At 61.0% G+C, this 57671-nt stretch carries 46 protein-coding genes and 3 pseudogenes (2 of these 49 only partly in view); 12 read left to right on the top strand and 37 right to left on the bottom strand.

What is annotated here, in order from left to right:
* A protein-coding gene (locus tag HPT29_RS23130; protein WP_210271955.1) for an aminotransferase class III-fold pyridoxal phosphate-dependent enzyme crosses the window boundary here: on the bottom strand, positions 1 to 405 show its start. The gene continues 2652 nt to the left of window position 1, outside the view; only the first 405 of its 3057 coding nucleotides appear in the window; its start codon is at positions 403 to 405; its stop codon lies beyond the left edge, outside the window.
* Between the two features lie 522 nt (positions 406 to 927).
* Between HPT29_RS23130 and HPT29_RS23125 the strand changes: the two are divergent.
* Positions 928 to 1402 (top strand): annotated as a pseudogene (locus tag HPT29_RS23125) (transposase); the annotation flags it as partial.
* A gap of 565 nt (positions 1403 to 1967) precedes the next feature.
* On the opposite strand, the gene HPT29_RS23120 reads toward HPT29_RS23125, so the two are convergent.
* The 7 genes from HPT29_RS23120 to HPT29_RS23090 are packed head-to-tail and all read right to left on the bottom strand — an operon-like array spanning position 1968 to position 9819.
* Positions 1968 to 3386: a M20 family metallopeptidase gene (locus HPT29_RS23120; protein ID WP_173945802.1), complete on the bottom strand. Its 1419-nt coding sequence runs from the start codon at positions 3384 to 3386 to the stop codon at positions 1968 to 1970.
* Positions 3387 to 3433: 47 nt separating this feature from the next.
* Complete coding sequence (locus HPT29_RS23115; protein ID WP_173945803.1) at positions 3434 to 4306, bottom strand: alpha/beta hydrolase family protein; 873 nt, start codon at positions 4304 to 4306, stop codon at positions 3434 to 3436.
* Positions 4303 to 5307, bottom strand: coding sequence for an ABC transporter ATP-binding protein (locus HPT29_RS23110; RefSeq protein ID WP_173945804.1), 1005 nt, complete (start codon positions 5305 to 5307; stop codon positions 4303 to 4305). Before HPT29_RS23110 ends, HPT29_RS23115 begins: the two co-directional genes overlap by 4 nt.
* Positions 5304 to 6287, bottom strand: a complete 984-nt coding sequence (locus HPT29_RS23105; RefSeq protein WP_173945805.1) for an ABC transporter ATP-binding protein — start codon at positions 6285 to 6287, stop codon at positions 5304 to 5306. The genes HPT29_RS23110 and HPT29_RS23105 overlap by 4 nt, the downstream gene beginning before the upstream one ends.
* Positions 6284 to 7192, bottom strand: a complete 909-nt coding sequence (locus tag HPT29_RS23100) for an ABC transporter permease (RefSeq protein WP_173945806.1) — start codon at positions 7190 to 7192, stop codon at positions 6284 to 6286. The genes HPT29_RS23105 and HPT29_RS23100 overlap by 4 nt, the downstream gene beginning before the upstream one ends.
* Positions 7189 to 8166: an ABC transporter permease gene (locus HPT29_RS23095; protein ID WP_173945807.1), complete on the bottom strand. Its 978-nt coding sequence runs from the start codon at positions 8164 to 8166 to the stop codon at positions 7189 to 7191. The genes HPT29_RS23100 and HPT29_RS23095 overlap by 4 nt, the downstream gene beginning before the upstream one ends.
* Positions 8167 to 8208: 42 nt before the next feature.
* Positions 8209 to 9819, bottom strand: coding sequence for an ABC transporter substrate-binding protein (locus tag HPT29_RS23090; protein WP_173945808.1), 1611 nt, complete (start codon positions 9817 to 9819; stop codon positions 8209 to 8211).
* Between the two features lie 101 nt (positions 9820 to 9920).
* On the opposite strand from HPT29_RS23090, the gene HPT29_RS23085 reads away from it, so the two are divergent.
* The gene (locus HPT29_RS23085) at positions 9921 to 10793 is read left to right on the top strand and encodes a MurR/RpiR family transcriptional regulator (protein WP_173945809.1); all 873 of its coding nucleotides are present in this window, start codon (positions 9921 to 9923) and stop codon (positions 10791 to 10793) included.
* Positions 10794 to 11577: 784 nt separating this feature from the next.
* Here the strand turns inward: HPT29_RS23085 and HPT29_RS23080 are convergent.
* From HPT29_RS23080 to HPT29_RS23060, 5 genes and pseudogenes are all read right to left on the bottom strand, one after another.
* Positions 11578 to 11886: a hypothetical protein gene (locus HPT29_RS23080; RefSeq protein WP_173945810.1), complete on the bottom strand. Its 309-nt coding sequence runs from the start codon at positions 11884 to 11886 to the stop codon at positions 11578 to 11580.
* A gap of 79 nt (positions 11887 to 11965) precedes the next feature.
* Positions 11966 to 12166 carry a hypothetical protein gene (locus HPT29_RS23075; RefSeq protein ID WP_173945811.1) on the bottom strand — a complete coding sequence of 67 codons (201 nt, stop codon included), beginning with the start codon at positions 12164 to 12166 and terminating at the stop codon, positions 11966 to 11968.
* Between the two features lie 1168 nt (positions 12167 to 13334).
* Positions 13335 to 13619 carry a hypothetical protein gene (locus HPT29_RS23070; RefSeq protein WP_259060305.1) on the bottom strand — a complete coding sequence of 95 codons (285 nt, stop codon included), beginning with the start codon at positions 13617 to 13619 and terminating at the stop codon, positions 13335 to 13337.
* A gap of 69 nt (positions 13620 to 13688) precedes the next feature.
* A pseudogene (locus HPT29_RS23065) lies at positions 13689 to 14015 on the bottom strand (calcium-binding protein); the annotation flags it as partial.
* A gap of 7 nt (positions 14016 to 14022) precedes the next feature.
* Positions 14023 to 14244 (bottom strand): calcium-binding protein, encoded by a 222-nt coding sequence (locus HPT29_RS23060; protein WP_259060303.1) that lies wholly within the window; start codon positions 14242 to 14244, stop codon positions 14023 to 14025.
* Positions 14245 to 15248: 1004 nt separating this feature from the next.
* On the opposite strand from HPT29_RS23060, the gene HPT29_RS23055 reads away from it, so the two are divergent.
* Together HPT29_RS23055 and HPT29_RS23050 are read left to right on the top strand one after the other, a co-directional pair.
* On the top strand, positions 15249 to 15737 hold the full coding sequence (locus tag HPT29_RS23055; protein WP_173945812.1) for a hypothetical protein: 489 nt from the start codon (positions 15249 to 15251) through the stop codon (positions 15735 to 15737).
* A gap of 135 nt (positions 15738 to 15872) precedes the next feature.
* Positions 15873 to 16799 carry a hypothetical protein gene (locus tag HPT29_RS23050; protein WP_173945813.1) on the top strand — a complete coding sequence of 309 codons (927 nt, stop codon included), beginning with the start codon at positions 15873 to 15875 and terminating at the stop codon, positions 16797 to 16799.
* A 2923-nt stretch (positions 16800 to 19722) separates the two neighbouring features.
* On the opposite strand, the gene htpG is transcribed toward HPT29_RS23050, so the two are convergent.
* Together htpG and HPT29_RS23040 are read right to left on the bottom strand one after the other, a co-directional pair.
* Positions 19723 to 21615: a molecular chaperone HtpG gene (gene htpG / locus HPT29_RS23045; RefSeq protein ID WP_173945871.1), complete on the bottom strand. Its 1893-nt coding sequence runs from the start codon at positions 21613 to 21615 to the stop codon at positions 19723 to 19725.
* 115 nt (positions 21616 to 21730) lie between these two features.
* Entirely contained in the window at positions 21731 to 22732 is a 1002-nt protein-coding gene (locus HPT29_RS23040; protein ID WP_173945872.1) for a 3'-5' exonuclease, read from the bottom strand.
* A 271-nt stretch (positions 22733 to 23003) separates the two neighbouring features.
* On the opposite strand from HPT29_RS23040, the gene HPT29_RS23035 reads away from it, so the two are divergent.
* Complete coding sequence (locus HPT29_RS23035; RefSeq protein ID WP_173945873.1) at positions 23004 to 24482, top strand: protein adenylyltransferase SelO; 1479 nt, start codon at positions 23004 to 23006, stop codon at positions 24480 to 24482.
* 743 nt (positions 24483 to 25225) lie between these two features.
* On the opposite strand, the gene recD2 is transcribed toward HPT29_RS23035, so the two are convergent.
* The 5 genes from recD2 to HPT29_RS23010 all read right to left on the bottom strand — a co-directional run bounded on the left by recD2 (position 25226) and on the right by HPT29_RS23010 (position 31935).
* Positions 25226 to 27424 (bottom strand): SF1B family DNA helicase RecD2, encoded by a 2199-nt coding sequence (recD2, locus tag HPT29_RS23030; protein WP_173945874.1) that lies wholly within the window; start codon positions 27422 to 27424, stop codon positions 25226 to 25228.
* Between the two features lie 448 nt (positions 27425 to 27872).
* Positions 27873 to 29024 (bottom strand): synaptic vesicle VAT-1 family membrane protein, encoded by a 1152-nt coding sequence (locus HPT29_RS23025; protein ID WP_259060301.1) that lies wholly within the window; start codon positions 29022 to 29024, stop codon positions 27873 to 27875.
* 12 nt (positions 29025 to 29036) lie between these two features.
* Positions 29037 to 29756 carry a phosphodiester glycosidase family protein gene (locus tag HPT29_RS23020; RefSeq protein ID WP_247654217.1) on the bottom strand — a complete coding sequence of 240 codons (720 nt, stop codon included), beginning with the start codon at positions 29754 to 29756 and terminating at the stop codon, positions 29037 to 29039.
* 86 nt (positions 29757 to 29842) lie between these two features.
* Complete coding sequence (locus HPT29_RS23015) at positions 29843 to 31336, bottom strand: carboxypeptidase M32 (protein ID WP_173945876.1); 1494 nt, start codon at positions 31334 to 31336, stop codon at positions 29843 to 29845.
* A 101-nt stretch (positions 31337 to 31437) separates the two neighbouring features.
* Positions 31438 to 31935, bottom strand: a complete 498-nt coding sequence (locus HPT29_RS23010) for a cupin domain-containing protein (protein ID WP_173945877.1) — start codon at positions 31933 to 31935, stop codon at positions 31438 to 31440.
* A gap of 173 nt (positions 31936 to 32108) precedes the next feature.
* On the opposite strand from HPT29_RS23010, the gene HPT29_RS23005 reads away from it, so the two are divergent.
* The 3 genes from HPT29_RS23005 to HPT29_RS22995 all read left to right on the top strand — a co-directional run bounded on the left by HPT29_RS23005 (position 32109) and on the right by HPT29_RS22995 (position 35798).
* A complete protein-coding gene (locus HPT29_RS23005; protein ID WP_173945878.1) occupies positions 32109 to 33965 on the top strand; it encodes an ABC transporter ATP-binding protein in 1857 nt (618 codons plus the stop codon).
* A 724-nt stretch (positions 33966 to 34689) separates the two neighbouring features.
* Complete coding sequence (locus HPT29_RS23000) at positions 34690 to 34929, top strand: hypothetical protein (protein WP_173945879.1); 240 nt, start codon at positions 34690 to 34692, stop codon at positions 34927 to 34929.
* A gap of 401 nt (positions 34930 to 35330) precedes the next feature.
* On the top strand, positions 35331 to 35798 hold the full coding sequence (locus tag HPT29_RS22995) for a nuclear transport factor 2 family protein (RefSeq protein WP_173945880.1): 468 nt from the start codon (positions 35331 to 35333) through the stop codon (positions 35796 to 35798).
* Between the two features lie 62 nt (positions 35799 to 35860).
* Here the strand turns inward: HPT29_RS22995 and HPT29_RS22990 are convergent, their stop codons facing one another.
* From HPT29_RS22990 to HPT29_RS22980, 3 genes are all read right to left on the bottom strand, one after another.
* Positions 35861 to 36832 carry an ABC transporter substrate-binding protein gene (locus HPT29_RS22990; RefSeq protein WP_259060300.1) on the bottom strand — a complete coding sequence of 324 codons (972 nt, stop codon included), beginning with the start codon at positions 36830 to 36832 and terminating at the stop codon, positions 35861 to 35863.
* Positions 36833 to 36969: 137 nt separating this feature from the next.
* Entirely contained in the window at positions 36970 to 38352 is a 1383-nt protein-coding gene (locus HPT29_RS22985; protein ID WP_173945882.1) for a sensor histidine kinase, read from the bottom strand.
* Positions 38339 to 39016, bottom strand: coding sequence for a response regulator transcription factor (locus HPT29_RS22980; RefSeq protein WP_173945883.1), 678 nt, complete (start codon positions 39014 to 39016; stop codon positions 38339 to 38341). Before HPT29_RS22980 ends, HPT29_RS22985 begins: the two co-directional genes overlap by 14 nt.
* A 346-nt stretch (positions 39017 to 39362) precedes the next feature.
* Here HPT29_RS22980 and HPT29_RS22975 point away from each other — a divergent pair, with 346 nt between their 5' ends.
* Positions 39363 to 40298, top strand: a complete 936-nt coding sequence (locus HPT29_RS22975) for a Bug family tripartite tricarboxylate transporter substrate binding protein (protein ID WP_259060299.1) — start codon at positions 39363 to 39365, stop codon at positions 40296 to 40298.
* A 468-nt stretch (positions 40299 to 40766) separates the two neighbouring features.
* Here the strand turns inward: HPT29_RS22975 and paoC are convergent, their stop codons facing one another.
* The 4 genes from paoC to HPT29_RS22955 form a co-directional block, all read right to left on the bottom strand.
* Positions 40767 to 42956, bottom strand: a complete 2190-nt coding sequence (paoC, locus tag HPT29_RS22970) for an aldehyde oxidoreductase molybdenum-binding subunit PaoC (protein ID WP_173945884.1) — start codon at positions 42954 to 42956, stop codon at positions 40767 to 40769.
* 3 nt (positions 42957 to 42959) lie between these two features.
* Complete coding sequence (locus HPT29_RS22965) at positions 42960 to 43910, bottom strand: FAD binding domain-containing protein (protein ID WP_173945885.1); 951 nt, start codon at positions 43908 to 43910, stop codon at positions 42960 to 42962.
* Positions 43907 to 44542 carry an aldehyde dehydrogenase iron-sulfur subunit PaoA gene (paoA, locus tag HPT29_RS22960; RefSeq protein WP_173945886.1) on the bottom strand — a complete coding sequence of 212 codons (636 nt, stop codon included), beginning with the start codon at positions 44540 to 44542 and terminating at the stop codon, positions 43907 to 43909. The genes HPT29_RS22965 and paoA overlap by 4 nt, the downstream gene beginning before the upstream one ends.
* Positions 44543 to 44803: 261 nt before the next feature.
* Complete coding sequence (locus tag HPT29_RS22955) at positions 44804 to 45346, bottom strand: XdhC family protein (RefSeq protein ID WP_173945887.1); 543 nt, start codon at positions 45344 to 45346, stop codon at positions 44804 to 44806.
* 482 nt (positions 45347 to 45828) lie between these two features.
* Between HPT29_RS22955 and HPT29_RS22950 the strand changes: the two genes are divergently transcribed.
* Positions 45829 to 46245, top strand: coding sequence for a lysozyme inhibitor LprI family protein (locus tag HPT29_RS22950; RefSeq protein ID WP_173945888.1), 417 nt, complete (start codon positions 45829 to 45831; stop codon positions 46243 to 46245).
* Positions 46246 to 46679: 434 nt separating this feature from the next.
* Here the strand turns inward: HPT29_RS22950 and solA are convergent, their stop codons facing one another.
* Positions 46680 to 47816 carry an N-methyl-L-tryptophan oxidase gene (solA, locus tag HPT29_RS22945; RefSeq protein WP_259060298.1) on the bottom strand — a complete coding sequence of 379 codons (1137 nt, stop codon included), beginning with the start codon at positions 47814 to 47816 and terminating at the stop codon, positions 46680 to 46682.
* A gap of 272 nt (positions 47817 to 48088) precedes the next feature.
* Here solA and HPT29_RS22940 point away from each other — a divergent pair, with 272 nt between their 5' ends.
* Positions 48089 to 48412, top strand: coding sequence for a hypothetical protein (locus tag HPT29_RS22940; RefSeq protein WP_173945890.1), 324 nt, complete (start codon positions 48089 to 48091; stop codon positions 48410 to 48412).
* Between the two features lie 74 nt (positions 48413 to 48486).
* Here HPT29_RS22940 and HPT29_RS22935 read toward each other — a convergent pair whose 3' ends face one another.
* Both HPT29_RS22935 and HPT29_RS22930 read right to left on the bottom strand, forming a co-directional pair.
* Positions 48487 to 48900 (bottom strand): VOC family protein, encoded by a 414-nt coding sequence (locus HPT29_RS22935; protein WP_173945891.1) that lies wholly within the window; start codon positions 48898 to 48900, stop codon positions 48487 to 48489.
* Between the two features lie 117 nt (positions 48901 to 49017).
* Positions 49018 to 49251, bottom strand: a complete 234-nt coding sequence (locus tag HPT29_RS22930) for a hypothetical protein (protein WP_173945892.1) — start codon at positions 49249 to 49251, stop codon at positions 49018 to 49020.
* A 533-nt stretch (positions 49252 to 49784) separates the two neighbouring features.
* Between HPT29_RS22930 and HPT29_RS22925 the strand changes: the two genes are divergently transcribed.
* Entirely contained in the window at positions 49785 to 50732 is a 948-nt protein-coding gene (locus tag HPT29_RS22925; RefSeq protein ID WP_173944981.1) for an IS110 family RNA-guided transposase, read from the top strand.
* Between the two features lie 93 nt (positions 50733 to 50825).
* Here HPT29_RS22925 and HPT29_RS22920 read toward each other — a convergent pair whose 3' ends face one another.
* The 7 genes and pseudogenes from HPT29_RS22920 to HPT29_RS22890 all read right to left on the bottom strand — a co-directional run.
* Positions 50826 to 51761 (bottom strand): nucleoside hydrolase, encoded by a 936-nt coding sequence (locus HPT29_RS22920; protein ID WP_173945008.1) that lies wholly within the window; start codon positions 51759 to 51761, stop codon positions 50826 to 50828.
* A gap of 134 nt (positions 51762 to 51895) precedes the next feature.
* Entirely contained in the window at positions 51896 to 52921 is a 1026-nt protein-coding gene (locus HPT29_RS22915; protein ID WP_173945009.1) for a purine-nucleoside phosphorylase, read from the bottom strand.
* Positions 52922 to 53407: 486 nt separating this feature from the next.
* Positions 53408 to 54676 (bottom strand): IS256 family transposase, encoded by a 1269-nt coding sequence (locus tag HPT29_RS22910; protein ID WP_259060097.1) that lies wholly within the window; start codon positions 54674 to 54676, stop codon positions 53408 to 53410.
* A gap of 313 nt (positions 54677 to 54989) precedes the next feature.
* A complete protein-coding gene (locus HPT29_RS22905) occupies positions 54990 to 55472 on the bottom strand; it encodes a hypothetical protein (RefSeq protein ID WP_173946891.1) in 483 nt (160 codons plus the stop codon).
* A gap of 82 nt (positions 55473 to 55554) precedes the next feature.
* Positions 55555 to 55824: pseudogene (locus HPT29_RS22900) on the bottom strand (DDE-type integrase/transposase/recombinase); the annotation flags it as partial.
* 296 nt (positions 55825 to 56120) lie between these two features.
* Positions 56121 to 57062 carry an ABC transporter substrate-binding protein gene (locus HPT29_RS22895; protein ID WP_173946892.1) on the bottom strand — a complete coding sequence of 314 codons (942 nt, stop codon included), beginning with the start codon at positions 57060 to 57062 and terminating at the stop codon, positions 56121 to 56123.
* A 104-nt stretch (positions 57063 to 57166) separates the two neighbouring features.
* A protein-coding gene (locus HPT29_RS22890) for an ABC transporter permease (protein ID WP_259060779.1) crosses the window boundary here: on the bottom strand, positions 57167 to 57671 show its 3' portion. The gene runs 491 nt beyond the window's last position; 505 of the gene's 996 nt are visible here — the last part of the coding sequence; the start codon falls outside the window, past its right edge — the gene reads right to left on this strand; its stop codon occupies positions 57167 to 57169.

Genomic DNA, 57671 nt, shown 5'->3' with positions numbered 1-57671 from the left:
TTCGCGCAGCAGGGAATGGGTCTGCGGGCTCGTTTGCGCATAGACGCGGCCGGGGAGGTTCGTGATGAGCCAGACCAACCGTTCCTCACCATCTTGATCGGGTGTCGACACGAACCGGGATCCGTCACGCGCCTTCACGACACGGGGCACGACCACCTCCGGGCCATGCTGCGCGATATGGTCGAGCGCTTGGCATTGCACCTCGATGAGCGAGGTCTCGCATCCCGGCCGCATCACCTTCAGGACATGGGTTCTCCTTCCATCCTGGTGAACGGCGAAATTCAGATCGTATTCCCCGTCCAGGGGAGTGAGAGAGGCCTGGATGCCGTAGTGCTCCAGGAGCACGTTTTCCCACCATGTTTGGTTGGCCACCTGGACGGGACACATCGGCGATGCCTCTCTCATATCTATTTCTTTCTTCACGGACCTGATGTCACACCGCGGGCGAGGTCACATTAGCCTCATTCATAACGCCAGTCGCCACGCAGGACTCGGCGATGGGCCGTCACTTTGCTCAAGTCGACCGCCATTTTGTCTGATGAACGATCCCCAATGCTGACGTTCCCTCGGAGAGATGGCCATCGACCTGCGGCTGAAAGCTCTGCGAGCCCTTCAGATAGACGGCGTTCTCGGACGCTTCACGAACGAACCCCTGTTAGCGCTTGGCCCTTTCTGGTTGGAGGGGGTCGCTCGTCCTGATTGAGGATAATCCATGCTCAATCGCCTTGCGCCCGGTCAGGCGCCAGACCGGGCGCAAGCCCTTCCGCGACTGGACAGCCTAGCAGACGCGCCCTGCCAGAATCAGCGAACGTCAGGAGCCGACTAGACAGCTGACCCTGTTACGGTCGCGCTGAATGCTTGAGATTGACCCTGGGTGTGTCAAAACGCGGCCGATGATATGATCTCCCAGCCATGTTTGGAGGTCAGATGAGGCGCATTGTTGAAGGCGTGGATCGCAGCCAGACCGCCCTGTCTTGAAAGCCTGGACGACTGGGTTGATGAGAACAACCCGGTGCGCGTCATCGACTCTTTTGTCGACTCGCTCGATCTGCGGGCACTTGGCTTTGACGGTGTTGTGCCCGAAGCCACCGGACGCCCGTCGTACCATCCCGCTATCCTGCTCAAGCTGTACATCTATGGCTATCTCAACCGGGTGCGATCGAGCCGGCGCTTGGAACGCGAGGCCAGTCGCAATGTCGCGCTGATGTGGCTCACCGGCCGCCTGGCCCCTGATCACAAGACCATCGCCAAATCCCGCAGAGACAGCGGCCGCACAATCCGGCAGGTCTGCACCCAGTTCGTTACCCTGAGCCGCGGGCTGGGGCTGCTGAACACCGCCAGCGTATCCATCGACGGTGCTGAACATTCTAGGCATCCAGCCGTTGATAGCCGCCCTCAAGACCTAGGGCCGGGCTGTGCCCGCGTCTTGAAGCTCAGAACGCACAGGACACCCGCTTCTTAAGGAGTTCGAGCCTCATTCCATCGGCGACTGGCGGAATGGCGCTCACTGATGATGGCGGAGTTCTCTGGCTCGTTGGGAGCTGCAAACCAACTTCTGCCAAAGCGCCTTTAAACGACCAAGACCCACCCCGGACTTCCAGAAACCTTGGTTCCGAGCAAGTGACCGCCCAATTTTGTGGTAGGATCATAAGCCAAGACAGTACGGGCTGGGGTCGACCATTTTAGCCCATGTTGCCCGGTTCAACGGTTAAGCGAGGCTATAGTTCAATCGACTATCGGACGGACGGGGCATTGAGTTCTCTCCTGAATGCTCTTCTGCAGGGTGTCTGGGGCAGAGCTCAGCTTTTCCGGTCTTATACGTCGAAACACAGCCGAGCTGCTTTCCGCGTTTCACGTTCGTGAGAGCGTATGAGTGCCGTACTCGAGGCCTTGACTTCCGCCCGTGCGAGACTTTCCCCGATAAGGAGAGGGCGATATTCGCCGCTCATGTGGCATCCGCGCTTCAATCAGATACGCGACATATCCAAGGGTGGCTCGACGCCCTCGCGAAGCGGGCTCACATATGGGGTTTCCCGTGTCCTCTGGGCGAGATCGTCCTTGGCGGCGGTTATCAGGGATGGATCGGTTATCGCGGCCATCCCGGTGGCTGCCATGGCCTTGGCAACATGCACCATCGCCTTGTGCGCCGCCGGCATCTTGCCCTGGGCTACGACCTGCCATGTGTGAAACGGTGTGCCGATAGCGACCGTCGGCGCGTGCGCCTGGACGGTCGGCACCACCCAGCTCACGTCGCCGATATCGGTCGAACCGATCATCGGCTTGCGCGGCGAGTCGAGCGGCGTCAGGAAATCGGCGAGAGGGGCATCGGTCCTCGGCTGGCCGATGGCTCGGTAGACCGATGCAATCTCCTGGTCCGACAGGGTTGCGCGGATCTTCCGGGCAAAGTCACGGTCGGCCTCGTCGAAGGGTGGAGCTCCGAGTTCCTCCATGGCATTATGCAGAGCATGTTCGAGCGGCGTGTTTCCAAGCGTGTTCGAGACGGCGCTGACGATCCGCATCTCGACACTGGTTTCCGTCATGAGGGCGGCGCCCTGCGCGATCTTATGCACGCGCTCGACGAGGTCGAGCATACCCTGAAGGTCCATGGCACGGATCGAATAGCGCACGCGGGCATAGGCCTGCACCACGTTCGGCGCGATGCCGCCCGTGTCGAGCAGGGCGTAATGCACGCGCGCGTCGGACGGCATGTGCTCGCGCATGTAGTTCACGCCTACGTTCATCAACTCGACCGCATCGAGCGCGCTTCGCCCCAGATGGGGCGAAGCGGCCGCGTGAGCGGCTCGGCCCGTAAAGGCGAAATCGGCGCGCGTGTTGGCAAGAGACAGTGCGGGCGCGACCTCCCAGAAACTGTAGGGATGCCATGATATCGCGATATCGGCGTCGTCGAAGGCTCCGGCGCGAACCATGAAGGTCTTGGCCGCGCCACCTTCCTCAGCCGGGCAGCCGTAATACCGGACGCGGCCTGGAATGCCCTTCTCCGCAAGCCAGTTCTTCAAGGCAATCGCGGCCAGCATCGCGCCCGATCCGAGGAGATTGTGACCGCATCCATGTCCATGGCCGCCGGGCTCGATGGGACGATGCTCCGCAACGCCCGATTCCTGGCTGAGCCCCGGAAGCGCGTCGTACTCGCCGAGGAATGCGATGACCGGGCCGCCTTCACCGGCTTCGCCGATGATCGCGGTCGGGATGCCAGCGACACCCTCGGTGACACGAAAGCCCTGGTGGCGCAGTTCCGCGGCATGTTCGGCGGCCGAGCACACCTCGGTGTAGCAGACCTCCGGCATCCCCCAGATGCGGTCGCTCAAGGCAATGAGGCGGCTCTTCGCGGCATCCACATGCTGCCAGATGTCATTTCGGACGTTCATGTCTTGCTCCAGAATCGGTCGTGGACGGTCGGCGAGGCGACGTTGCTTTACAAGGCGCCCACTTCAGCCGTGATCAGCTCTTCAGCCGGTGGAATACGCCCTTCGAACCAGTAAGCGGCGGCCGCGCGGGACATGGCGGCACCGTCATGGCCCACGCCTTCGACGCGGATCAGCTTCCAACGGAAGGGAAGTCCGAGGCGTTCGGCTTCGCGGCGGGCGAAATCGTAGACGAATTGCGCACGCCCGTAGCGATGTGGCCCCTGCCTAAGGGCCTCCGCCTGCGCCGGCAGGTTCGGATCGTCGGTGCTGATGTCCTGATCGCCCGCGAAGATGTGCATCGGATAAGCGAACCAGCGCGCTATACTGGTTTCATCGAAGCCGAGGCCGCCGAGTCCTTCAGGGAAGCTGCGCTCCAGGGTTGGCAATGTGTACCAGCCCGGATTGCCCGCGATGACGGCCTCGAAGGAGCCATGATCCTGCGTTGCAAGCATCCGGTGCGCGAACTGTCCTCCGGCTGAGTGACCGAAGAGCCACGCCTTCGCGCGACGCGTCACGCCACCTTCCTGCAGGGCGGCCAGGACGCGGGCCGGAATGCCATAGAGCCACTTCTCGACAGGACGCACGCTTCCGCCGTCCTGGATCACCAAGCCGTTGTTGTACGATTCCGGTCCTGGGAAGGACGCGTCGGAGAAGGTGGGTGCGGCAATCAGGATGCGATGCTTCTCCGCGGCTGGAATCCAGAAATCCCGATACTCGTCGCCGTTGCGAAGCATGCCATGCTGGACGATGACGACCGGATCGTCGGGACCGTGGCCGGCCGGGCGATAGAAGTTGACCTCGATCAGCCTGTCAGGATGATGAGAATCGACGAAGGTAAGCGAGCTACGGCCGATTTCAGGGCTAAGAGTCGTTGTCGTCATGTGTTGTCCAAATTGTGGAGATGGCAGGCTGCGCTACGTCCGGGGGCGATCTCTTTCAGAGCCGGGCGAACGTCACGGCATATTGCCATCGCGTGCTCGCAGCGAGGGTGGAACGGGCACCCGCCGGGCGGCGCCAGAGGGGAGGGCAGCTCGCCTTTGAGTGGTTGGAAAACGCGCTTGCGCTGCGCCGTGGAGGGGCTCGCCGCAATGAGCGCCGCGCTGTAGGGATGGGCCGGTTCAGCGAAGATGGCTGAGGCCGGCCCGATCTCGACGATGCGCCCGAGATACATGACCGCGACGCGGTCGCTGATATGCCGGACGACTCCGAGATCGTGGCTGACGAACAGATAAGTCAGGCCATGCTTCTCGCGAATGTCCATGAACAGGTTGATGACCTGGGCCTGGATCGAAACGTCCAGCGCAGAAACCGGTTCGTCGCAGACCAGGAACCCAGGCTTCACTGCGAGCGCGCGGGCAATGCCGATACGCTGGCGCTGTCCGCCGGAGAACTGATGCGGATAACGGTTGCGATAAGCGGCATCGAGGCCGACTTCGGTCAAAGCCTTGTCGACGGCGGCGTCGATATCGCTCTTCGGCAAAAGGCCGTGAACCCGCAAGGCCTCTCCGACGATGGTGCGCACCTGCATTCGCGGATTGAGCGATGCATAGGGGTCCTGAAACACCATCTGGACCTTGAGCAGATAATCCAGCCGGTCCTTGCCGCGCAGTTCGGCGACGCGCCGTCCTTCGTAAATGATGTCTCCGGCGGTGGGTTTTGTGATCCCGGTCGCGGCCCGCGCCAGCGTGGACTTCCCGCAGCCGGATTCGCCGACGAGGCCAAGCACCTCGCCCCGCTTGACGCTGAGATCGACACCATCGACCGCTTTCAGCACGGGAGGTGGCGGGACGCTTCCGGTTGCAGCCAGGATGCGCTGGGCGATGGTCGCCTTGCCGCGAAAGTACTTCCTGAGGCCGCGCAGCTCGAAGAAGGGCTCGGTCATGGGGCAACGCCTTCGGGCACGGGATTGTGGCAGCGATAGCTCTGCCCGTTGCTCATGACCCGCGACGGAGGATCGATCTGCGCGCAGACGGGCATGGCGCGCTCGCATCGCGGCCGGAACGGGCATCCGCTCGGGCGCGCGTCGATGCTGGGCGCAGCGCCGTTGATCTGCCTCAGGCGCTCGCCGGGGGCGACCATCGCGGCCGAGGAGCCGAGGAGGCCAAGCGTGTAGGGGTGGCGGGGGCGATCAAGAACGTCGTCAACGGTTCCCGTCTCGACGATCCGCCCGGCATACATGACGGCAACCCGGTCGGCGAGCTCGGCGACGACGGCAAGATCGTGCGTGATCCACAGGATCGCCGTGCCGGTCTCCTGGCTGAGCTTCTGAACTTCGAACAGGATCTGGCTCTGAATCGTGACGTCCAGCGCCGTCGTCGGCTCATCGGCGATGATCAGGTCGGGCCTGTTCAGAAGGGCGGTGGCAATCGCCACGCGCTGGCGCATGCCGCCGGAGAACTCGTGCGGATACTGTTTCAATCGCGTCTCGGGAGAGGAAATGCCTACCCGGGACAAGGTCCGGGACGCCTCTTCCAAGGCCTCGTGCGTGCCGCAGGGGCGGTGCTCCTGGATCGCCTCGCACATCTGCTCGCCGATGGTGAGGACCGGGTTAAGGGTCATCAGCGGATCCTGAAAGATCATCGCGATGCGGTCGCCCCGCAGACCGCGCAGGCGTTCTTCGGACGCCTGGCGTAAATCCTCTCCCTTGAACAGGATGTCGCCGGAAACAATCTCGCCGGGAGCGTCGATCAATTGGACCAGGGAGAACCCGGTCACCGACTTCCCGGAGCCGGACTCGCCCACGAGCCCCACGATCTCGCCGGGCTGCACCACGAGATCGACGCCGTCGACGGCCGGCCATGCACCGGCGAGATCGTGGAAGACGGTTCTCAGTCCACGCACTTCGAGCAACGGGGAGGTCATTGGCCCCTCACATTGAAGCTGCGGCGCAGGCGCTCGCCCACGAGGTTGAGGGACATGATCAAGAGCACGAGAGCGATGCCCGGGAAGGCTGCGATCCAGTATTCTCCGGAGAGCAGGAACTCGAACCCGTTGGCGATCAGAAGGCCGAGGGACGGCTGCGTCACCGGAACGCCGACTCCCAGAAAGGACAGGGTGGCTTCCAGCGTGATCGCGCCCGCGATGCTGATCGTCGAGACGACCAGGACGGCGCTGATGGAGTTCGGCAGGAGATGGGCCAGCATGATGTGGCGGGTAGGCAGGCCGAAATTGACCGCGGCTTCGATGTATTCCTTGCGCCGCTCGACGAGGGCCGCCGCGCGCATGAGGCGGGCATATTGCGCCCATTGCACCAGAATGATGGCGATGATCACCTTGTCGACGCCGCGCCCGATCGAGGCGAGGAGCACGAGGGCGATCAGGATCGACGGGAAGCCGAGCATGAAATCGACGACGCGCATGATCGCCGCATCGATGGCTCCGCCGAACTGTGCCGCGACAAGGCCCGCGAGAATGCCGATGGCGAGCGCGCCTGCGGTGGATGTGAGGCCGACCAGAAGGCTGGTCCGCAGACCGTAGAGAATGGCGCTGAGCATGTCGCGGCCCTGCGCGTCGGTGCCGAGCCAGTAGGTGATGCCGGTCATCCCCCGCGCTCCGGGCTCAAGGCGGTTGTCCATCACGCTCAGCGACGCGAGGTCGTGCGGGTTCTGCGGCGCGATGAAGGGAGCCAGCAGCGCGAGCAGCAGGAGGATTCCCAAGAGGACGACCGCGCCCCGCGTCGTCGGGCGGCTCTTGATCCGGCGCAGGACCTTGTGGCGCAGCGCCGTATCGGCCTCGGCCGTCACGGCCGCCGTCTTCGAAGCGGTCATGCCATTTCTCCCGTCAGCTTCACGCGGGGATCGAGTGCCGCGTAGAGAATGTCGACGAGGAAGTTCACGGCGACGAAGAGGAACGTTGCGAGCATCACATAGGCGACGACCACGGGGCGGTCGAGCTGGTAGATGCTGTCGATGAGGAGCTTGCCCATGCCCGGCCAGGCGAACACGGTCTCGGTGATGGTCGAGAAGGCCACGAGGCTGCCGAATTCCATGCCGGCCACCGTCACGACGGGAATGAGGATGTTACGCAGCACATGCCGCCCGACGATGCGCTTGCGGCGCACGCCCTTGGCGCGGGCATATTTCACGTAATCCTGCGTCATCGCTTCCGTGGTGCCCGCCGCCACGAGGCGGATCATCAGGGCCATGTTCGGAATGGCGAGGTTCAGGGCGGGCAGGGCAAGATGCTTCAGGCCATCGAGGGTCAGCAGGCTCGTCGGAATGCCGAACACGGAAACCGTCTCTCCGCGCCCCGCCGTCGGCAGCCAACCGAGGAAGACGCTGAAGAGCAGGATGAGCATCATGCCCTTCCAGAAGCTCGGAAGGGAGAAACCGAGGATCGTTCCAGCCATGATGGCGCGGCTCGGACGGCTCTCGGGATTGAGCCCGGCCAGGAGACCGAGCGGAATGCCGATGATTGCGGCAAGGCTCATGGCCAGGAGGACGAGCTCGAAGGTGGCCGGCAGCCGCGCCAGGATCAGATCGACCGCCGGAACGCCATGGACGAAGGAGAAGCCGAGATCGCCTTTCAGGGCCTTGCCCAGGAAGCCGAGATATTGCTGCCAGACCGGCAGATCGAGCCCGAGGCGCTGGATCATGACCATGCGTTCGGCGGCGCTGACCTGTGGCGGCACCAGGAGCTCGATCGGGTCTCCGATGCCATAGACGGCGAGGAAGACCACGATGGAAACCGCGAGCAGAACCAGGACGCTCTGGATTAGGCGTTGCAGGATGTAGGCCGTCATGGGAGGCGTTCCGATCTGCTCGCGGGTTCGTTCACGGCTTGCTTACTTCGCGGGCTTGACCTGCATGGCCATCGTGAATTGGTCCGCGCGGCCGATGTAGTTCAGGTTCGCCTTGTAGGCCCAGATGGTGCTCTCGAAGTGCAGCGGGATGAACGCGCCGCCTTCGATGGCCTTCGTTCCGGCCTGCTTGAGAAGCTCGGCCCGCTTGGCCTCATCGAGGGTGGTGATCGCCGTGCGGATCAGCTTGTCGAATTCCGGATCGGCATAGCCGCCGTAGTTCGAGCCGCCGATGGTCTTCGCTTCGTCCGGGGTCGCGGCCCACTGCTTCAGGAAGGACGAAGCCTCGCCGCTCGTGGAGCCCCAGCCGCCGAGAGCCACGCTGAATTCCTTCTTGGCGCGACGTGGGAAGTAGATGGCGCGGGCCATGGCGTCCACTTCGGAGCGGATGCCGACCTGCGTGAGATACTGGGCAACGGCCTGCGTGATCTGGCTGTCGTTGATGTAACGGTCGTTGGTTGTCGAGAGCGTGACCTGGAAGCCGTTCGGATAGCCGGCCTCCGCCAGGAGCTTCTTGGCCGCGGCCGGATCGTAGGCGAGCTTCGGCGGGTTCTCCAGCGCGCCGAACATGCCGTTGGGCAGGAACTGATAGGCCGGCTCGGCGGCCCCGTCCATGATGCGCTTGATGATGGCGTCGCGGTCGATTGCGAGCGACATCGCCTTGCGCACGCGCGCATCCTTGAGCGGGTTCTTGCCGTTCTCCGCCTTCACGAACGGGCTCGGCTCGCGCTCCACGTCGAGCTGGAAGTAGATGACGCGGGTCGAGGGCGTGATCACATGGCCGAAGCGCTTGTCGTCCTTGATGCGGGACACGTCGCGCGCAGCCGGGTTCTCGATCACGTCGTAGTCGCCGGCGAGCAGGCCCGCCAGGCGCGGACCGGCATTGGGGACCGGCACGAAGGTCACGCTGGCCCAAGGCTCCGCCGGGCCCCAGTACTTGTCGTTGCGCTCGAGCTCGACGCTCGTGCCCTTGGTGTAGCTCTTGAACTTGTAGGGACCCGTGCCGATGGCGAGCTTGCCGTCGTTGAAGTCGCCGACGACGGGCCATGCTCCGGTGACGCCGCAGTTCTTCGCGACATCGAAGGTCAGCTTGTCATGCGGAAGGATGGACGAGTTCAGGATGGCGAGGCCGGAAAGGAAGTTCGGCAGCAGCGGGTCCGGCGCCTTCGTGGTGATGACGATGGTGTGCGGATCCGGCGCCTCGACGGCCGTGAAGTTGCCCGTGATGTCGGCGAACGAACCTGCGATCGCCGTCTCGTTCTTCAGGGTACGGCAGAAGCTGAAGATCACGTCGTCAGCGGTGAAAGGCTGGCCGTTCGAGAACGTCACGCCTTGGCGGAGCTTGAAGGTCCAACGATTCTGGCCGTCGTTCTCCCACGACGTCGCGAGATTGGGCAGGACTTTCTGCTTCTCGTCCTGTTTGGTCAATCCGTCGAAGATATGAGCCGCCAGGGCATTGTTCGGTGTCAGATCATGGTAGTGTGGGTCGATCGCTGTCGGCTCGGAGCTGAGCGCGATCTTGAGGGATTGAGCCCATGCGGGAGCGCTGAGCAGGCAGGTGCTGGCGACGAAGGCAAATATGAGTGGACGGCGCATCGAGTATCTCTCCGGTTCCCTTGGCGACTGCTTTTGACAGATTTATTTTCTCAGATTAAAGATCATGAAAATATCCTGACGTCAATCAGTCTGGAGTGCCCGTGTCTCAAGTCCTGAAGCCGACGACGGATCTGGCTCACCGCATTGCCCTCGTGTATGCCGCGCTCAGTGACGCACATCGGCGCGCGGCGGACTTCGTGCTGCAGAACCCTCTCGAGACGGCGACGATGACGATCGAGGGTTTCGCGGAGCGCAGCGGCGCCTCCACGGCGACGGTGACACGCTTCGTCCGCTCTCTGGGTTACGCCGGCTACGGCGAGTTCCGGGCGGCGCTCTCCGAGGCGCTGCGACTGGCGATGGCTCCCGTCGACAGTTTCGCCGATGCCCACAGCACGAAAAGTTCCGCCTTCGCAACCTTCGTGACAGCTCTCAAGGATCAGGCCGCCAACCTGGACGAGACCCTCGCGGCCGTCGATGAGGAAACCTGCTCCCGGGCCATGGACGTTCTGTTGCGCGCCCGTCGTATCTTCATCGTCGGATCCGGGGCAAGCCACCATGTGGCGGCGCATCTGGATGAAGGATTGACGCTCTATCTCGATTCGAGCGTAATCTTCGCATCGTCCCGCGGAGGCGCTGAAAAAGCGGTCCGGCACCTGATGAATGTGGGACCGGATGACCTCGTGCTGGCCATCTCGCTTCCGCGTTATTCACGGGGAACCGTCGATCTAGCGAAACTCGCCAAGAACCGTGGGGCGACGATCATGGCCCTGACGGACGGGCCGAGTTCGCCCCTTGTCCCCATCGCCGACATCACCCTCTTCGCTCCGGCGAGGAACCGGCTGCTGCCGAATTCGCCGACCGCTGCCTTCGCGCTTGCCGATGCCATCGTTGCTGCGGTGGCCCGGGAGCGACCCGATGCCGTCGAGGCCTTGAAAGAACTCAGTGAAAGTCTTCTCTGGACGTTCTATCAGTGACAATCTGGCGTGTAGCCGCTCAGATGCATCGTTCCATCATCGAGGGCCGCTCCTGTAATGCTCTCCGACTGAACGTCGACTTCTCTGGGAACTCGCTGACGAATCCGGATAGACTTGAAGACCTGCGACAAAGGACTGCTCCTGGCATTCCTGAGACGTAAGCGAATGCTCCGCTTCCACACTCAAGGGCCGACGTCCGTTGGGACCGATCCTCAGCGGCGATGCAGCACTCGACGCAGGAGGACATCGACGATGAGGCCCTGCACGCTAGGCGGCCGGTAGTGCCCCGGGTGGCGGTATCCATGCTCGTAGGGAGGATACCCGCCGTGATCCCGGTGGCGTCCGCCCTTGTATCCCTTCCACTTCTTGTACTTCCACGGCTTGCCATGGCCGTATCCCAGATCCTGGTTGCCGGCTCTGCCAGAGGAAGAAGATGAGCTTGGCGATTTTCCTGAACATTCGAGATCCCATGTGCGGTCGTCGTGCTGACAGCCCTGGATGACCATGACGTCCGGCCGAGAGGCCATCGTCGCGCACATCCGGCATACTCTGCGTCGGTTTGTGAGAAGGGCGAACGAGGAAGCTCGCCGTCAGGCCGATGTCATCGAATGGGAATCTGTATGGATATCTCCCAAGTTCGGAGCACGGCACACGCGCTCGTCAGGTGAGAGAGTCCGACATCGCAACCTCCTGGGAGATTGTCAGAGGGGCTCGGACCCCAATGACATTGATCTGGTGGCAGGATCGCTCTTTTGCAGGCCTGCCTTGCACGGCTCGGCCGCGGTCACTCCGCGCGTGACGCGTCGCGGATCAAAGTGTCCGCAATCGCTTGCCGCTCCTGGGTGAGGGAACCGGTCGCGACGGGCTGGCCCGCTCGCCTGTACCAGTAGGCTGCATTCGAGAGATCGCCTTCCTTCCGATGCAGATAGGCATGGACCCAGGCGCATTGACGGTCAGCCTCGTCCATCTGGACAAGGCCGTGAGCCCTTTCCCAATCTTCGCGGGCGTCCCACCAGAGGGCCTGCAATGCTCGGCTCCAGCCTTCAGGGGGACTGGAATAAGACAAGGACGCCTCGAACGTGTCGAAACTCATGATCCACCTTGCAACAGCATTCACGCAGGACACCGTGTATGTGTCAGCGATATAGTCCGATCCGCGTCGACGGAAAGCTTCAGGACCGCTTGTCGAGTTCCAAGGCCCTCACCGTGCGACAGGTCCCGTCCGGCGCATCGGGTGGATGACCGTCGCGGTAGTAATAGGTCGCATCGCCCGTCAGGATCCTCGCCAGTCCGTCGATTTCGGTTGCCACACGGTCGGACTGTTTGTACTCGGGGCACCCGATCGGGATATCGGCCAGTGATCTCGTGAGCAAGCGCCGGGTCCGGCGTAGGGATGCCAGCAGAGCCGGCCGGCAATCTCGGGGGACATCATGCGCCGGGACCATTTCGAACGACCATGCCGCATGTGAGCGGACCTCCGGAGCCGGGCGGCGCGTCAGCCGGACTGTCTTGGCGCGACCCTGGTGCGGCCGCGGACGTATCCGAACGAAAGCGCCGATGCCGGACGACCGATCCGCTGCTCCAGTATCTCCTGCTTGGTAAGTAGAGCCCTGATCGCCAGATTGGGACATCCCTACAAGCCTCGATCACCGCTATGACGTGAGCATTCGTTTCGTTCGGGTCGGATACGGTTTGGGTCTGGCCAGTCATCGTCACCTTCATCAAGAAGAGCGAAGTTATTGGTTCCAAGGCTGGGATACTATGGAAATGTTCTTGATTTGTTCGCGAGTTGTGGAATCCGGAACGCTTGCCAGACGGCATAACCATATCCGAGCATCTGGCGTTCATGTGTCTCTCGAGTGGATTGGATTTGCCAACTGTTGAAAGTCTGGAAATGGCACTGGGCCGACCTTGGCCGTATTTCCGCAATAGAACGGCATTGGAATTTTCGTAAAATCTCGCGCAAGAACTCAGATTGAACCATTCCAGCCTTTCGCGATTGAACTATCCTATCGAAAATTTTCCTGCCACTCGGCTTAATACTGTGTATTTGGTTTCCGCGATTTGTCTGGTTCTCACGCGGTTTCATTTCTATTGGACAAGTTGCTTCTCTAGCAGATTTGGATTTGACCAAGAGATTGCGTTTCAGAAGTCCAGAATTCGGCAGTAGACGCCCGCTCCGACGCTTTTGGATTAGTAGAACCGTAGCCAAGCAACTGTGAAAGACATTCTGCAACCTAGCCATGCCTTTTTGGACTGACGTTTAGGCCGTGTTTTCCTATTCCTCTAGGACCCGCGATCAAGCTCTAACTTGAGTGACCTTTTGAGAGCGCGAGTACACACCGAGGCCCAGACCGCCCTGAAGATGTCCAGCAGGAGCAGGACGTCGTTTAGCGCCGGAAGGGCGTCGACCGGAAGAGCATCGATCATGTATGGGATGGGACGTGAATGGTTCAAGGCTCATCAGATGACCGCTGCGAATAGGGGCGGCTCAACCGCCGCCCTTTGAATTTCCCGCCATCACGTAATTGGGTCTGAGCTTTAGACCAATAGGAAGTTGTCGCTCGTCAATGCCAAGCCGCTGCTGAGCTGTGCAAACTTCACCTGGTTTGATGAACCGCTACCGTCTCGATCATAATAGAGTGCGCCGGTCGTCGAGTCATAGATAACTCGATCATCAGCATCTTGCGCTCTTGCCCCGACTTGGAAGGCTTCGGCAGATAACGTGCCGGTTGGTCCTGCACGGTTGAAGATCCTGTCCTCCAGACGGATCGTATCTTCGGCTACATTGAAGTCGACAATCCGATCAACGTTCGATGGAGACAATGCATCGCCGAAGTGGAATGCGTCGCTTCCCGGTCCACCGACAAGCCTATCGTTTCCAGCACCGCCGTTGAGATAATCGTCTCCAGCATCGCCGTTTAGGACGTCATTTCCGGCTTGGCCGTAGAGCAGGTCGTTTCCGAGATCTCCGTCGACGAGATCACGTCCGGTTCCGCCTAGAACACGGTCGTCGCCATCTCCACCAGCGACAAAGTCATTGCCGGAATCGCCACGGACAACATAATTGCCTGCCTCTCCAACGAAGAAATCGTCGCCTGCCTCGCCAGCGATCGAATCATCCCCTGGATTTCCCGCCGCATAGTCGTCGCCGCGGCCACCGAAGATGGTGTCATTTCCCGCTTCGCCTATAAGCTGGTCGTTTGCGTCATCACCGTAAATGCGATCATTATCGCGACCACCGGCGATATAGTCGAGCTGGCTTCCCCCCCCCTCTGATTACATCATTGCCATCTTGTCCGTCGATGCGATCAAACCCACCGTCTCCGTAGATGGTATCATTACCGAGTAACCCGAGTAGTATGTCGTCTCCATCAAATCCAATGATCCGATCCGATAAGATTGTGCCTATGAGGTCGTTGGGACGGGCGTTCCCGAGAATGTCAGCCATTGATCATGCTTTCAATGTTTTGAATAACTCACGGCGCTCGTCCATAGGAATGCTCACCTTATGACGAGCTACCACATGGGAAATACTCAATGTTTCGTTTGCACCTGCGAAATCTACAAACAACTCGTTGGTACACAACTTCAAGAGGGCCAACCAACAACGATGGAGCCGAAGTTGCTCCAGCTTGGCTAGATGTCGCTGAGCAGGTCATGGAGACGATGGGCAATTGCAGAAAGAACGTAGGCCAATGCGGTAGACCCACCTCTATCCATTATTTCCACATTCACTAATCAACTTCGCGCGCCGAGATTCGATTTCCCAACCGGTCAGGAGCGATATGGCTCAGATAACTCCACAAGAGCCCGCTGAGAGGCTGTGTGAAACATTTCATATGTATATCGACTTAGTTGAAGGCGACAGTGCAAGTCCTTCCTGGCAACTGACAGATAAGGCCTTTGCCAGGATTGCTTCCGTCATTCGTTAATCCGAGAACGACGCATTGGAGAGCTGCAGAAGTATGTGAGGCAGTGCATCTTGGGACCCGAACCCGCTATAGCGTCCTTCTTGGCCCGGATTTGTCTGGTGACGAGAAGCCTGTTGTCACGAGAGCTTGCCACGACATAAGTGCGCTGAAGCACAAGGGCGAGAGTTGATCCTGTCTGGCTGGTTGCAGGATATCCAGAACGGCAGCGCTAAGCGGTTGAAAGACCGCTCAGCAACTAAGAACCGGCCTGAACGTTGTTTTCCTGAGCGTAGCCATCTCGGCTGGGGACTCGTTACGAACCAAGCAGCTTGGCCTTAGGCTGGGTTGGGGACGTTCTTCCTGATGTCAGGAGGAAGGAGCCATGGTGCGAGTTTTCCCGTTAGCTGTCGCTTGTGTTCTTGCCTTCTCTGCTGGCGCGGAGGGCGCACCATCCCGGAAACGCAACCCTCCTCCCCAGGCCAAGTCAGAGCCTCGGCAAGCTGTGCAGGAACCGGATGAGTTCCGGTCCTGCGATGTGGCCGTGCGCGAGTTTGTCCAGGGGCGTAAAGAAGCTGCAGCGCTTCCCGTCACCGAGGTTAAGGCTGACAGCTTGCGGATGACGTTGAACTTCGTTCATCCCTACGGCGAAAGCGGAGACACGCCCCCCAATCTCGCCTTCACACGGGGTGAGTCCATTGAAGAGCGTCGCAAGGCGTTGAACGAGACTAAGCAACGAGCGCGGTTATTGGCCGAAGCGGCGAAAACCGGAAACGTCTGGTACGTCATCGCTGTGACGAAGGAGGGTAGTCCGGACGAGGCCCGTCGAAGTTCAACGAGCGCCCCAGCAGGCGAAAGCCAACAGCTTTCTGCCAACGCCGTGGTGATGGCAAGCATTGAGGGACGATGCATAACGGTCTCGCAGTATGAGTTCGTCCCTCTCAACAGCCTCAGCTCGAATTTGCAACAGGCTCTTGGCTTACGAGGGCAGGAAGCCTCGCCCAATGCCAGTTCCCCGCCGCCCCCGTCTTGATCGGTCGGCGCGAGATTTAAGCGTTCTAAGCTGCGGCTGCCGCCGCTTGGACATTGATCCATCGCGTGAAGGCCCTTGGCTCATCATCGAGCCAAGGGCCCATCTCGCCTCAAGCAGGTCAGCTTACACAGGACAGTGAAGCGACTGAACAAGGGATGTTTTCATCCCCATGGGTTTTCAACCCCTACCGCCGCGTCCACCGCCGTTGCCGCCATTCCCGTTTCCACCCGCGTTGCCCCCTTTGTCGCCCGCATCGCTGCGGCCCTGCGTTCCACCGCCGAAGTCACCACCGTTCGGGCTCTCGCCAGCCCCGCCGACGCTCCGGTCATTGCCGGGGTTGCCGGCTCCGCCAGCGTGGCCGCCGCCATGGCCGTTGGAGCCATTGCCGCCCGCGTCGCTCCGGCCTTGCGTGCCACCACCAAAGTCGCGGCCATTGGGGCTCTCGCCCGCATTGCCAACGCCTTTGTCGTTGCCCGGATTGCCCGGACCTCCAACGTTGCTGCTACCGCCAGCGGTAGAGCTACCAGAGCCTCTTGTGCTGCCGTTCCCACCGGTGCCGCTATTGCCGGCAACAGCGCCGCTGCTTCCAGTGGTGCTGCCAGTTCCGACGGCGCTGCCAGCCCCCACGCCTCCGACGGTGCCAGCCGCGCCACTGGTTCCAACGCCAGCACCTGCGCCTGTACTGCCGATCCCACTGACAGAGCCACTGACACCAGTGTTGCTGACTGCGCCTCCGTTGCTCACTGGACCAGCGGCTCCACGTACGCCAACATTACCGGGCGCACCGACGCTGCTTGCTCCGCTGGCTGCAATGCCGGTCCCGGCTGTGCTCTGAGTGCCAATATTCCCGAGGGTTCCGTTCGGGCCTGCATTGCGGCCCCCACCGGCTGTTCCGATGCTGCCCACCGCGCCATTCACTCTACGGGAACTGATGGAGCCGGTGCTCAGATCATCAGGCTCATTCTGCCGGTCCATGCGCTGGCGGAGCGCTTGGGGGGCAATGGCGCAGCGGCAAACTTCATTACCCTGGACAATATGCAGACGGCAGTTGCGATACATTGAGGGGTTGGCAACCGCAGGCACGCATTGTTGGCCTGTTCTGATGATTTGGGCAGAAGCGGTAAAAGAGGAAGCCAAGAACAGGGCTACGCTGGACACAACAAGAGCGTACGAACGCTTCATAGTTCACCTACACTGATCTACGTTTAATATGGCACTACGGAATTGCAGTGTTGTTGTTAGAAATACGTTCACACGTAGAATGCCGTTCCCTAATCCAAAGGAGAGTAACCCTTTATAGGTAGGATGCAAAACTGTGCAGGCAAAAATAATTGAGCGTACTTGTACACCAAGTAGAGACTTATGCTTGTGCTAATCATGGCGCGAAAAATTTAGCCGGTGACTGTAAACCAGTCATCGGGGCTTGTTCGATGGATGTTGCTAAGTTGACGGGTGAACACCGTCGCAGTGTGAATCGCTTCGGCGGCGAAAGTGTTCCACTTGGGATTTGGGACAGCTCCCGTCTCTGTCTCTCTTCGCGCCGATGCTCGAAACGCATGAGAGTAAGGGAGCAAATGAAAGAGCCGCTTTAGCCAGGAGATTTCGATTCAGAAATCAAGAATATGGAGATAGTCACCCCAATCTCTCTCGCCCTCTACTTGGCAATCTGCGCCCGCAGAGCCCGGCTCGGGTGCTCAGGCTGAGCGGGGTCTCCTTGCCCCTTGGCGTCGGGGTTTTCTCTGGAAAACTCGGTTTTGGGCCTGCTCCTACACTGTTCTAGGGTTCAGCCGTAGGACACCAATTTCGTCGTCGAGTCGCCTCATTGCGTTGCGGGCGTACTCACGGAAGCGCTCCTGACAGATAGCAGGCCCGTTGTCCTAATGGTCCTTGTGTTCCGCTCGATGGAGTGCTTGGCCCCCGAGTTCGATTTTGTAATCCATCGCCAGCATCTCCGTTGAGCGCTGTTCGGCTCCACATGCGATAGGTCGTAAGGATCTAGTACTGGGCGAGACTAGCGATCAACAGGCTGGCTCCAATGAGAGAGCCGAAAGAAGTCACAAAGAGGATCGATGCCCGCCGAAATGATGGGCCTGTGTTGGCAACGCTCTTCGGATCCACCGTATCATCAGGATGAATTTTGGAAGATTGTACGGAGTTCATGAGCCGACCCAGCCTTTTCAATAACGTCAGATGGCCAGTAAACGGTGGTCACGCTGATCTATTCCATCACGGAGGCTATAAGAATGTTTCAGGACACTCCGAGTCTAGGCAGCATCGGCTGCTGGCACGCACTCGGAAGCTCGCGAATGCGCAAAATGCAGAGAACTGTAGCCTTCCTTGTTTGTTTGGTGCCTTTGCTCGCACACGCGTCAGACCCAGGCGCAATCCTGCAAAAGGCCAGTCGGGTCTACGGCCGAAGTCAATCGTCCAGCGTCTTGGGCTGCTCCTGGGAGGCGGCTTGCCGAGCCCTGCGCTCCTCTTGCTCGGCCAACACGTCGAGATGCACGGCAGCGTCGAGAAGCTGCCTTTTCATGTCGCTTAACGAGATTTGCCGAGCCATGGTCCGGATGCTCTCGGCCTGCTGACGATACTCAGCTGCCATGTTCGGTCGGAGATGGAACACAGACTGGAACCTTGGGAACTATGGGTACTCGCAACAATGCTCATTAACGCCGAGCGGCTTGCTCACAATCCCATCCTGACGAACATCCGATCCTTCCGGTTCCTGGCTTCATGCGATTCTGTAGTGGTTAAACGATTCCCATATCTTCTCAATATTAATGGAGCCGATGTTGCCGCTATGGTCCCTATAAAGCTGAACCTCTGCAGCTAACGCTTTCTGCGGCTCAGATGACGCAGCGGAGATGAGGAAGTCGCGTTCAGTGTTCTTTTTGCGCTATTGTCTGAACTGAAAAGTCTCGCTTGTTTCCACAATTCGAAGTGTCCACCCCGTTTCCTTGTTCCTCAGGTCATGGACAAGTGTGGAGCCTTGGGGTCTTTGATGGGAGCGAAGACGATTTCACCAGCATCACACGCTACCCCTGCCGTATTCACGTCATCTAGCGACGTGTTCTGGGCCATCACGGCGCAAGGCAAATCCTGTATGTACGGACCTGCCAAGAACTTCTGGCCTGTTCCAAGCCGTAGATCTTGTCGTGTTCATCAACCATCCATTTGACAGTCTGCTGGCAACCGGGGGCGGCTCCGCCGACGGCTTTGAGGATGTCCTTAGGCGCATGCCTCTGAGGCAAATTTGCTCGGACATGCTCGGCAATTCATTTCGTTGCCTCTCGGACAAATGGAAGATTGGCTCGCCGCTTCTCCAATTCGGTTAAGCCTTGCACGTGGGAAATTGTCAGCGGAGTGCCAGAACGATAGCACTCATTGCCTCAATGCGCACTGCACGGACCTCCCCGCTGAGATTCCTAGTCGACGATAGGATTTTAAGCCAGTGCCGACTTTGAAGGAACCGCTAAGGTAGATGAGGTACCCACCGCGGAGCTTTTGAGGCAGATAACTCTAGAAGGAAACGGTGCTGCCTCCGAGGCATGTCATCGGAGCGGGAGACGCCGACTGAGGTTAGGACAGCTACATGAGAACTCAGTTAGAAGGGTGACCCTCGGTCCAGCAAAGGCATCTCTCACAGCCAGTTATCACTAGGACAGATGCATTTGCCGCCGCACACCACCTCTCCGTGCGTCTGAGACGCAGTTGCTCAATATCCAAGCCAGGATCAAAGGTGGGGAACGGTTCGTCCACTCATCATTTTCTCTAAACCTTACAAACCTTTTCAGGAAAATGATGGCGGAGAGCGGGAGATTCTCCGCCAACATCAAGAAAACCTCTAGTTTGCAAGGGTTTTCGGCTGCCGTATCGTCTGGCTTTTGTACCAGACCTTTGTACCTTCGTCGAGCCCAGCAGGGCGCTGCTCACATTTGAAGTGGTTTTGCATGCGTCCTTGCCTAATAGTCGCTTTGGCCGAGCATCAGGGCACGCACCGCCGCATTACCCTAGCGAGCCGCTGTGAGAATGCCTTTGCATCAGCCGGGAGTTCACCGTCCAGGATCCGCGCCTCGTCCAGCAGCAGGTGAGCGGCGTCTTCGCGCAGAACCTGCTGATCCTCGCTCAGGTTGGCCAGGGCCACGACGAGGTCATGGCGCGGGTTGATCTCCAGAATGGGCTTGGCCGCGGACGTCAGCTGACCCGCTCGCGCGAGAAGCCGCTCCAGTTGCCGATCCATGCCTGTTTCTGCTGCCACCAGACAGACGGCGCTTTCGGTGAGCCGCTCGGAGGCGCGCACATCGGCGACGGCCTCCCCGAGGGTCGCTTTCACGGATTGGATGAACCGCGTCACCGCTTCCGGCGCCGACGCGCCCACGTTCTCCTGGGCCTCGGTCAGCGGGATCTGCGCAAGGTCGGCCGTGCCCTGGGTGACCGACTTGAACGGCTTGTTCTCAAAATCGATGCCGGCCGTGACCCAGAAACTGTCGACCGGATCGGGCAGCAGCAACACCTCGATGCCACGCGCCTGGAAGCCCTCAAGCTGCGGCGAGGCCTCGAGCCGGCCGAGATCCGTTCCGGTGACGTAATAGATCGCGGTCTGGTTCTCCCTGAGGGTGCCGACATAATCCTTGAGCGAGCGCCAGCCGCCACCGGACGCAGTGGTCTTGAACCGGACCAGTCCGAGCAAAGTCTGCCGCCGCTCGAAATCCTCGTAGAGCCCTTCCTTCAGCACCGGGCCGAAGGTCTCCCACACCTTGGTGTACGCCTGCGGATCGTTCTGCGCGAGCTTCTCAAGCTCGCTCAAGATCCGGCTGGTCACGCCCTTCTTGATGGCAGCGAGAAGCGGGCTCTCCTGGATCATCTCGCGCGAGACGTTGAGCGGCAGGTCGGCCGAGTCGACCAGTCCGCGCACGAAGCGCAGGTATCGCGGCAGGAGCTCGGCCTCGTCGGTGATGAAAACCCGCTTCACATAGAGCTTCATCCGTCCGTGGCGGTCGGGATCGAACAGGTCGAACGGCGTGGAGCCCGGCACGAAGGCAAGCGCCGTATACTCGTGGCGGCCCTCGGCCCGGAAATGCACCGTCAGCGCCGGCTCATCGAACTGGCCGGCCACGCTGCGGTAGAAGTCGGTGTAATCCTCAGGTGTGATCTCGGAGCGCGGCTTCACCCACAGTGCGGCGCCGTCGGCGAGCTCCTGCGGCTCCGCTCCGGGCTTCTCGACAAGGGCGATCGGAACCGGAACATGGCCGGATTGCTCCTTGACGATGCGCTCGAGCCGGTAGCGCTCCGTGCAGGATGTTGCGTCCTCCATCAGGTGGAGGATCACCCGCGTGCCGCGGGCTGGGGCCTCGTCGGCGGATGCGGGCGCGACCGTGTAGGAGCCCTTGCCGTCGGACGACCAGGTCGTGGCCTCCTCACTGCCGGCTCGGCGCGAGACGACATCGACCCGGTCGGCCACCATGAAGGCCGAGTAGAACCCGACGCCGAACTGCCCGATGAGCTGAGCCCCTTCTCCGCCCTGGGTCGCCTGGATCCGGTCCATGAACGCCTTGGTGCCCGAGCGCGCAATCGTGCCGAGCGCCTCGATCATCTCGTCCCGGCTCATGCCGATGCCGTTGTCCTCAACCGTCAGGCGGCGGCTGTCGGCATCGATCAGGAGCGTGATCCGGGCCTTGGGATCATCGCCGAGCAGGGCGGGGTGGGAGATCGCCTCGTAGCGCAGCTTCTCGCAGGCATCGGCGGCGTTCGAGATCAGTTCACGCAGGAAGACGTCCTTGTCGGAATAGACCGAGTGCACCATCAGGTGCAGCAGCTTGGCGACATCGGCCTCGAACGTGTGGTTCTCAGGGGCGGGAGTGGTGTCAGCAGTCGTCATGGCGTGAGATGAACCTTGTTGCTCCGGCGGGCGATGAGATGGCTGCGGACGGTCAAGATTTCAAGCCTGAAAGCCTTGGGTGAGTCCGGCTGCGCAGAAATCTAGCAGATGCCGCTTAGCGTGCCGACCGGAACCGCTCGAAGGCGGTGATCCTCTGGCTGAAGGGCTCGATCTCGCGCCGGTAAACCTCACGCCGGAGAAAGGCGAGTTCAGCCTCAAAGGCCTCCTCGCTGACCTCCACCCACCAAGCCTTCGGTCGGCCATCGGTGCCATCGTTCCAGCGGTACTTGCGCGCCTTCAGCACATCCTTCATGTCGAACGGACTGCCCTCGGCCCAGATGCGCACGAGCGCTTTATGCGCCGAGTTCAGCAGATGCTCGAAGGCGAACCCGGCCCCGGAGGGGAGGGGGGAGGCCAGCACCTCGAGCAGGGCATGGCAATCCTCGACCGCCCGGTGGCCCTGGTGGAACCAGCCGCATTGCGTCAGGAGGTACCCGAGCTTCGATCCTTCAAAGCCGAACCCGCTCCAGGCGATCTCGGAATGGGAGCAGGCCCACGCCTTGAGCTGGAAGTCCTTGGACAGGCGCTCACAGAAGGGCCGATCAAAGCGAGCGTTATGCGCGATGACCAACTCCGCCGGCGCGATGAACCTCTCCACTGCCTCGAGATCGAGCACCTGGCCGGCGACCATGTCAGGCGTGATCCCGGTCAGGCGAGTGATTTCAGGGCTGATCGGTACGCTCGGCCCACGCAGGGCATTAAACGTCCCAATCACATCACCGATCCGGCCTTCCTCATCATAGGTGAAGGCAACCATGCCGAGTTCAATGACCTCGTCTCTTGTGTGATCCAGACCTGTGGTTTCGGTGTCCAGGATGACGGCGATCTTCTCGCCGTGGAAAGAGGTGCGGGACACGACGATGGGGCGCGGTGTCAATCGGCGCAGAACGCGGTAGTCGCCTGTGGCCTCCAGCATCCGGGCGGCGGTCTCATAGTCAGGAGCCTTGAAGGACTCGCTGCGTTGCGTGGCCTTGATGACAATCTCATCGACGGGACTCGTCTTGATCGGACCCGGCGGTGCATCGTAGTCCAAGAAAAGGTCAGCCTGGCCTCGCATTCCCGCACCTTCTGCCCGCCAACAGGACAGGCCCCCGCGTCGGGCCCGGCGGGGCAGACTAGAGGGTGCGGGTCGCCAGATCGTTAATGCACAAGATAGGCGGGAGGGCGTACAAACTGTGGAGTGGTTGGTCTGTCTCGATCGTGGGGGCAGATCTGTTATACAAGGTTACAGCGGGAGTGCTTTGAACCCAGTCCGGATTTATGGTCCGACCCTTGTTTTCTGAAGCGCTTCATACGATTTCACGTGGTCCTAATGGTGAGCCTGGACCATGACAATTCATTTTCCCTTCGACAACACCTACGCGCGCCTGCCTGATCGGTTCTATGCGCGCATAGAACCCGAAGCCGTCACAGCTCCGAGACTCATCCGGCTGAACCGGGATCTCGCGTTACACCTCGGCCTCGACCCTGATCACCTCTCCAGCCCTGATGGAGTCGAGCTTTTGTCCGGCAACCGCGTTCCAGATGCGGCCGAGCCCATCGCCATGGCCTATGCCGGGCACCAGTTTGGGCAATTCGTGCCGCAACTCGGCGATGGCCGTGCCATCCTCCTCGGTGAAGTGGTCGACCAAAATGGCATCCGTCGGGACATTCAGCTCAAAGGCTCAGGTCCGACACCCTTCTCGCGCCGCGGTGATGGTCGGGCGGCACTGGGACCGGTCCTGCGTGAGTATCTCCTCAGCGAGGCCATGGCGGCGCTCGGCCTGCCGACAACGCGTGCGCTCGCCGCTGTGTTGACCGGAGAGACCGTTGTCCGGGAGACGCCACTTCCCGGTGCGGTTCTCACCCGGGTAGCATCGAGCCATATTCGGGTCGGCACGTTCCAGTTGTTTGCAGCCCGGCAGGATACGGAAGGGCTACGACTCCTCGCCGACTACGTCATCGGCCGACACTACCCGCACGCTGCCGAAAGCGATCGTCCCTACCGCGCGTTCCTCGACCAGGTGATCGCCGCCCAGGCAGACCTTATTGCCCGTTGGCTGCACATCGGCTTCATCCATGGAGTCATGAACACCGACAACATGTCCATCGCCGGCGAGACGATCGACTATGGCCCATGCGCCTTCATGGATGCCTACGATCCCGCGACAGTCTTCAGCTCCATCGACCGGCAGGGCCGCTACGCCTATGGCAACCAGCCGCGCATCGGCCTCTGGAATTTGACGCGGCTGGCCGAGACGCTTCTGCCGCTCCTGTCTGAGGACGAGGAGAAGGCCGTGGCTGAAGCGAGCGAGACGCTCGAAGCTTTCGCGGGCAAGTTCGAGGCGGCCTATCACGCGGGGCTCAGGCGCAAGCTCGGGCTGCTGACGGAGCGCGAGGAGGACCCGACGCTTGCCGGTGATCTCCTGAAGGCCATGGCCGAGAACCAGGCTGACTTCACCCTGACCTTCCGGCGGCTGAGCGATGCTGCCGCTGGTCCTGAGGGAGACGAGGCCGCCCGAAACCTCTTCATCAATCCGCTTGCTTATGATGCTTGGGCCACCCGCTGGCGCGAGCGGTTGAGCCAGGAGCCGCAAGACGCTGCAACCCGCCAAGCGGCCATGCGCGCGGCGAATCCAGCCTTTATCCCGCGCAATCATCGCGTGGAGGCGATGATACAAGCTGCAGTGGAGCAGGGCGACTTTGCTCCGTTCGAGGAGCTTCTGATGGTCCTCTCGCGTCCCTATGAGGACCAACCAGCTTTCGCCCACTATTCCGAACCACCGGAACCACACCAGCGCGTCTATCGGACATTCTGCGGGACGTAACGCCAGACGGCCGCCTCAGTCGCTTCGCACCTGGGTTGTTCACCACATCTGGTGCCGCACCTCCAGCGTCAGACGTGGAACTCCCCTGGACATCGAAATCTCTCCGCGGCTTTTTGCCTCCGCCCAGTGACCATCCTGCATACTGGACGGAGGAACGGCGGGATGCGTGAGAATTCAGCTGACCGGGGCAGCCAAATGCCGGAACATATGTTGGCGTGCTTCGTCCTCCACCTCAGATTTGAAGCTGTGCTTCTCCTTCAGCGCGGAAGCGGCCTGAGCGGCCGGGCGAGCGCGGATCTCGTCAAAGAGAGGTTTGAGGTTCGGGAAGCCCCCGTTGGTGGTAAGCTTCCTCCCCCTGGAGCTGAACCTAGCGCATCGGACGGATCCATAAGGCCGCGTCAACCGATGCGCCGGTCAAGAGAGGGAGCCTCGGATGAATCCCAAAAGTGGTGTCCACTTCTCACGTCCGAGGCTCTAGGCTTCAATGGCGACGGTCCAGGGTTTCCCAGGCCGGAGGAACAGGACATCGGCCCGCCCTTTCCCATATGGCATCCGCGCATCTGGATTTCGCGCTGATCGCAGTTGCTCCCATTCATCAGTCATCGGTGGCGCAATATGCGGCTCTCCTGAGTGGGTGTATGCGTGCAGCGGAACGGTCTAGCTTATTTTATCTGGAGATTTGCGTATGGTGTTGGAACACCATACCTCGAACGCGTCGTGACAAAGGAAATTTGATCTGTCGATCAGTGAGCAGCTAACCATTCCCGCAGTTTCGTCCAGCGCCTCTTCATCTGCCCGCCTCTAACTGCAATCCCAACTGCTTTCTTCTGGCCCACTAGAACGACCAACCGCTTGCCGCGGGTGACGCCGGTGTAAAGCAGGTTGCGAGCCAGCATCGCGAAGTGCTGTGTTACGACCGGGATGATGACGGCGGGATATTCCGACCCCTGCGATTTGTGAATGGTGGTCGCATAAGCGGGGACGAGGGTGTCGAGCTCGCCAAATGGGTATGACACCTCCCAGCCATCAAAGGAAGCAATCAGCGCCCCTTCCTCATCGTCGATCCTGACTACCGTACCGAGATCGCCATTGAACACCTCCCGGTCGTAGTCGTTCTGGGTTTCCATCACCCGGTCACCGGGTGAGAAGCGCCAGCCAAACCGCTCCACCTTCGCAGACGGATTGGGATTGAGCACCTCCTGGAGCTGGATGTTGAGGTTGCGGGCACCCAGCACCCCCCGATTCATGGGGCAGAGCACCTGGATGTCCTTCATGGGATCGAGCCCGAAGCGATGTGGCATGCGGTCCTTGATCATCTGGATGATCTTCGGCACCCCTTCCTCGGGATCGTTGATTTCCACGAAGTAGAAGTCGCTCTCTTCGCCCGCCCTGAGAGGCTCGAGCATCTGGCCCCTGTTAATGCGATGGGCGTTCACCACGATCCGGCTTTCTGCCGCCTGCCGGAACACCTCGGTCAGACGCGCCACTGGAATGCGCTCTGAGGCGATGATATCGGCCAGTACCTGTCCCGAGCCGACCGACGGCAACTGATCAACATCGCCCACCAGCAGCAGACCCGTCTGAGCTGGAATGGCCTTGGTGAGGGCGTTCATCAGCGGCACATCCACCATGGAGGTCTCGTCCACAACCAGCAGATCGCAGTCGAGCGGGTTCTCCTCATTGCGCGAGAAGCCCCCGTGCTTAGGATCGATCTCCAGGAGCCGGTGGATGGTCTTGGCTTCCAGCCCGGTCTGCTCGGTCATACGCTTGGCCGCCCGTCCTGTCGGCGCCGCCAGCGCCACCCTAACACGCTTGGCGACCAGCAAGCGCAGGATGGTGTCGAGCAAGGTCGTCTTGCCGACACCGGGACCGCCGGTCACCACCGCGACCTTGGCGCCGAGCACCAGCTTCAGTGCCTCACGCTGCGAGGCGGCCAGGGTTTTGCCCGTGCGGCCCTCGACCCAGGGAATGGCTTTGTCGAGGTCAATCTCGGGCCAAGGTGTTGGACCAGACGCTCGCTCGATCAAACGAGAGGCAATCGCCTGCTCGGCCAAGTACAGCCCTTTCAGGAAGAGGCAGGTCTCCTCACCAATGGTGTCCGAGACGATCTCGCCCTTGGACAGTTCCTCGACGATGGCGGTACGAATCAGGGCCTCATCCACTTCAAGGAGTCGCTCGGCCAGCCGGGTGAGAGCCTCGACCGGCAATGCGCAGTGCCCCTCATCCGTCGCCGTCTGGAGCGCGAACGAGATACCAGCCCGGATGCGCTGAGGGGCTGTCTTCTCCATTCCGAGCTTGGCTGCGATGGCATCCGCTGTCCGGAAGCCGATGCCGCGCACATCCTTCGCCAACCGGTACGGGTCCTCGGTCATGACCTGAATGGCCTCATAGCCGTAGGTCTTGAAGATGCGGACCGCCCGGGCGGTACCGACCCCGTGCGCATGAAGGAAGATCATGATCTCCCGCACGGCCTTCTGTTCGGCCCAGCCCGCCACGATGCGGGAGGCCCGCATCGGGCCGATGCCGGGCACCTCGGTCAGGCGCTCGGGGGCGGCTTCAATGATCTCGAAGGTGTCCACGCCAAAGGCTGCCACGATCCGCTTGGCCATGGCGGGTCCGATGCCGCGCATCTGACCCGAGGCCAGATACTTCTCGATGCCCTCTGCCCCGGTGGGCGGGGTGGTCTTCAGAACCTCGGCCCTGAACTGGAGCCCGTGCGTGCGGTCGCTGATCCAGAGCCCACTGGCTGTGACCCACTCCCCGGCCGACGCCGCCGGGGTGTGGCCCACAACTGTCACAAGGTCACGCTTGCCACGCGTATAAACTTTCAGGACAGCGAAGCCGTTCTCGGCATTGTGGAAGGTGATGCGCTCCACCGAACCCGCGAGTGTCTCGAGGGCAGGCCTCTGATCGGTTTGTGAGGGGCGCATCATTTGGTTCATGGTGACTGCCAGGGAAGGTTCCTCGGCTCTCCGACTGTATCGTTGGATGGCACCACTGACGAGGATGCTATCCCTATATTGTCATCGGATGTTCTTGGTTCGTTTCAAGGCTTTTTTGCGGCGACTCAGCTTGACACGACCGCGCGCAGGGACAATTCGCGAGTCCGGTTGTGATGCTAAGCTTGCAAGCGTCAATCCCGAGCATTCGCAGAGTTCTGCTCGGTTTCCACAGCCGACAAGGAAAGTGGTCAATCATCGGTTAGCGAAGCGATACTCAGGAGATGAGGGCGGATTTGGAGGTGAAGATGGACAACGGATCGGGGCGAGCGACCCGTGGCAATCTCCAATACCGAACTCCTGCGCCGGATCGAGCAAGATCTCCGTTCTATTTATGCCGAGGTGATCAGACAGCCTCTTCCACAGCGCACTCAGGCAACTTTCGCGCTCATTAATCAGGAGCAGAGGCTCCCTGAACAGTTGCCTCGTTCGCTGACGCTCTGAAGCGCGGCGCTGTTCGCAAGACCAACTTGCCCGTGGTTTCGCCTGACTCCAGAAATCGGTGAGCTTGAGCCACATTTTCCAATGCAAGAGAACGAACCTTTGGCACCCGAATGTCCCCCGCTTCTAACCAGGCGGTGAGATCGTTCACAGCCGCGTGCAACAGGTCGGCACGCGGAAAGAGGAACGACAAATTGAACGCCACGACACCTTTGTTCTCGCTTGTCATCGACAAAGGATTGAAGCGCGGCATCCTCAGCATTCCAAGGGCCGCCTTGAGGTAGTTGATGCGCCCACCCTGTTTGGGCAGAAAACTATGAAAGCCATAGACCAACAGCTTGCCTGTGGGCTTGAGATGCGCATAGCTTTGCGCCAAGGTTTCAGGGCCGTTCGCGTCAAAGATCAAGTCGTAGCCGTCAGGGCAGAGGCGCCTGGTTTCATCCCAAAGCAACTGAGTGGATTTGTCGATTACGGCGTCTGCGCCGAGCTGGCGCACATACTCGACCTTATGGCTTCGTCCCACCACGCCGGTTACGTGCAGATTGTGCAACTTGCAGAGTTGGATGAGCGCCGAGCCCACTCCGCCGCCGGCCGAATGCACGAGCACCCTCATGCCGGGCCGGATCACCACATTCTGGAGCAAGCCATGATACGCGGTCAGGTGGACGGCCAGGAAACCAGCCGCTGCCTCAAAGTCAAGAGCCTGAGGCTTAAGCCACACCAGATCTGCTGGGGCACAGACGTGCGTGGAATAGCCGTTGAAGAGAGTGACTCCAAACACCGGGTCGCCGGGCTTCACATGCTCGACCTCACGGCCAACGTCTTCCACCCAGCCTGAATATTCGAATCCGGGCGTGATCGGCCAGCCCACAAACCGACGCGCGGACTCGTACACGCCCCAACGAACACAGATGTCAGCATAGTTCACCCCCACTGCCTCGGTGCGGATCAAAACCTGTCCCTTGCCAGGTTCGGGCAAGGGATGTGTTTCGAGCTTCAGCTGCTCGTATCCGCCGGCTTTGCGAATAACCACTTTATGCATGGATCCTGAAGGCATCGCTGGTACGCCTCCAGCTTCGACCTGAAACGTCTGCACTGTCACTGAAGTCCCCTCTTATGAGCGCCGGCGTAAGGCCCCGACAATCGGCCCCATGGGCATGAGCGTGTCCATCCTCTCCAATGAAGGGGCATAGAGGCTGGAGACACTTCCATCCAAGAACAGGGCATTGGGACAACCTAGCTCGTCCCGGAACAAGCGAGCGAATGTGCTGAACGTGACTGGGTCTTCTGAAATCGCGAACACGACCGTGTCCTGGCCTTTCACGCCGACGCCATTCCGGATCTTGCGGGAGGTGCTTTGTTCTGAGAACTGAGGGTGGATCTTCCCGTCGATGACGAGCATTGGGCCCGATTGCGTCGCGAAATCGGGCCTGATTCTCCGCTTCAGATAGGTTCCGGTCTCAAGCACGCCGGCCTGACGGCCTTTGACATAAAAGATGCCGTTGGGCTTGAGGTGGAAGTTCCCAGGGCCGTTCCTTGTGTTGGCCGCCTTCAACTCCTTTCCATTCTCAACGTAAAGCCCTACGGGCGAGCGGTCCTCATGGTACATGCCTGCATTCATGGCGACAGCAAGGCGTGAACCCTCCGGCGTCCCTCTCAACCGATCGAACGAGCCAAGAACCTCCCCGTCCGGCCCACGCCAGAACAGTCTCACCTCGTATCGTTGCAGATCCACCGTGCAGACCACGAAGGTGCTGTCAGCATATTGGACTGGCCGACACGGATCGCTAGCGGCCTGAGCCACGGGTCGTCCGGCAGGCAGACCAAGGGACATGAGGGTCCCGGACACCAGGATGATTGCCCGGGAGAGCGAGCGGCCGAGATTGGAGCTGATAGCTATCATTTGCAGCTTAGGTCCTTTCAGCGGGCGAGATACCGTTCCCGAAGGTGAGTGCGGAAGACATCCGCCGAGAGCGGTCGTCCGGTTGCACCCATCAGAAGCTCATCGGTCGTCACCAAACTGCCCTTGGAATGGACATTTGAACGCAGCCATCCGCGAAGGGGTCCGAAATCCCCAGAGGTCAGCCCAGGAAGAATGCTGGAATCTGCATGGCAGGCAGCTTCGAAGAGTTGGGCTGCCGTCACGGCGCCAAGCGTGTAGGTCGGAAAATAGCCCCACGCGCCACCAGGCCAGTGGATATCCTGCAAGCATCCCAGGCTGTCATTAGGCACTGTGAGACCGAGAAGCTTTTTGACCTCCTCATTGAACGCTGAGGGCAGGTCGTCAATCTGAAGAACGCCGGCAATGAGCGCCTTCTCGAGTTTGTAGCGAACCAGGATGTGGGCCGGATAGGTGATCTCGTCGGCATCCACGCGGATGAAGCCCGGCTCCACTCTGGTTAGGATTCGGTGGAGGTTTTCCGGGTTCCAGGCTAGCCCCTCACCCTGGAAAGTCTCCCGTACGAGGGGAGCAAGATATGTGACGAACTCCCAGCTCCGGCAGGCCTGCATCTCGATGAGCAGCGATTGGCTCTCGTGCAGGCTCATGCCGCGCGCGAGCCCAACCGGCTGGCGATGCCAATCCTCGGGGCGGCCCTGCTCATAGAGCGCATGCCCGGTCTCATGGAGCACTCCCATGAGCGCGTTCATGAAGTTCGCCTCGTCGTACCGGGTGGTGATCCTGACATCACCCGTGGATCCACCGCAGAAGGGATGCAGGCTCACATCGAGCCGCCCCCGGTTGAAATCGAACCCAACGGCCTGCATCAACTGCTCGCCGATGCGTCGCTGATCGTCGACAGGGAAGGGGCCGTTGAGCGGCTGAATGGCAGGAAAGCCCTTCTGGCGCTCCTGTGCCTCCTGGATCAGGTCCGGCAGTTCGGCGCCGAGTTCGGCAAACAGGGGGTCAATGGCGGCTTGGCGGAGACCCGGGTCGTAACTATCGAGGAGAGCATCGTAGGGGGAAAGCCCCAACGCCTCGCCCTTGGCTTGGCCGATCTGCCGCTGGAGGGCGAGGACCTGGGACAGGTGCGGCAGAAGCAGGGCGAAATCGCCATTCTGCCGGGCTTCGGGCCACACCAATTCCGCCCGGGATACAGCCCTGGAGCTGGCCTCGACGAGATCGGCCGGAACCGCAGCCGCATGGAGGTAGACCCGCCGCATCTCGCGTAAGTTGGCGCGTTGCCAATCGTCGAGCTGATCGCTGTCTTGGCCTGCTTGGCCCAGGAGGTCGCCTGTATCGGGTGCGGTGAGAAGCTCATGAGCGATGCCCTTGAGCGTCGCGAGTTGGTTGGAGCGACTATCGGCGGCGCCCTCCGGCATCAGGGTCTCGGCATCCCATTGCAGAATGCCGACCGCATCCGCGATTGAGCTGATGCGGGCAAAGCGATCTTCCAGCGTCTTGTAGGTTTCCATGTGGGCGTGAACCCCGTTCTTGGGTTGAGGTGTGAACCCGCAGCCGTTCCCGATGATGCATCGGTTGAATTTGAGCCTGCCTCTGAGGCCCTGTCCTAGCCTTATCCCGGGTGCTTGTGGATCGGGTCGACCCAGTACACCTCCTCCGGCTGTTCCACCGGATCCACATCGGTGATGTTCACGACAACGGCTTCGTTGTCGCTGCGCACCAGAACGCATTCGAGGGGCTCATCCGGGCTGGCGTTGATCTCCTGATGGGGCACGAAGGGTGGCACATAGATGAAATCCCCTGGTCCGGCTTCTGCAACGAACTCCAGCCGCTCGCCCCAGCGCATGCGAGCCTTGCCCCGCACCACATAGATGACGCTCTCCAATTCGCCGTGGTGGTGCACCCCGGTTTTGGCATTCGGCTGGATCGAAACCGTGCCCGCCCAGATTTTCTGCGCGCCCACCCGGGCGTGATTGATGGCAGCTTGGCGAAACATGCCTGGGGTCTGGGCCGTGTTCGGATCGAGGCGGTCGCCCTTGATCACCTGGACGCCGTGGTGCTTCCAGTGCTCGTGCGGATCGTGGACGTTGTCGTGGCTGTGATCTGTCATGGCGCTCTCCGCGACGATATGGCATTTTGTCCTAGCCCTAGATCACGAGCAAGGAGACCGAGGATAAGACGGCGGGTTCAGGCCTTCGGTATGATGTTATTCGCAAAGAGAAGGCCCCGACTGCAGCAGTGCCTCGGCTCGACGAGTGAACCCTGGACCCCTATTTTAATGGGATGGCCGCTCCAGTGTTCCCCTCCAGCCGCTCCTTGCGTGAGCGGGTTGGTGCCTTCCGTCACCTTCCGTCTCTGTTCCGCCTGGTCTGGCAGGCCAGTCCCGCTCTTACAACAGCAAGTCTCGGGCTGCGACTGACGCGGTCAGTCCTGCCCATTCTGGTACTTTTTGTCGGTAAGCTCATCATCGATGAGGTTGTAGCCCAGACACAAATCCCCTCACCAGGGGGAGGCTTTAGCGATTGGTTCGGGAGCGGCCGACTTGATGCTCTCGGCGGGCTGCTCGTTTTGGAGCTGGTCCTCGCAATTGTGGCCGATCTTCTGGGGCGAGCTAGTTCCCTCGTCGACAGCCTCCTGTCCGAGCGCTACAGCAACTTTGCCAGTGTGCGCCTGATGGAGCACGCGACGACGCTGGACCTCGAGCAGTTCGAGAGCAGTGATCAGCAGGACCGATTGGAGCGGGCCCGCCGTCAGGTCACCGGGAGAACCACCCTCCTGACCCAGATCTTCGGCCAAGTCCAGGACGTGCTCACGGTCCTGTCGCTCGCTGCCGGCCTGCTCGCCTATGCGCCTTGGCTCATCGTCCTAATCATCCTTGCGCTTTTGCCAGCCTTCGTCGGCGAGGTGCATTTCAACGCTCAGGGCTATCGGCTCAACTACTTCCGCACGCCGGAACGACGCCAACTCGATTACATCCGCTACCTGGGTTCAAGCGTCGAGACTGCGAAGGAAATCAAGCTCTTTGGTCTCAACTGTTTCCTGGTCGATCGATTTAGAGCCTTCGCAGATCGGATGTACGCGGACAACCAGCGGCTTGCGATCCGCAGGGCCGCATGGGGTACGCTCTTTGCCGCACTTGCGTCTTGCGCCTATTACCTGGCCTACGCTCTGATCGTGTGGCGAACTGTCCGGGGCGACTTTAGCATCGGTGACCTGACGTTCCTGTCCGGCTCTTTCCTGCGCCTGCGAGGGTTGCTTGAAGGATTGCTTCTTGGCTTTTCCCAGATCGCCGGGCAGGCGCTGTACCTGGAGGATCTGTTCTCCTTCTTCGATGTCCGTCCAAGCATCACGTCACCGCCAATTCCTCGACCATTCCCGCAGCCGCTGGTGTCGGGGATCGTGTTTGAAAATGTGGGCTTCCGGTATCCAGATTCCGATCGCTGGGCGGTCCGGCACCTGAGCTTAACGCTGACGGCTGGTGAGGTTGTGGCTCTGGTGGGGGAGAACGGGGCCGGCAAGACCACGGTCGTGAAGCTCCTTGCCCGGCTCTACGATCCGACAGAGGGACGGATCCTTCTCGATGGCCATGACCTGCGTGAATATGATCTGGCCGACCTGCGACGCCACGTCGGCGTCATCTTTCAGGACTTTGTGCGGTTTCACTTCACGGCGGGTGAGAACATCGGAGCAGGCCGCATTGAGGCCACCGATGATCGCAGTCGGATTCAGCAGGCGGCCGAGCGCAGTCTCGCCGATTGCATTATTCGACGCCTGCCTCAGGGCTATGACCAGCCGCTTGGCAAGCGGTTCCACGAGGGCGCGGACCTCTCCGGGGGCGAATGGCAGAAGATCGCGATCGCCCGGGCTTACATGCGGGATGCGGAGGTGCTCATCCTGGACGAGCCAACCGCCGCTCTCGACGCCCGCTCCGAGTATGAGGTTTTCCAGCGGTTTCGGGATCTTAGCGCGGGCAGAACCGCCATTCTCATCTCGCACCGCTTCTCGACCGTACGGATGGCCGACCGCATCCTCGTTCTCGAGAATGGGCAGGTTGCGGAGGCTGGCTCCCACGAAGAGCTTGTTGCATCAGGCGGGCGCTACGCCGAACTCTTCGAATTACAGGCTTCTGGTTATCGATGAAGGGATCATGGCACCATGAGATCTGGCTGGCCTCACGTGTTATTTTGCACAGGCGCCGCCCTAAACCCTGTCGCCGCATCTCTGATTGGTAACCGCCGCGCTGACGCCGCAAGGTCTGCTGTGGATGCTCGACTGGGGGCAGGCGATAATGCAGCCTTGAGAGCAGCCAGCCCAAGGATGCTTTGATCCGTGCCAATCCCTCCTTCGTCAGCGGTCCAATCCTGAGAAGATTGTGCCCTCCAAATGAAACCCGCTTTGAAAAGATGAGACGCACATAGCCAGTGCCCTGGAGCGGGAGGACATAGAGGCCGTCTGACCCTCCCGCCAGAAAGCAGCGCAACCCGACGTAGAGGCTTTCCTCGTATCCTTTGATCGCTCGGCGGGTCGCTGGGTGGATGACAAGCGTCATCTGCTTGCTCTCACAGACCTCTTCAACGGCTTCAAAGCTCAACACGACTGAACCTCCGAACGGCCAAGCAGCCCACGGGGGCAACGTCGCTCCCGAGGATCCTGTTCTCTCCAGGTTCACCTATCCATAAGGGGTGGCTTGCAGCCCTCCCGACCGCGTGATTATTTCCGTTTAGCACTCTGATGCGTCGAGTGCTAATATTGCTGACCCGCGCAGACGAGTGCCCCATTTAAGAAACAACATGAGGCACCAGGGGTGGGCAGGATGAGCTTCGAGCAGATCGAGGCGCAGGGCTTGGAGGCCTAGCTGGCGGGCTTGCGCGAGGAACTGGTCTCGAAGACCGATCGGGCCGATCCGGTGCGGCCGATGACAATCCCGAAGCCGGGTGACGGCGAGCGAGTGCTCGGCATTCCGACCCTTCGGGATCGGGTCGTGCAAACCACCGAAAAACTCGTGCTGGAGCCGATCTTCGAGGACAATGCCAACGGCTATCGCCCCGCGCGTGGGGCGATGGGTGCGGTCAAGGAAGTGCACCGGCTGATCTGCCGGGGCTGAACCGATGTGGTTGATGCTAACTTGTGCCTCTCCTTCGATACGAACCCGCACCGCGAACTCCTGCAATCGGTGGCGCGTCGGAGCGCAGATAGTTCCGCGCTGCGGCTGATCAGGCTGTGGCTGAAGGCACGAATCGAGGAACGGGGGTGGGAAACGGAGCGTTGCCGCATGGCCCAAGCTACCGCGCCCATCCTCGACTCTACGGAGCCTGCCGAAAGCGGAACTTCCGCAGTCCTAGGGTAAGCTGACCTTCAAAAACCCACGTCTAATGGCTTAGTTTGACCCGTTGCGGACTTCCCGGCTTTTCTTTCCCGGAACGGCTTTTTATGGCAGTGGCAGCACTGACTGCATCAATGATGCCCGTACCCACCGATCCCACTCCGCCAAAGAGGACGATCGTCATGCAAGCCTTGGATCCACTCGACCACATCGCCATCAACGACGTCCTCTGCCGCTTCTTCCTAGCCTTCGACGAGAGGGACTGGGCAGCCATGGAAGCCTGCCTCGCAACGGAGGTCTTCATTGACTATGCCTCGTCCGGGCGGGAACCACCCAACACCATGAACGGCGCCGAGTTCGTCCAGCGCCGGCGGAATGCGGTTGATACCCTTGCCAAGCATCACAGCTTCTCCAACCTGCTGCTGTCGAACGAACCGGAGGGCGTGCGGGGGCGCTGCAACTATCTGATCCTGAGGTTCGACCGCGACTTCAAGGGGGAGGGTGAGGACTTCTACCATTCATGCGGAGCCTACGAGTTCCGGTTCGGCAAGGCTGAGGGCCTGTGGAAGATCTCCAGCATTACACAACGGGCGCTGCGGAGCTGGGGCAACCGGCAACTGCATGGCGGCACGCGCATGGCCGTCGGGTAACACGCGAAGGCCTGACCACTCAACCCGCAAGGACTGCCGACATGTTCCAGGAGGACGGCCGCTCACCGTGGGGTCATGTCGACAAGCGAGCGGCTCCAGTCGGCAATGAACCGCCTGCGCCTCTCCTCATCCTGAACCGCGAGCAGCGCTGGGCCGATCGCGATCGGACGGGCGATGCCTGCGCGTACGATGGAGGCTGCGCCCTTGATGCCGGCAGGGGCCTCTCCGGCGAAGCCGAAGAAGAAGGCCTCGCGCTGTGCCAGTGCCTGGCCCCGAGCTGACAGAAGGTAGTTCACGAAACGGGCTCCCGCGGCGGCATTGCCTGCGCCAACGGGGATCATCGCCCCCCGGCTGAGCACAAGAGTGTAGTCTGCGGGCATCACCAGTCCGAGTCTGGCTCCGGAACGGACACGGGCATAGGCATAGGACGCCAGCATGTTGTAGCCGATGAGGATGCGGCCTGCCTCGATTTCGTCGAGGATTTCGCCCGTGCAGCAGCGTACGACCGTGTGGGCGCGCCCCAGGCTTTCGAGGAGCCGGCCATAGGTGGTGGTCGTCTGCTGCGAGTCGTTAAAGGCCAGCAGATAGCCGATGCCCGACTGACGGATGTCATAGGTGCCGACGCGGCCTTGGTAAGTGTCAGGCTTCAACCGCAGAAGGTCGGCGATCTCAAGATGTGTTTTCGGGACATCCTCGACGGGGACCCTGTCCCTATTGTAGACGAACGCCACGGGTTCGAAGGTAAATCCGAACACCTCGTCCCGCCAGTTGGCCCAGCGTGGAACCGTCTGGGTTTCCGGTGAGCGGACACTGCCTGCGCAGCCGTCATTGGCGAGTTTCACCAGTTGGTCGACGCCCGAGGACAGCAGCACGTCGCCCAAGGCTTGGCCATCCCGACAGGCCTTGGACGCCGCGGCGAAGAGATCGTTCGTGACGTACTCCACGAACACAACTCGGGTGTTGGGGTTCAGGAGCTGGAAGTCGCGGATCAGTGGCTCCATGGCCGGACGGTCGGTGGCGGCGTGGATCGACAAGACCTCCTGCTCGGCCTGCAAGGCCGGGAATGTCGGGGTCGGAATACCTTGAGCAAGGCCAGCTAGAGGTCGGACCGCAGCCCATAACAGACAAAGGCACAGAACCACGGGCCGACACGGCAGTCTCCTTGGGCGGGTCATAATTTGGGTCCAATCCTGCTCGGCAGGCTCATGATGATGGCAAAGCCGTTCCCGTCGGCATGGCGGAAGGTCAGACGTCCGCCATGTGCAGCCAGCACGTCCGCGGCAATCGATAACCCGAGCCCGGATCCGCCCGGCGAAGGTGCGCCGAACCGCTCCGTCACCTGCGGCCACAGCTCAGGCGGGATGCCAGGGCCATCATCCTCCACCTCGATGTCCACGGTCTGGGATTGCCGGCGCACCCGAAGCGTGAGCTGCGTCGGTGCGCCGTGGCGAACCGCATTGTCCACCACGTTCTTCACGGCTTCCTTGAGACTGATCGCATCGCCTTCAATCGTCACCGGATCCGGAGGCAGTTCCAGGGAAGTCAGGACGTCGCGGTCCAGTGTTTCCGGCACCGCCTCGCGGATGGCACGCCGGACGACCTCAACCACATCGACGATCTCCAACGGAACGGCTCCCGCACGATGATTGACCATGGCATGGCTAAGCAACTGGCTTGCGAGACGGGACAACTGGTCGACACGCTCCTGCACGCGTGCGAGGTGTTGCAGCCTCTGGGGCTCCATCGTCTGACGCGACAGAAGCTGAAGCTGCGCTTTCAGGGCTGTCAGGGGCGTGCGGATCTGGTGGGCGGCATCGGCAATGAACTGCTGCATCAGATCCATCCGGCTCTTCAGCCGCGTGATGAACTCGTTCGTGGCGGATACAAACGGGCGCAGCTCACGGGGGGTGCTGACGGTGATTAGCGTCACGTCATGGGGGTCCCGGTCCCGAAGCGCCGCTCCGACGCGTCCAATCGGTCTGAGAGCATACCGGATTGCAAAGACGGCACCGCCGAGGGCCAAGGCGCTCATGACGATGATGAGCGCCACCGCGCGCAAGGTCAGCTCCCGGGCCAAAGCCGTCCGCGCCTCAGTGGTTTGGGCCACGACCACATCAACCCGTCCCTGGACGGATGGGTCGGAGAAGAAGCGTCCGACCTTCGTGACGCGGACATTGACTCCCTTGAACCGCCCGTCCTTGGCTTCGGGATTGGCCATCGCGGGGGCATCGCTCTCCGGCGTCGTGAGATCGGGGTAGCCGGTCAACGTGCGCCCGCCAGGATCGACGATCTTGTAGAAGATCCGGTCACGCTCCGAATTCGCCAGCAACTCGAAGGCCGACACCGGAAGTTCAACGGTCAGCGTTCCGCCCTGCACGGTGAGCGCTTCCGCCATCTGGTAAGCGGCACCTACCAATAAACGGTCATAGGCGTTGTTTGCAGCCGCACGGGCGTAATACCAGGCTGCCGTTGTCAGGGCAGCGGCCCCCACCATCAGCACCAGCGAGATGAGGACGATCAGGCGGGTGAACAGGGATGGTTCACGACGGGCCATGGGGAACCATCTGATAGCCGAAGCCCCGGACCGTCACGATCTCGGCGCGTGCGCCGTGGAGCTTCTTGCGCAAGCGGCCGATATAAAGCTCAACTGCATTGAAGGAAGGGGCTTCCTCGTCGAAGCCGAAGACTTGGTCCAGCAAATCCTCCTTGCTGAAGACCCGGCCGGGACGGGAGGCCAGGATCTCGAGCAGGGTCACCTCACGGCGGGTCAGATGCACCTCGCGCTGGCCGACCCGCACGGCACGGGCCGACCTGTCAATGCAGATGTCACCGCATTCGAGCAGGTTCGTGGCTTCGCCATGCCGGCGGCGCAGCAGGGCTCGGGCCCGGGCTTCCAGTTCACGGAAATCGAAAGGCTTCACGAGGTAGTCATCGGCACCGATATCGAGAGCGCTTACTCGGTCCTCGACCTCGGACCGGGCGGTGAGCATCACGACCGGGGTCGTGCTTCCGGAGGCTCGAAGGCGTTGCAGGATCGAAAATCCGCTCTGGCTTGGCAGCATCACGTCCAGGATGATCAGATCGTACGTTGTATCATCGAGTGTGATTGCGGCTGCACCCCCGTCGGTTTCCCAATCCACGACGTGACCAATCCGGGCGAAGTGCTCGACAATCGCCTCCCCGACGTCGCGGGTATCCTCAACCAGAAAGATGCGCATGCCTTCCGTCACCTCGGATGACAGGTGAATGACAGGTTCCGACCCTACGTTACCCCATAAGCTCGGGCCACACTGAGTGTAAGACCAATATTGTAACGGGACGAAACGATGAGGATGCGCCTCCTCCTGGCACTTGCATGCGGCTCGATCAATCCTTGGTCGAGCGTCGCGGCACCTGCCCGTGCGCACCAGATCCCATCATCCGGGTCCGAAAGCTACTCGGTTCGAGCCGTTCCGAACATCATGCATCTGTAATGGAACAAGATTTAAGCTCCTCCATGCCGGAGAGAGTTCAGAGGGGAGACAGGAGATGTCCTTAGATCGCCGCAGCTTCAGCAAAGCCCTCTTGGCCGCCGCCTCGGCCAGCCTCCTACCCGCGTTGCCGGCATGGGCGCAGCAGCTCGGAAGCGTCAAGATCGTCGCTCCCGCCGGCCCTGGAGGTGGATACGATCAGCTCGCCCGCGCGGTACAGGAAGTCCTGATGAGCGAAAAGCTCGTCACGAGCGTCCAGGTCCAGAACGTGCCGGGTGCTGGCGGCACTATCGGTCTGGCCCAGGTCATCAACTCCAAGGAGCGCGACCCATCGCTGATGGTTGCGGGCTTTGGTCTCGTGGGCGCACCGGTGATCAATAAGTCCCCGGTCACTCTTGAGCAGGTGACCCCTATTGCCCGCCTCCAGGGCGAGTATCAGCCATTGTTCGTTGCTGCTGAATCGCCCATCAAGAGCGTCACGGACCTGGTTAACAGGTTCAAGCAGGATCCCGGCTCGGTCACCTGGGGCGGCTTCGCACATGGCTCTCCCGACCACGTTCTGTGCGGCTTGGTCGTGAAGGCCTCCGGCGGTGACGTCAAGAAGATGAACTATATTCCGGTAGGGACCGGCGGCGAGATGCTGCCTCTGGTCATGAATGGGAAGATCACGGTCGCGACGGGCGGACTTAACGAGGTCGCTGGCCAGTTCAAGGCCGGCAAGCTCAGGCCGATCGGCATCTCGTCGCCGGAACGCCTGCCGGGCATCGACATTCCAACCTTCCGTGAGCAGGGCGTTGACGCGACACTGGTCAACTGGCGCGGTCTGATGGCATCTCCTAACGCCAGTGCCGAGGACAAGCAGGCGCTTGAAGCAGCAGTTGCCAAGCTGGTGCAGAGCCCGTCCTGGAAGAAGCTGCTTCAGGAACGGGAGTGGGTTGATCTTTACATGCCCTCCGCACCGTTCGGCGACTTCATCAAGGAAGAGCAGGCCCGTATCACGGCGATCCTCAAAGAACTCGGACTCGGTTAGCAATCGAGTGCCAGCCAATTCGTCTGCATTGGCTAAGGCAGGCCATCTTCGACAGCCGGTTGGATCGATGGATTCTGATGCCTGAAGGATGCCGGCTCAGGTTGTGGCGGCTCCCTTCAGGAGTGCATGGATCATGTGGCTCCGAGGTGAACCTCTGGGCCAGAGCACGCCAAGGTCGCGAACGGGCGCTTCGCCGGGAAAGGGCAGTTTGGCGACCTTGATGCCCTCGGGCCATGGCTTGGACCAGAAGAGGAATGCCTCTCCACTGGGTCGTGCAACCATACCATGCCGCCTTCCAGAGTTTCCGTGGCGGGGTGTTGAAGGAACTGGCCGGCTGCGGGTTTCCCCCCATCGTATTGATCTGCCCAGGGCAGCACCCGCGCCCCGGGCACGGCGACAAACTTCGGGCAGGAAGGCAGGCGCGCCCGCGTGTGCGTTGCGCTCACGGGGCGTCCCCTGCCGTATGCTTCATGACGCGCCGGGGAGCTGCGTGATCAGCTTGTCGAGGGTGATCGGATAGCTCCGCACGCGGACCCCGGTTGCGTTGTAGACCGCGTTGGCGACGGCCGCGCCGACGCCACACAGCCCAAGTTCGCCGACACCTTTCGCCTTCATTGGTGAGGACATCGGATCGACCTCGTCGAGGAAGATCACGTCCTGGTGCGGGATGTCGGCATGGACCGGAACCTCGTAGCCCGCGAGGTCGTGATTGACGAAGAAGCCGCGCCGCGCATCGACGGCGAGCTCCTCCATCAGCGCGCCTCCGACACCCATCGTCATGGCGCCGATCACCTGGCTGCGGGCCGTCTTCGGGTTGAGGATGCGGCCTGCCGCGCACACCGAGAGCATGCGCCGCACGCGCGTCTCGGCGGTCGCGGCGTCAACGGCCACCTCCACGAAGTGGGCCGCAAAGGTCGATTGCTGATGTGTCTTCTTGAGGTCGCCGAACTCGATCGTGTCCTCGACGACGAGTTCACCATCGCTGGCCGCCTGGGCCAGGGACACGCGTCGATCACCCGACCGGACCTCGCCATCTGCAAAGACAGCGTCCTTGGAATTGAACCCAAGTCGCTGCGCGACCGTCTCGCGAAGCTTGACGCAAGCGGCATAGACACCGGCCGTTGCGCTGTTGGCCCCCCACTGGCCGCCAGAACCTGCCGAGGCCGGAAACGCCGAGTCACCGAGGCGAACCGAGATCCTCTCGATCGAGAGACCCATCATCTCGGCGGCGGTCTGGGCGATGATCGTATAGCTGCCAGTCCCGATGTCAGTCATGTCGGTTTCGACCGTGACGACCCCGCGACGGTCCAGCCTCACCCTGGCACCCGACTTCATGGTCAGGTTGTTGCGGAAGCCGGCCGCGACCCCGATGCCTTTGAGCCAGCGCCCGTCCCGCACGGTCCCGGGACGGGCGTCGCGGGCCGCCCAGCCGAAGCGCCCGGCACCGACGCGCAGGCATTCCACGAGCTGGCGATGCGAGAACGGCCGGGCGGGATTGCCCGGGTCGACCTGCGTGTCGTTGATCACCCGGAACTCGATCGGATCAAGGCCGAGCCTCTCGGCCATTTCATCCATGGCGATCTCAAGTGCCATCAGGCCGGGCGCCTCGCCCGGGGCCCGCATGGCGTTGCCCTCGGGCAGGTCGAGCGTCGCAAGACGGTTGCCGGTCAGGCGGTGGGCACCGGCATAGAGCAGCTTGGTCTGATCCACGGCGTTCTCGGGATCACCGTCCGGCAGGTTCCCTGACCAGCCCTCATGCGCGATGGCGGTGATCCTGCCGTCTCGCCCAGCGCCAATTCGGATGCGCTGGATGGTCGCCGGCCGATGGGTGGTGTTGTTCATGAGAAACGGCCTCGGCAGCGCGATCTTCACGGGCCGTCCGGCGGCGCGAGATCCAAGCGCAGCCAGGATCATGTCCGACCGGACGAACAGCTTCGACCCGAACCCGCCGCCAATATAGGGGGAGATCACGCGCACGTTCGCCGGGGGGATCTTGAGTGTCTTCGCGACGTCGCCGACGCTCCAGGCGATCATCTGGTTGGACGTCCAGATCGTCAGCTTGTCGCCGTCCCAGGCGGCCAGGGACGCATGTGGCTCCATCATGGCGTGCGATTGGTCCGGGGTGGTATAGGTTTCATCCAGGCGCACGGCCGCCTCGGCGAAAGCCGTCTCGAACTCACCGACCCTCACGTCGGACTCGGTCGGCCCGAGGCCATCCTTCTCGGCCGTGAGATCGAACCGGCCCTCGGCCTCCTCGTAGGTGACGTGCACGAGCGCCGCGGCGGCGCGGGCCTGTTCGAAGGTCTCGGCCACCACGACGGCAATTGCCTGATGATAATGCTCAATGTCCGGGCCGCCCAGGAGCGTCGCCGTGTTCCGTGATCCCTTGCCGAGCTGGCCAGCCTCCTTGGCCGTCACAATTGTGACCACGCCGGGTGCAGCGCGCGCCTGTGAGAGATCCATCGAGGTGATCCGTCCCTTGGCGATAGTCGATCCGACAGGGTAGCCATAGGCTAGCCTTGCATCGGGATCGTGCCATTCATAAGCATAAGTTGCGGCGCCCGTGACCTTGAGAGGGCCATCGACCCTGTTGACCGGCTGCCCCACGACCTTGAGCTGGTCGATCGGATTTGTTGTCTCCGGCTTGTCGAACTTCATGCCTCAGCTCCTCGCCTCGTCCAGTACGGAGCCGAGCGTACGCTCGACCAAAAGCACCTTAAATGCGTTCTCGTGGGTTGGTGTCGCGCCAGCCAGCAACCCCTCTGCGGCTGCCTTCGCGCCGCGAGGCAGATCAGCCTCGGCGGCCTCAACCCGCCAGGGTTTGTGGGCGATGCCGCCCACCGCTATACGGCCGGTGCCATCCTGCTGAATGACCGAGGCCACTGATACCAGTGCGAAGGCATAGGATGCGCGGTCGCGAACCTTGCGGTAGAGCTGCTTGCCGCCGATGGGCGGGGGCAGCGTGACCGATGTGATGAATTCACCTCGTTCCAGCGCGGTCTCGATATGCGGCGTATCGCCCGGCAGGCGGTGGAACTCGGCGATCGGGATTCGGCGCGTCGTGGCATCGGGCTTCACCGTCTCGACCATTGCGTCGAGGACTCGCATGGCGACCGCCATGTCCGACGGGTTCGTGGCGATGCAGGCCTCGCTCGTGCCGACGATGCCGAGCTGGCGGGAGAATCCGCCGATGGCGGAGCAGCCCGAGCCGGGCTGACGCTTGTTGCAGGGTTGGGCGGTGTCATAGAAGTAGGGGCAGCGGGTGCGTTGGAGCAGATTGCCGCCGGTGGTGGCCCGGTTGCGAAGCTGCCCGGACGCTCCGGCGAGGATCGCTCGCGAGAGCACACTGTAGTCGCGCCGCACCCGCTCGTCGGCGGCGAGGTCGGTGTTGCGCACCAGCGCCCCAACCCGCAATCCGCCCTCAGGTGTGGTCTCGATCGTGTCGAGCCCAAGCCCGTTCACGTCGATCAGGTGGATGGGCGTCTCGATCTCGAGCTTCATCAGGTCGAGCAGATTGGTGCCGCCAGCAATGAACTTCGCACCGGGATTGGCCGCAGCTGCGGCCACCGCCTGGACGGGCGATGCCGCCCGCTCGTACGTAAATGCCCTCATCCCTGCCTCCCGGCGACTTCGGTCATGGCTTCAACGATGTTGGAATAGGCGCCGCAGCGGCAGATGTTGCCGCTCATGCGCTCGCGGATCTCCGCCTCGCTCAAAGTGATTGGTTGCGTGAGGTCTGAGGTGACGTGGCTTGGGATTCCAGCCTTGATCTCACCCAACACCGCGACACCCGAGCAGATCTGGCCCGGCGTGCAGTAGCCGCACTGGTAGCCATCGTGCTTGATGAAAGCCTCCTGCATGGGATGGAGGTTCTCGAGGGTACCGAGACCCTCGATCGTGGTGACCTCCATGCCCTCGTTCATGACCGCGAGGGTGAGGCAGGAGTTGACCCGGCGACCGTCGATGAGAACCGTGCAGGCACCGCACTGACCGTGGTCGCACCCTTTCTTGGACCCGGTCAGGTGCAGATGCTCGCGCAGAGCGTCGAGGAGGGTCGTTCGCGTGTCGATCTCAAGATCGTGGGACTGGCCGTTCACGGTCAGTGATACCTTTATCAAGGCAGGCGCTCCGGCTGGGGATGATTGGGCTTGAACACCAGCAGGGATCGCAGTCAGGGCCGCCAAAGTGCCACCGCCAACCATCAGGCCGCGTCGGTTGAGTTCCAGGTCATGAGGGATCGGCATGCTGGTCGATGCTCCTTCCATTCAGGGTCTGATGGCATGTCCCGGGCGTATCCGCCGCTTGGTTCGAGGACACACAGATTGGGCTCAACTGGAACGAGTCTAGGGTAGGGGCGGGCGAAAGATTATGCCCTAAAGCTGCATGCACTTATGTTCAGGGCTTATGAATGGCCTATGAGACTGGCGGGAAGTCGTTGAATTCCGTCACAAAGCCTGACCAGTCCTGGCCCGCCCGGGTATTGGAATTGACCCGGGCTGGAGGTGTCACGATGTTGTGACGCCGCGGTAGGCGTCGACGACTTGGGACAAGGCTGAGAGGGCAAGCGTCGCGGGTTCGCGGGCCGACGGGATCAGGCCGAGCGGTGAGACGATGCGCTCCAGAGCCTCCTGCCGAACACCCCGGCTCCGAAGGGTATCAAGGCGGGCGGCATGGGTCCGGCGGCTTCCCATAGCGTCGATGAAGAAGGCAGGCTGGGACGGTACCCTTTCCATCAACAAGGGATCCCAGGCGTGGTCGTGGAACAGGAAAATGGCCGCGCTCCATGGATCGGCAACGAACTCCGTCACGGCGCTGGGCGTCGTGAGTGGTAGGTTGCATAGCCCAAGACCGTCCGCATAGGCCAGCGTCTGCCCATTGAGCGACAGTACCGTGATGTTGGCTCCAAAGGCACGACCCAGTTGCGCCAGCATCATGGCCTCGGCACCCTCTCCCAGGATCATGAGCCCCAAAGGGGGCGCGTGCCAGGAAACAATAGCGTCGTCGTGCCATCCCGTTGTCCGAACGCGCGGATCGCCGACGACGGCCAAGCTCCCTGTCTCCGGCTGAATGAGGGTGATCGGGCGCCGCGCTTCCAGGAGTGCCGCTATGTGGGATATCAGGTAGCCTTTGGGTTCAGTGCCCTTGTTCTGGTGATCGGCGCCTCCGCCGCGGGTCTTTGTGCCTACCGGGTTCGATTAGATATCGCGGGACGGAGCCCATCAATGGAGGAGTGCCTGCCTTGACGGAGAAAGCGTTCCTGCCGCTTCGCGAAATGGAGGAGTCTGTCGCATGCGAAACCTACTCTGCCGAACAGCCGCCGATCGACTAAGAAGCTGGGGCTTCAGCGCGACTTCATTGCTACCCTATTCAGCCCAGTCGCGGAACCTGCGTCCTTGTCCGCACTGCATTTGGCTTACGTCAGGAGTTGCAATGGAACCGGTTTTCTTTGGACAAGTCCGTAGAATGCCAAACAGCAGACTTGCTGCCAGCAGCGTGCTATACTCCGCTCCTGTCACGTGGGAGTCGAGCTATGCGCCTTGTGGTCGCTCTTACTTTGCTCGTTAGTCCATCCATGAGCTCCGCAACAGATTGGGCAAGCCCACCGACCTCCTTGAGCAGGACGTGCAGCGCTTCATCGCAAGTTGAAATCGGTGACTGTATCGCGCAGGCGTACAAGAAGGCCGATGCTGCATTGAATGAGGTCTGGAAGAAGGCGCTTGCCACCATTCAGCCAACGGACGGCTTCTCTCCCGAGAAAGCTCAGGAATGGCGAGACGATCTTATCGCCGCGCAGCGCGCCTGGAACACCTTCAAGGATAAGGACTGCAGCGGGGCGCGCAGTTTCGAGATTCTGGGCGGCTCCGGCACGAGCATCGCGGTTATCAGCTGCCTCTACGAGTACACGGTAACTCGCACGAAGGACCTCGAAGAGCGCTATCTTCAGTAATAGCAAATGTGACGAACAGACAACGTGGGCATCATCTCATCTGCACACGACGCTGCGCTGCTCGGCCGTGTGCAGAGCCAAGGAGATTGCCACTAACGAGCAGTCCGGTGGCGATCTCGACCCGCACCAGTAGGCTCTCGCCCACGGCGCTCAAGCGGCTTACTGCATCGACAAACGCCAAGCCTGTCCGCACCGGCTGCTCGGCCGCGACCTCCTAGTCCTGCGGGCTCCTGTCCCGGACCCGGAACCTGAGATGGATGAGGAGATCAACGACCTCCACATTGAGGACGCTGTCATCCGTGACTTGGCCCGTTCGCTGCAACCACGGCAGCGGTGATGGATTGCGCTGTGTCCTGGCGGCCAGCTGCGTGAGCCTCGTACTCACCACAACCAGCATCACAGCAACTGCGGCTCCCCTCTCATAACAAATCGTATCAACCTGCTCCCAACGAAGCCTCTGATGCGCCCTCGAACCGTTTCATGGCGAACAGCGAAAGATCGAGTTTGCTGCTCCCCGTCGTTGCGAGGTCGGCCAGTGCCTCTCCAATGACGCTAGCGAACTTAAATCCGTGCCCTGAGCAGGGAGATGCCACCACGACCTCCGGTGCCCCTGGAAGGATGTCAATCACGAAGTGCTCGTCAGGTGTGTTAGTGAACAGGCAGGTGGCGAGCCGCAGCGTCGGTCCATCGGCATCGGGGAACATGTGCCGGATGCCCTTGCGAAGCGCCTCTTCGTCAGCAGGCGTCGGCTCTCGGGACAGCTCGTCGGCATGGCCGGTTTCGTGGAAGTGGTGGTAGAGCCCGATCTTGAACCCTGGGATGCCCCAGGTTGGGAACTGGTAGAAGTGACCGACCTCAGACTCGATGTTTGAAACCGGGAAGACGTCTGGTCGAAAAAACTCCGGCTTCCGGGGCAGGAACCAGCCCAGGACTTGGCGCTCCGGCACAGCCGTGCTCCTGAGAGCGGGAATGAGATCGGAAATCCAGCCGCCTGCGGAGACCACCACCTGTCCGGCTTCATAGCGGTCTTGATCCGTCACGATCAGCACCCGCCCGTTGGCGGGCTCGATAGTGACGACCTTCTCCCGTCCGTGGAGTTCGGCTCCGGCAGAGACAGCCAGGGATGCATGCGCCAGGATGGCGCGCTCCGATGCCACGAACCCTGCCTCCGGCTGGAAGACGACGGCATAGTGGTCCGGGAGCTTATAACCGGGGAACCGTCGTGCGGTTTCACGAGCAGTGAAGACTTCATGCGCAAGATCATGCTCCCGGCATGCCGTCAGTGCCCCTTGAACGATCCGGCTGTCTTGCGTCCCCGCATCGATGCCACCCGTGATGAACAGCAGTTGCTCACGGGTCTGCTGCTCGGCTTCCCGCCATAGCTCGTAGGCACGGCGGAGGAGCGGGACGTAGTTGGGATGCTCAAAGTAGGCGAGGCGAATGATCCTGTTCAGCCCATGGGAGGAGCCCATGCTGTGCCCCAGGTCAAACCGGTCAATGCCCAACACCCTCTGGCCGCGGCGAGCCAAGTGCCAGAGGGTGGCAGACCCCATGCCGCCTATGCCGATCACGATGGTGTCGAATGATTTCATAGTGAGATGCCCCATGAACGATGGACAGATGGCAAAGCCAGCTTACCGGTTGGGGCTCACAGGGCAACGGTCATGTGCGATGTTGCGATGGACAATAGGTCGATCTGCATGACGTCCAGGAAATCGCCTTCGACAAGGGCACGATCGACTATATTCCTGCGGATCGGGATGAAGAAGGGACTTTTTCTTCCAATATGGCAGACTTATGCATCTTAATGAGCATCCGACCTCTTGCACTGTGACCCAGATGGATGAATGACCTCCACCAACAGATTGCTGATCTCGATTCCGAAATCGACGATCTGTCCGAGGCGGCAGAGCGCTGCCGGAAGAGCATGATCGTGGCACGAGTGGCGATCATAGCAGGTGTTCTGCTGGTCGGAGCGTCGCTCTCAGGGCTTGTCCGGGCAGATGCTCTCGTTCTGGTGATCGGGATTGCTGTGACGCTGGTCGGGATCGGCCTCTTGGGATCGACCCGAGGTTCCTTAGAACACATCACCGGAAAAATCCGGGCATCCGAAGCCCGTCGCGACGGCATTATTGATGGAATGAGCCATCCGTCGGTGCAGGGATAGCTAAAGCCCGGTTCCAGGCCGCTCCAGGTGATGAAGGCTATTCGGGCACGAGCACATAAGTAACTGTTCTTGCGCTAATACCCTATCCACAATCCGGGCGTGGCAATCTCCAACAGGTGATTGTCAGGATCACGGAAGCAGACGCTCACGTCACCCCTGCGCCATCCCGTCCGCCCCTCCAGCGCAACGCCAGCATCAGTCGGATGCGGCTGCCATTCCTCCGATTCATCCTGCGGGATCGAGAAGGCGACGTGCATGGGGCCGTGGCCGTCGTGCGGCGGGATCGACCCACCAGGGGTTTCAATGGGTTGAAGAGACCCGCCCCGTGGAAAGAGCGGAAGAACGCTATTGTCACCCACGTCATAGGCCCGCATCCGGTGATCCTCGTGAATGCAGAACAGGCCTAGTACGCTACCATAGAAGGTGGCAGACCGGTCGAGGTAAGCAACGTACAGGGCAGTCTCAAGAACGCGGGTCAACGTGGGCATACGTGGCTTCTCATCATTGTCAGACTAACGCTGGACAGCAGGATTTGCTGCGCGTGATCGGAACACTTGTCGAGAAGCACCCCGTCCACACGCAGTCCGTTCTGTGAAAGCGGGGGTTCAATTCTCATCGTCTTCAGGTAGGGATTCGATATCACCAATACCCCAGGCGCGGTAACCAGCACGCCTTTCCAGAGCCTCGACTTGTCGCAGAAGCTGTGTGGCGAGTGTGGCTTCGCGCGAGAGGCCTTCATCCCCAGGGTCCATCCCTAGGCGCAGGTGCATGTCACGCGCCCTCGCTTCGAGAGCACGTCTCAGGACACGCAACTGCTCTTGATCCAGTTCGAGCAGCATCTTGACCCTCGCTCCTGTTCCCTCAGCGGTTAGGTCTGCCGGCGTAGTCCGGCTTTAGCGCACCTTGTATTCTATACGGTGCGGCTGCGCGGAACGGATCATCGCCGGTACGGTCGCGAGCCCAAGGCTTCCATTGAAACACCTGACATAGATCAAAGAAACAGCCTGACACGCTAGAGCATCGGTTCCAAAAGTGGACCCACTTTTGGGATCGATCCGATGCTCAATGCCTTAAGCGGCGCATCGTTCGGCGCGGACCCAGCGGGCCGCGCAAGCGAAAACCGGGTCCACTTTTCGCTGACGCGGCCCTCTGGGTCCGCACGATGCTTGTCTTATGATTTTCGCGTCCTGATCGAGCAAGATGAGGACACCGCCAGCGGGTCGCGAGCTCGCTGGCGGTGGGAGGGGACGGGTCGTTCCGACGCAGACCGGAGCGGGTCGAGCTAGAGTCAGACCGCCCCTCTCTTTTCCTCGTGGCCTGAACGGATACCCGGGCGTGATGGCCCGCATGACAAGCCAAGGACGCGGAAAAGATGGATCATCCTATACCACAGACCGCCGGCATCGACATTGCCAAAGATCAGCTCGATGTCTGTCTCTGCCCCGACGGGGCCACGCGCCACTTCCCCAACGACGCCAAAGGCCATCGCGCCCTCATCGCTTGGCTGGCCGCGTACGCCATTCAGCGCGTGGTCTTCGAGCCGACCGGCGCCTATCACCGCGGGCTGGAGCGCAGTCTTGCCAGTGCCGGCCTGCCGCTGGCGAAGATCAATCCCCGCCACGCCCGCCGCTTCGCGGAAGCCCTGGGACAGCTCGCCAAAACCGATCGGCTCGATGCGGCCCTGCTGGCGCGTTTTGGAGCCCTGCTCGAGCCTCCCACCCGGCCCGTGCTCAGTCCCACTCTGGATGCCATGAAGGAGCTGGTGGTGGCGCGGCAGGCGCTGATCAAGGACCGCACGGCCGCTCTCAACCGGCAGAAGGTGGTCCGCTCTCCCTTGTTGCGACGTCAGCTCGACCAGCGGCTGCGCCAGATAGTCCGCCACTTGGCTGCGGTCGACGCCCAACTTCTCAGCCTGTGTCAGGCGGATGCGGATCTCGCCCCGCGTCTGGCCATCCTCATGAGCATTCCCGGCATTGCTCAAGCCACGGCCGTGAGCCTGCTCGTCGAGATGCCTGAACTCGGCAGCCTCGATCAGAGCCAGGTGGCCAGCCTCGCCGGCTTGGCTCCGGTGGCGCGCGACAGCGGAACCTCGCGCGGTCGCCGCACGATCCGGGGCGGCCGCGCCCATCTGCGTCAGGCGCTGTACATGCCAGCGCTGGTGGCGGCCCGCTTCAATCCGGATCTGAAGGCCAAGTACCAGGCCCTGCTCGCGGCGGGCAAGCCGGCCAAGGTCGCCCTGACGGCCATCATGCGCAAGCTCATCATCCTGGCCAATGCGCTCTTGCGAGATCAGCGAAACTGGTCCCCAAAACCCGCTTGATCAATACGGATACTCTAGCTTTGGAATTCCATAATGTTTACTGCCGGGCGTTTCTATGTAGGCGCAAAGTTAGAATGTCCTGATCCCGGATCATCAGGGCAGACGGCCGAAGCTCTCGAAGATCACATCGTAGAAGCTCTCGGCATCAACATCACGGACTACGTAAGCGTTCTTTTGCCGGTTGGTCACACCCCACCAATCAATCACAGTCATCCCAGTTGTCAGAGGAGAGTTCGTCTCAATCTCGACATTCACAGGGAGGCCCGAGAACAACTCGGGCCGTAGCACCCAGACAACTGTCGTCGGATCGTGCATCGGAGCGCGGTTGGCTCCGTACTTCTGCCAATCAAACCGCTTGGCGTAGGTGAGGAGTCTCGCAAAGATTGGACCGACCTTGTTCCCCATTGTGCGGAAGCGTTCGATCCGATCAGCCGTTACGTGAGCCTTGTGGGTGACATCCAGTGGCATCATCACGATTCGAGCGCCCGAACTCAACACTCGCGCGGCCGCTTCCGGATCCACGTAGCAGTTGAACTCGGCTGCAGGAGTCACATTGCCGCCTTCCGACAAAGCGCCGCCCATCCAGACGATCTGGTCAATCCGCCCGGCTACGCGTCCGTCCCGTTCGATGGCCATTGCCAAGTTCGTCAAGGGGCCAAAAGCACAGATCGTGATGGACTTCGCTGGCCGGCTCATAACCTCTTGAATGATGAAGTCAGCCGCATGCTGAGGTTGAATAGGCATCGTCGGTTCCGGCAGATCGTATCCGTCGAATCCGGTCTTGCCGTGCACGTACTCAGCCGTGAAAAGCGGGCGGGCCAGAGGAGCCTCGGCTCCGGCGAATGCCTTGACATCCTGGCGCTCGGCAAGCTCCAGGATCTTGCGAACATTTCGGGCAGTATGATGAAGAGGAACGTTGCCGGCGACAGCGCAGATTCCAAGGACTTCAATCAGGGGAGATCCCAAGGCCGTCAAGATGGCGACCCCATCATCTGGGCCAGGGTCAGTGTCGATGATAACCTGCTTCATCCATTTGCGCTCACGAGCATCTCATGTCTCTGCTTTCAGCAAATGCTAAGGCAAAGTTTAAGTGCAGCGATCCCTGCATGATTGTGACCGCCCACCCAGTTCTGTGAAGGGTCGAATGGGCGACTCTGCCAGCCTTACTTCGGAACCCGTGCATTCCAGCTCTGCCAATCCGCTACAATCGTGTGAGCGAACTTGCCGCCAACCCGATACGCGTTCGTGACAGAGGGAATATAGCCGCCCGACTTTGCCGTCAGGGACTCCACAGGGGTCTGCCCTGATCCTTCCCGATCGAAGTTCGACGCGGTTCGAAGGATGGCGATCCGGTCGAAGTTGAGGAGATTGGCGTCCGCGCCGCGCCGAAGGGCCGTGAGAGTCGCATTATCCTCCTGCTGCGTGGTACAATAGTTGGCCTCGCCATTCGTGATCAGCTTCGCCCATGCCTCCATCCCGGCTCCGAGCTTTGAACCGTGCCACCAGGTATCCATGGAGATTGTATCGCAGATGCTCACGCGGGGTGCGGCATTCGCCGGAGCGGCTGCGTACCGCGCCCGGTAGGCTTTGGCGGCATCACCATCAGCCAGCTCTACGTCCTTCGTCAGGCTGTACGCCTTCTGCAGGAGTTCCTCGTTCAACCGGTAGACTTCGCTTCCGTACCTGAGCTCGACCTTCTCGCCCGGTCGGCTCGCACCAATGGCGACATAGCCGGTGCTCCAGTCGCTGGGCATGTCGCGGGCGTCGATCGCATTCTGTAGACCCCCATCGACTGCAAAGCGCGCCCAATGCGCTGATCCCAAGGTCCCATCGGCGGGATCAACACCGGCAATGCCGGCAATGAGAAAGTAAGTCCGCGAGAGGTCAAAGCGGCCACTGTAGATCAAAGCGGAAACAGAACTGGCCGCATTGGCATAGCCCATGCTGGTGGTCATCAGGCACAGACCGGCGTCAGTGCACGACACCTCGGGAAAGGCCTTGGACAGGCCAGGAACCGCTACTTTCTGCGTGAACCGCTCACTATCCAGCCAGGGCTTGGCCTCACCGGCAAACATGGTGATCACCACGACCTTGGGGCTGATGCGTTGGGAGGCTTCCTGTGCGGAGAGGGCCAGCGGGAGGCTCGCGGCCACAACGCCCAGAAGACTGGCTCCAAATTGATGTAACATCATCAGCTCCTCACGTCTGCAATCGCAATTTCTCCCCAGCGGCCAGGCGGCTATAGGGATGTCGGCTGGATCGGGTCTACCAAACCCAGCCGGATCGGGGCTACCGGAAAGTTCGATCTTGGTTGCTTGTCATGCAGGCAGAGCGCTCGTTGAGACCGCAATTCTGGCCATCGAGTGGGCATCTCAGCCAAGCTTCCATCGGTGGTTTAGGCTTGGATGTTCCTGATCAGCCGTAGCACGAGGTCAACGCTCGCCGAGTCGTGGCCCTCCTGGCGGATCACCCGAGAGTGGGGTCAGTGTTCTGACCCGGCTCTGCCCGCTAACCGCAGCGTGATCTGCAGGACGCCGGCACCGCCTCGCGGATTGAGTTCGAGCGCCTTCAGAGATGACCGGCCAGCGCCTAAGGTGCGCCCGCTGGTGCTGCACAGGATTCGCACTTCGGACCGATCTGGCGGAGCTATGACGGAATTTAGGTGACGGGGCCGATCAGGCGGCGCTGTTTGTCGGCACCGGAATGACCTCGCTGCCGTCCTTAAACCTGACACCGGCGATCACCTTCGGCAACTGGTTTTCACCCATCAACCTCCGCCAGCTTTTCGAAGCTGCCATGATGAGCTTGAACACCATCAGTCGCGCCGTTGTCGGCGACAGCGCGCCCTTGGTGCGCACGGTCCGGTGCCGCACCGTCGCGAACACACTTTCGATGGGATTTGTCGTCCGCAAATGGATCCAGTGCTCAGCCGGCCAGTCGTAGAAGGCCAGCAGCGCCCGCTGGTCCTTGCGCACGCACTCCACGGCTTTTGGATAGCGCGCCTGATAGGCTTCGGCGAACAGGTCGATGGCGATCTCGGCTTGGGCTCGGGTCGGCGCGAGATAAATCTCCCGCAGCGCCACCTTCATGCCGGGCTGCACGGATTTCGGCACTTTGTTGAGCACGTTGGTGGTCTTGTGCAGCCAGCAGCGTTGATGGTGCGTGCCGGGAAAGAGTTCGTCGAGCGCCTTCCAGAAGCCGAGAGCCCCATCCCCGACCGCAATCCGGGGCGGAACGGACAAGCCCCGCCGCTTGATCTCGACGAGAAGCTCGCGCCAGCTTTGGGCGCTCTCGCGCACGCCAGCCCGGAAGCCGATCAACTCCTTCTTGCCCTCTGGCGTGGCACCGATCAGCACGAGGATGCACTCGGCTTGATCCTCCATCCGGGCCTGGAGATAGACGCCGTCGGCCCAGACGTAGACGTAGCGGCGCGCCGACAGGTCGCGCGCCTGCCAACGCTCGTATTCGGCCTGCCATTCGCCGGTGAGCCGGGTGATGGCGGACGGCGACAGGTTCGGGGCGTCCTTACCGAGCAAGGCTGAGAGCGCCTCCTGGAAGTCGCCGGTCGAGAGCCCGCGCAGATACAGGACCGGCAGCAGCGCATCCAAGCTCTTTGTCCGCCGGGCCCATTTCGGCAGGATTGCCGAGGTAAAGCGGATGCGGTCGGCATCGTCCGTGGCGCCGCGGTCGCGGATCTTGACCCGGCTGACCTCCACCGGACCGATGCCGGTTTGGATCATGCGCTCGGGGCCATGGCCGTGCCGGACCAGACGCTCACGCCCGTCCGGCAGCTTCAACTCGCGCATGCTGGCGAGATAGGCCTCAGCCTCGATCTCGATGGCCTGGGCCAGCAATTTACGGGCGCCGGCGCGCAGAATATCGGTCAGGGGATCGTCAATCGTATCGGGCTGACGAAGGCGCAAAACATTGGTAGTGTCGTTCATGGCGTATCGCTCTCTCGAAGAGGTTCTGGCAGGCTCGACACCCGCCTCGATACGCCGCCCTTCTCACACCGTCATCACCCAGTTTCCGCCATAGCTCGATCTGGCGCGATCGCATCCGGAAGCGCGCTGAGCCGGCGGGTCGCAAACGACATGAGCCACCTCCGGCAACCGATGAAGGCATAGGATTGCGCGCGCAGCCGAAGCCGCCCGAAGGTCAGTAGCCTCAGGGTCCGCGGGCCAACATACGGCCAAGCTTAAGCGCTCAGATTGTCCCCTTCCTGACGGTCAGCACAACATCGGGTGATGCCCCACGCTAAGCTTTGCTGCGTCCGAAGAAGACGACATTGTCGCTCATCTCGACCACCTTCCGGAGCTGCGACAGCTCGATGAATGCGTGGGCGCCGTACAACCTCCACATCGGGCTGACCACCTCTTGGAAAGGAACTTCCGGATTGGACGTCCACCGGGAATCCCACTCTTGGGCCGTGAAGTCGTCGCCATAGGCATGAGTCACGGTCAGATCCGGATCAAAGCCATCGTCGACGCAGAGGGCCTTCGCCCTGACCCTGATCTGGCTGTCCACGAGGTCGGATGTTTCCTGGGGCCGCGCGTACAGCATGATCACTCCGCAACCGGCTTGGAGGAGGGGAGGGGCTGACTGCGCTGCTCCATGGAGCGTGTCAGCTCTTGGATGATCCAGCGTCTGGCTTGGCGTTTTGAGGATCGTGTCATGGTGACCTCCTGCGATGTCACCAGGATCGACCAAAACAGACTGTCCTTCTGTGACCCGGGCCACACATGGCTCGTGAGAGAGCGATCACGGTCATTTATGCGGTGAGCGGTTCAAAGGAAAGGCTTTCCTTTGGTCCTCACCAACAGAATTCAACCGTGTCGCCGTTGCTGTCGATCACCCTGGAAAGATACATCCAGCGACCTCCCAGCTTGATATAGGTCTCGTCGATGTGCCACTTGCTGGTGACAAGTTGCTTGCGTGAGTTGAAGTGCTTCAGCAGTTCGGGCGAGTGTCGAACGACTCATCTGTGAAGGGTCGCGTAGTCGACCGAGATGCCGCGCTCAGCCATCATCTTCTCGAGCATGGGCATTCTGAGAGTGTAAGCCAGATACCACCGGATGCAGAGCAGGATCACCGATCGATCAAAATGCCTGCCCTTGAATACCTATTCCTCCGCCACTGAGACATCCATCTCAGTAGCTGAAACTATGAGACAAATCGTTTGCGATAGTGCCTTGCTTGGTGCTTGCAACACAACCCAAGCGAATACCCACAATGGTATCCGCTTGGGCCATCCTTTGGGGTCACATAGTTCACATGATCCACAAAGGACCTGTGAAGCCCGCCTTCAGTCCACGTCACTTGCTCGCGAGTTGTCATGAGCCAATTGCCGCAAAGCTAGAGGCTTGTCCCTGTCACGACTACTGCCGCCTAGTCATACAGTACGGCTGCGATCTTCGGATCGCTAATATTGGACTTGTCGTAGTAGAAGAAGCCTGTGTCGATGATCTTCTCGAGCTTCTCGCCCTTGAGTGCATTGACGGCAGCCTCAACCGTCTTATATCCGATACCAACAGGGTTCTGCGTGATGGCTCCCGCCATTAGGCCTTCCTGGATAGCTTGCTTCTGCTGCTTACCGGAATCGTAGCCAATGATGACGATCTTGCGGTTCATTTCCCTGGCACCATTGACGACTCCGATTGCCGAGCCCTCATTCGCGCCAAAGATTCCCTTGAGTTTGGGGTTGGCCTGGAGGATCGACTTGGTGATCTCGGTCGATTTCAGGTGATCGCCTGAGCCGTATTGGATGCTTACGATATTGATCTTCGGATACTTTTCCTTGATCCGGTTCGCAAATCCATCTCGCCGATCGATACCCGTACGACTGGTCTGGTCATGCACCACGAGAGCAATGTCGCCCTCGCCTCCGATGAGCTCCGCCATCTTGTCAGCAGCCAGAGCCGCAGCCGCCAGATTGTTGGTCGCTGCTGTGGTCAGCGGAATGTCGCTGTCGACGCCGGAGTCGAACGCGATGACGGGAACCTTGGCGGCCTGCGCCTTGCGCAACAGAGGGATTGCGGCCTGACTATCGAGGGCTGCGAATCCGATGGCCTTCGGGTTCTTGGCAAGCGCTGCCGATAGCATGTCGATCTGCTTGTCAACCATGGTTTCGCTGTCTGGACCTTCGAACGTGATGCGCACGTTATAGTCCTTGGCTGCCTGCTCGGCTCCGGTTTTGACAGCCTGCCAAAATTGATGCTGGAATCCTTTCGAAATAAGTGGGATGTAGGTCTCCTGGGCCGCTGCAGGTCCGGCAAAACCGACTAATGCACCAATGCTGATGGCACCAATCAAAGTGCGTCTGTTCCACATCGTTTCCTCCTGATCGTTGTATACTTTGGCCTATTGGTGAATGAGTTAGGACAGATTACCGGGTCGCGTGCTCCTTTGGACTCGTGAGAAGTAAGGGGAGATCCTCAGGCCTTGCGGCGCAGGATGTCGGCATACACGGCGAGAATGATAATCACTCCGGTCACGACCGTCTGCCACTCCTGAGCCACCGAGAGAATACGTAGGCCGTTGGTGAGCACGCTGATGATCAGAGCTCCGATGATTGTCCCGAGAATGGTGCCGCGTCCACCGCTCAAGGAAGTGCCTCCGATGACGACGGCCGCAATGGCGTCGAGCTCGTAGCCTTGACCGAGCGCCGGTTGGGCAGAATTGAGTCGCGAGGCGATGATGAGGCCGGCAATGCCGCAGATCCCGCCTGAAACTGTGTAGACTATGATCTTCCAGAAGTCGGTATTCACCCCGGAGAGTCGCACCGCCTCCTCATTGGATCCCAGGGCAAATGTGTATCGGCCGAAGGCGGTGCGCGTAAGAACAAAACTGGAGGCAATCGCAACTATGAAGAGGATCAGGACGCCATTAGGGACCGGGAGAAACGGGAGGATCGCCCCGATCAAGGACTCTTGCGAGATC

Source organism: Microvirga terrae (assembly GCF_013307435.2).
In the GTDB taxonomy this organism is placed as follows: Bacteria; Pseudomonadota; Alphaproteobacteria; order Rhizobiales; family Beijerinckiaceae; genus Microvirga; species Microvirga terrae.
The sequence above is the reverse complement of the archived record's forward strand: the minus strand, read 5'-3'. Positions and strand labels throughout refer to the sequence as shown.

Bases quoted from the DNA above. Each gene is read 5' to 3' on its own strand.
- HPT29_RS23120 (WP_173945802.1), bottom strand. From the start codon at position 3,386: ATGAACGTCCGAAATGACATCTGGCAGCATGTGGATGCCGCGAAGAGC.
- HPT29_RS23115 (WP_173945803.1), bottom strand. From the start codon at position 4,306: ATGACGACAACGACTCTTAGCCCTGAAATCGGCCGTAGCTCGCTTACC.
- HPT29_RS23110 (WP_173945804.1), bottom strand. From the start codon at position 5,307: ATGACCGAGCCCTTCTTCGAGCTGCGCGGCCTCAGGAAGTACTTTCGC.
- HPT29_RS23105 (WP_173945805.1), bottom strand. From the start codon at position 6,287: ATGACCTCCCCGTTGCTCGAAGTGCGTGGACTGAGAACCGTCTTCCAC.
- HPT29_RS23100 (WP_173945806.1), bottom strand. From the start codon at position 7,192: ATGACCGCTTCGAAGACGGCGGCCGTGACGGCCGAGGCCGATACGGCG.
- HPT29_RS23095 (WP_173945807.1), bottom strand. From the start codon at position 8,166: ATGACGGCCTACATCCTGCAACGCCTAATCCAGAGCGTCCTGGTTCTG.
- HPT29_RS23090 (WP_173945808.1), bottom strand. From the start codon at position 9,819: ATGCGCCGTCCACTCATATTTGCCTTCGTCGCCAGCACCTGCCTGCTC.
- HPT29_RS23080 (WP_173945810.1), bottom strand. From the start codon at position 11,886: ATGAGTTTCGACACGTTCGAGGCGTCCTTGTCTTATTCCAGTCCCCCT.
- HPT29_RS23060 (WP_259060303.1), bottom strand. From the start codon at position 14,244: ATGGCTGACATTCTCGGGAACGCCCGTCCCAACGACCTCATAGGCACA.
- htpG (WP_173945871.1), bottom strand. From the start codon at position 21,615: ATGACGACTGCTGACACCACTCCCGCCCCTGAGAACCACACGTTCGAG.
- HPT29_RS23040 (WP_173945872.1), bottom strand. From the start codon at position 22,732: ATGCGAGGCCAGGCTGACCTTTTCTTGGACTACGATGCACCGCCGGGT.
- HPT29_RS23035 (WP_173945873.1), top strand. From the start codon at position 23,004: ATGACAATTCATTTTCCCTTCGACAACACCTACGCGCGCCTGCCTGAT.
- recD2 (WP_173945874.1), bottom strand. From the start codon at position 27,424: ATGAACCAAATGATGCGCCCCTCACAAACCGATCAGAGGCCTGCCCTC.
- HPT29_RS23020 (WP_247654217.1), bottom strand. From the start codon at position 29,756: ATGTCCCTTGGTCTGCCTGCCGGACGACCCGTGGCTCAGGCCGCTAGC.
- HPT29_RS23015 (WP_173945876.1), bottom strand. From the start codon at position 31,336: ATGGAAACCTACAAGACGCTGGAAGATCGCTTTGCCCGCATCAGCTCA.
- HPT29_RS23010 (WP_173945877.1), bottom strand. From the start codon at position 31,935: ATGACAGATCACAGCCACGACAACGTCCACGATCCGCACGAGCACTGG.
- HPT29_RS23005 (WP_173945878.1), top strand. From the start codon at position 32,109: ATGGCCGCTCCAGTGTTCCCCTCCAGCCGCTCCTTGCGTGAGCGGGTT.
- HPT29_RS22995 (WP_173945880.1), top strand. From the start codon at position 35,331: ATGCAAGCCTTGGATCCACTCGACCACATCGCCATCAACGACGTCCTC.
- HPT29_RS22985 (WP_173945882.1), bottom strand. From the start codon at position 38,352: ATGGCCCGTCGTGAACCATCCCTGTTCACCCGCCTGATCGTCCTCATC.
- HPT29_RS22980 (WP_173945883.1), bottom strand. From the start codon at position 39,016: ATGCGCATCTTTCTGGTTGAGGATACCCGCGACGTCGGGGAGGCGATT.
- paoC (WP_173945884.1), bottom strand. From the start codon at position 42,956: ATGAAGTTCGACAAGCCGGAGACAACAAATCCGATCGACCAGCTCAAG.
- HPT29_RS22965 (WP_173945885.1), bottom strand. From the start codon at position 43,910: ATGAGGGCATTTACGTACGAGCGGGCGGCATCGCCCGTCCAGGCGGTG.
- paoA (WP_173945886.1), bottom strand. From the start codon at position 44,542: ATGCCGATCCCTCATGACCTGGAACTCAACCGACGCGGCCTGATGGTT.
- HPT29_RS22950 (WP_173945888.1), top strand. From the start codon at position 45,829: ATGCGCCTTGTGGTCGCTCTTACTTTGCTCGTTAGTCCATCCATGAGC.
- HPT29_RS22940 (WP_173945890.1), top strand. From the start codon at position 48,089: ATGAATGACCTCCACCAACAGATTGCTGATCTCGATTCCGAAATCGAC.
- HPT29_RS22935 (WP_173945891.1), bottom strand. From the start codon at position 48,900: ATGCCCACGTTGACCCGCGTTCTTGAGACTGCCCTGTACGTTGCTTAC.
- HPT29_RS22930 (WP_173945892.1), bottom strand. From the start codon at position 49,251: ATGCTGCTCGAACTGGATCAAGAGCAGTTGCGTGTCCTGAGACGTGCT.
- HPT29_RS22925 (WP_173944981.1), top strand. From the start codon at position 49,785: ATGGATCATCCTATACCACAGACCGCCGGCATCGACATTGCCAAAGAT.
- HPT29_RS22920 (WP_173945008.1), bottom strand. From the start codon at position 51,761: ATGAAGCAGGTTATCATCGACACTGACCCTGGCCCAGATGATGGGGTC.
- HPT29_RS22915 (WP_173945009.1), bottom strand. From the start codon at position 52,921: ATGTTACATCAATTTGGAGCCAGTCTTCTGGGCGTTGTGGCCGCGAGC.
- HPT29_RS22910 (WP_259060097.1), bottom strand. From the start codon at position 54,676: ATGAACGACACTACCAATGTTTTGCGCCTTCGTCAGCCCGATACGATT.
- HPT29_RS22895 (WP_173946892.1), bottom strand. From the start codon at position 57,062: ATGTGGAACAGACGCACTTTGATTGGTGCCATCAGCATTGGTGCATTA.